This is a genomic window from Nocardiopsis alba DSM 43377, assembly GCF_000341225.1.
In the GTDB taxonomy this organism is placed as follows: domain Bacteria; phylum Actinomycetota; class Actinomycetes; order Streptosporangiales; family Streptosporangiaceae; genus Nocardiopsis; species Nocardiopsis alba.
In genome coordinates this window covers 1-57,671 of record NZ_ANAC01000011.1, presented here as the reverse complement: position 1 = coordinate 57,671, position 57,671 = coordinate 1, and the positions used below count along the sequence as shown (strand labels likewise).

Here is a 57,671-nt window from a genome sequence, read left to right as displayed (position 1 = left end):
GGTCCAGGCGGATCGTGAGCCGTAGCGCGAAACCCCCCGCGATCATCCCCGCCACCAGGTCCGTGAACCAGTGGAAGTGCAGGTAGATCGAGACGGTGGACTGCAACAGGGCGATGCCCACGATGCAGTACCCCAGGCGTTTGATGATGTGCGGCCGGGCCGCCCCGAACCTGATGATCAGGAACAGCACCAGCCCGTAGATGAGGATCGCGTTGGCCCCGTGCCCCGAGGGGAAGGCCACGTTCCCCATCCCGGCGAAGAAGTCGGGGTCGAAGTACTTGGCGTGCCCCCGGTTGAAGAAGAGCTTCATCACCGAGACCATCGACATCATCCCGAAGACGCCGCCCGCCCCCAGGATGATGGGCCGCCAACTTCGATGCCAGTAGGCCAGTTGGAGCGTGGTCACCCCCAGGACCGGAAGCGCCACGTAACGGGAGGCCACGTTGTCGGGCCAGAAGATCAGTGGTTCGCGCAGCGTGTCCCAGTAGGGCCGCGGCAGTTCGTTGAGGAAGTTGTCGACCGGGTGGAGGGGCCCCGCCGCGAGCATCGTCACCACGATGAGGGCCACGAAGAGGATGATCGCGATCCGATCCGAGGCGAGCCCCCAGGCGATCTCGCTCACACTCGGCCACTTCACCGCGCGCACGACGGGCGGCCCCGGAGCGTACTCCTTGGCTCTCACCACGGGGATGGGACCGCTGTAGGGACCGGGCACGGGTCTGCTCCGTTCCGGTTCGTGATGCTCGGTCGTCTGTCCGGACCTTGCGTGCCTGGTCCTCGAAGAATGCGTCATGTGCTCAGTGCTGTCTCACACGTCGTGGGCTTGCCTGTGGCACTGCTTCAGGCGTGGGGGACGGGCTAGCCGCGGTTGTCGGGACTGGTTCTGACGTCCTCGGGGTCGACACCGGGTGTCGGTAGGGTGCCGAGGGGACTCTCCCCTCCACCCTGGTTCGACGGCCGAACCTTCCGACCGGTTCGCGTGGTTCGCGACCGGGCGTTCGCAGGTCCGGCTTCCGAGGGACGGAACCGGCAGTCGAGCGGCGCCGCACCGGCACTCGCTCCCACTCCGATTCTGTTCGCGCAGGTCAGGTCGGCCCTCTCGGGCCTGGACCGTGACGTGGACTACACTCCGTACGGCCTTGTCTGGATATCGCCGACAGACGAGCCTACCCGGACACACCCCTCCATTGGTGGTCTCGGGGGCCGAGTGTGACCCTTCTGCCTCGGACTTTGCCCGAGGCATCCCTCCCGGATCCCTCCGCTTCACCGGGGCGCGATCCGTTCGTGAGTGTTTCGTTAGTGGCCCGTGGCCGTTCGTCCGGGCGACCCGTCCGCATGTGGCACTCTTCAAAGAGCTTGTCAGACAAGAGAGTGCGTCGACCCGTGTGCCACTCGCGTACGGGACGGAGAACGGAAGGGCCCTGGATGGTCGACCTCCCGCGGTTGCCGGACGACCCCTCGAAACTGGCCCGAGAACCACTGAGGGAACAGATCCGGCAGGTACTGGTCGAAGGCCTGCTGTCCGGCCGATGGCAGCCCGGCGAGCGCATCGTCGAACGGCGGATCGCCACGGAGCTCAACGTGAGCCAGGCTCCGGTCCGCGAGGCTCTGCGCGAACTGGAGACCCTGCGTCTCATCGAGACGGTGCCGAACAAGGGTGCCAGGGTCAGGGCCTTCGGTGTACAGGACATGGCCGAGATCTACCCCGTTCGCGCGGGCCTCGAGCTCGTCGCCGCGCAGTTGGCCGCTCCTCGCCTGGCCAAGGACCCCTCCGCCCTGGAACACGAGGTGGAGGCGCTCAAGGACGCCACCGCCCGCGGGGACGTCACCGAGCAGATCCGCCACAGTGTGGAGTTCCACCGCGAGATCGTGAAGGCCGCCGACAACAGCGTGCTCCTGCACACGTGGGAGTCGTTGGGCGTGGAGGTGTGGACCGCGCTGTCGGTGCGCTGGCTCGACATGGAGCTGCACGCCAAGGCCGCCGACCACGCACAGATCACACGGGCCTTCCGCGAGGGGGATCCGGCCGTGGGTCAGATGCTCAGCGAGCATGTCCTGAACTACGTCGAGGCGGCCCTCAGAACCCACGGGGGCGGGCGCTAGGAGCGGTGGGGCGGACCCCCGTCCCACTCGATCCGCGCTCTGACCTGCCGACACCCCTTCCCTCACCGATCGTCATCACCTGACCCTCCACACAAAAAAACGGGCATCTGACGTAAAGTTGTATTGATCGATCATCGATCAGACCGTAGAGTGTGCGCGACGCACGTCACATCCATGCGCGCGTGCCCCCTGGTGGTACGGGATCGTTCATCCGGCTGGTGAGCGAGACCGGACATGCTTACCGCTCTCCGCAACGGGAAGCAATGCCCTCAAGGGTCGCGGCGCCACAACTGCACACGCGACCCGATTCGCTTCGCGTCCGTCCTCGGTCCCCGCCACGGCCCGAACGGACGCGCCCCGCAACAGCCACAGGTGTCGTCGCCGAATGAGCCCGGCGGCGACACACGCCAGGGCCACGCCTGACAGCGGGCCCGGGCAGGCCTCGCCACCCGTCCCACAGGCCGGAACGCGGGCCTTCTCGCACGTAGAAAGGCACACCATGGCTGACACGGCCAAGCCGAAGGGCGGCAGCGCCCGGGCCTCCGGGTCCAGGCGCCGGAGCCGCAAGGACACCAACGGCCTCGGCAACGAGACGCCGGAGACCCTTCTCGACTACTACCGCCAGATGCTGTTCATCCGGCGCTTCGAGGAGCGCACCGGCCAGGCCTACACGCAGGCCCGCATCGGCGGCTACTGCCACCTCAACCTCGGCGAGGAGGCCACCGTCGTCGGTCTGATGACGGCCCTCCAGGAGCGCGACTACCTGTTCACGAACTACCGTGACCACGGTTACGCCATCGGCAAGGGCATGGACCCCAAGCGGGTCATGGCCGAGCTCTACGGACGCGTCGACGGCGTGTCCAAGGGCTGGGGCGGCTCCATGCACATGTACGACACCGAGACCCGCATGCTCGGTGGCTACGGCATCGTCGGCGGCCAGCTCCCCCTGGCCACGGGCGCGGCCCTGGCCGTCACCTACCGCGGTGGCGACGAGGTCGTCATGTGCCAGATGGGCGACGGCACCACCAACATCGGCGCCTGGCACGAGTCCCTCAACATCGCCAAGCTGTGGAACCTGCCGATCGTCTTCGTGGTGATCAACAACTTCACCGGCATGGGCACCACCGTGGAGATGTCCTCCGCCGAGCCCGACCTGTACAAGCGCGGCTCCGCCTACCGCATCGAGGGCGAGCGCGTCGACGGCCGTGACGTCCTGGCCGTCCGCGACACCGCCTCCCGCCTGATCGAGCGCGCCCGCGAGGAGCAGACCCCCTTCATCCTGGAGGCCTGGAGCTACCGGAAGAAGGGCCACTCGGTCGTCGACCCGGCCAAGTACCGCACCGACGAGCAGCGCGAGCTGGCCTCGGCCGACGAGAACGACCCGGTCCTGACCTTCGGCGACCAGCTCGCCAAGGCCGGCATCCTCACGGACGAGCTCCGCGAGGAGATCGCCGCCTCCGTCAAGGCCGAGGTGGCCGAGGCCGCCGACTTCGCGGAGAACAGCGCGAAGCCGGACCCGTCCACGCTCTTCGACTACACATACGCCACCCCGGTCCCCAACGAGTCGCGGCGCATGCCCGCCGACCCGGTGTTCGCGGAGTAGGGAAGGAACCAGTCACATGTCCGTGATCACATACCGCCAGGCTCTGCGGGACACCCTGCGCGCCGAGATGGTGCGCGACGAGAACGTCCTCGTCATCGGCGAGGAGATCGGAGTCTTCGAGGGCTCCTACAAGATCACCGAGGGACTCCTCAAGGAGTTCGGGCCCCGCCGCGTCAAGGACACCCCGATCGCCGAGGAGGGCTTCGTCGGCGCCGCCATCGGTGCCGCGATGCTGGGCCTTCGCCCGGTCGTCGAGCTGATGACGATCAACTTCTCGCTGATCGCCATCGACCAGATCATCAACCACGCCGCCAAGATCTACGGCATGTTCGGTGGTCAGACCAGCGTTCCCCTGGTCATCCGGACCCCCGGCGGCGGTGGCCAGCAGCTCGGCGCGACGCACTCGCAGAACATCGAGCTGTTCTACTCCTTCATCCCCGGCCTCAAGGTGATGGCTCCCAGCACCCCGGCCGAGGCCTCCTCCATGCTGCGCGCGGCCATCCGCGACGACGACCCGGTCCTGTTCCTGGAGAACCTGGGTCTGTACAACTCCAAGGGCGAGGTCCCCGACGACTACGCCGAGCCGAAGAACGACAACGTCGCGACCATCGGCCGCGCCGCCGTCACCCGCGAGGGCAGCGACATCACGCTGATCGGCTACTCCCGGATGGCCATGGTCGCCGGCCAGGTCGCCGAGAAGCTGGCCGACGAGGGCATCAGCGTCGAGGTCGTCGACCTGCGCAGCCTGCGCCCGCTCGACCGCCAGACCTTCGTGGACTCGGTCAAGAAGACCGGCGCCGCGGTGATCTGCGAGGACGACTGGCTCACCTACGGCATCGGCGCGGAGATCGCCGCCTCCATCCAGGAGGGGGCCTTCGACTACCTCGACGCCCCGGTCCGCCGGGTGGCCATGGCGGAGGTTCCCATGCCCTACGCCAAGCCGCTGGAGACCGCGGCCCTGCCGTCGGTCGAGTCGATCACCACCGCGATCAAGGAGACCCTGAGCGCCGTCGGCAAACGGGTCGGGTAGAGGAGTTTCAATGAGCGAGATCCACATGCCGCGCCTCTCCGACACCATGGAGGAGGGCGTCATCTCCACCTGGGTCAAGAAGGTGGGGGACAAGGTCGCGGCCGGTGACGTGCTGGTCGAGATCGAGACCGACAAGGCCGTCATGGAGTTCGAGGCCTACGAGGACGGCTACCTCGTCAAGCAGAACGTCTCCGAGGGCGACACCGTACCGATCGGCGAGGTCATCGGCCTCATCGCCGACTCCCCGGACGCCGTGCCCGAGGAGAGCCCCGCCCCGGCCGCCCCCGCGGCCGAGGAGAAGGCCGAGGAGCCCGCCGCCGAGGAGAAGCCCGCCCCCGCCGCTCCGGCCGAGACCGCCCCCGCGGCCTCGTCTGACGAGGCTCCGGCGGACCGTCCCCGTACCTCCCCGCTGGCCCGCCGGCTGGCCAAGGAGTACGGCCTGGACATCACCAAGATCAAGGGCTCCGGACCCAAGGGTCGGATCGTCCGCGCCGACATCGAGGCCGCCGCCAAGGACGGCTCCGCCGAGCACGCCGCCCCGGCCCCCGAGCCGGCCGCGGCGAAGTCCGCTCCGGCCCCGGCCGCTCAGGCCTTCGACGACGGTCGCGACTCCGAAGAGCTCAAGATCAACAACGTGCGCAAGGTGATCGCGCGCCGTCTGACCGAGAGCAAGCAGACGGTCCCGCACTTCTACCTGCGCCGGACGATCGACGCCGAGGCCCTCAAGGCCTTCCGCGGTCAGATCAACGAGCAGCTGTCCAGTACCGGCGTCAAGATCAGCTTCAACGACCTGATCGTGAAGGCCTGTGCCACCGCGCTCAAGCTGCACCCGGCCGTCAACACCTCCTGGGTCGACGAGAAGCTGCTCCAGCACCACCGGGTCAACGTCGGTGTCGCGGTCGCCGTGGACGCCGGCCTGGTCGTTCCGGTGCTGCACGACACCGACAAGGCCACGCTGTCGGAGATCTCCACCCGCACGCGTGAGCTGGCCGGCAAGGCCCGCGACAACAAGCTCAAGCCGCAGGAGATGAGCGGCGGCACGTTCAGCGTGTCCAACCTGGGCATGTTCGGCGTGGACAGCTTCTCTGCGGTGATCAACCCGCCGGAGGCCGCCATCCTCGCGGTCGGCGCCATGCGCCAGGAGCCCGTGGTCGTCGACGGTGAGGTGAGGGTGCGCAACCGCATCTCGCTGGAGCTGTCCGTGGACCACCGCGCGGTCGACGGTGCCGTCGGCGCCGCCTTCCTCAAGGACCTCGCCGAGATCCTCGAAGAGCCGATGCGCATCATCCTGTAGGGATGTCGTGACGTCGTAGCACGTCGCGGCGTTCGGACGCCCCGGCCGGAACCTTCCGGTCGGGGCGTCCGTCGTCATGTCGGGCCCGCTCCCCGATTCCTCAAGGCGTTCTCGTCCCCTGCCCCTGGCAGGATCTTCTCGTCACCGAAAGGAACGGACACCCATGACGAACACCCTCTGGCCGGCCGACCGTGTCGCCGAACTCGCCGTCCTCCTCCGAGGGTTCCGCCCGGGCAAGTGGACCGAGGCGGACCTGTCCCAGGGGGCGGTCGCCCAAGGCTGGGAGTGGAGCGCGGGAGAGCTCGGACCGATCCTGCACACGGGCCGGCCGTTCGGCGAGGGGCAGCTGCTGCCCGTCGAAGACCACATGGACATCCACGTGACCACCGAGGAGTACACGGGGCTGCACTTCCCGCTGGGACGGGTCGAGGGCGGTGTCCGGAAACAGGTCGAGGCCTTCCGAGAGATGGGTCGGGCCCTCCGCGAGCGGCTCGGCGAGCCGAACGTCATCGGCTCGGACGACCCCGACGATCCTCTGCACGGTTCGGCCCCGGAGTGGGGCGCGCCCTTCCTGCGCTGGAGGGATCGGGCCAACAGCCTGGAGCTGCGGGTCTCCGGAAGGGGAGATCCCGTGCTGTCACTGTTGCCCACCTCTCCCGCCGAGGGCCGGTACCGGTACGACCGCGAGCACGGGGCGGGCCTCGTGGGCGGGTTCCTCGGGGTCTCCCTCACCGGGGACATCGCCGGTATGACCATCGCCGGGATCACCAGGGGAGACGACTGGAAGGGCTACGCGCGCCGGCTGGTCGACGTCCTGCGCACCATGCCCGCCGAGCTGACCGCCCTGGGGTTCGAACGCTCCTTCGGCCTGCACGGTGACATCCCCGGTGAAGGAGGTCCCTGGGTCTTCCAACTGGCGCTCGGGCAAGACGTGGAGCTGGGGCTGGACGAGGCCGCGGCCGACATCATGAAGCGCTCCCCCGAGATGCCCGATCCCGAGGAGCTGGGCTGGACCGAGGCCACCGAGGCACGTCACCTCCAGGAGGAGATCGCCTACCTCGCGCCGAGCTACCGGTACGACGAGGTCAACGCGGTGCGGCTGGCCATGCTGGTCCTGGAGACCGCCGAGGCTCTGGGCATCGCCTCTCCGGAGGGCCTGTCTCTGACCGACAACGGCGGTCGTATCCCCAACCCCGGCGGAGACGGCCCGCACACGGACTACCGGATCAGCGACTACGGCCTCGCCGTCACCGAGAACCCCTGACCGGAACCGGAAGGACCACCATGGTCCGCGCTCGGAGGTGCGTCCCTCCCCCGCGTCCGTGGGCCGATCCCTCCACCGGCCACCACCGCCCCGGCCGCCGATAGCGGCCGGGGCGTGGCCGTTCGGCGGCCGCCCTCGTGGGTCCGCGGGTCAACCGGCGAAGCGCGGACGCCGTACGGGGACCACGCCCGCGTCCCGCAGTTCCATCTCGGCCTCCTGCCTCGTGATACCGCGCAACGTGGCGATGGCCTGTACCGACAGGACGCCTTCGGCGTAGGCGTTGACGGCCCGGCCGAGGAGTCGTTGCGGTGCCCGGCGCCGGGCGGACTCTTCCCGCAGGGCACGGTATTGATCGCTCCACCCGAACCGCGTCGCCAACTGCGGCGTGGTGGGCGACAGCCACGCCCGTTTGGTGGCGTCGTCGATGTAGCCGGCCTGGCACAACGCGATCGCGGCGATCGGTGGTGCGACCAGGAAGCGCTGGACGACCTCGGAGAGTTCGGAGAGTTCGGCCTTGGCCGGTGATCCTCGTTCACCGAGGAACTCGCGCAGGCCGTCGAGGGGGACGAGCAGATGCCGTGCGAAGGCGTCGGCCCGGCTCTCCTCGAAAGGGGGGTGACCCCAGGCGCCCGCCGGACCGCCCATCGCGTCCCCGAACAGGACATGGCCCAGTTCGTGGGCGAGTGTCTTGCGTTGCCGCATGGGGCGACGAGTGGACGCGACACCGATGAACATGACGTCTCGTTGCCGGTCCCGCACCATCATGCCGTGATGGTCCTGGTCCGCTTCGAGCGCGGCCACGTTGATCCCCGTGGCCCGCTCGATGATCGCGATGAGGTCGCCCAAGGGCTGCACACCGAGATTCCGTTCCTCCCGGAACCGTTCGGCCGCGGTGCGGCCTTCGACTTCTGCGCTCACGTTTCGACCGTCCGGTTTCAGGTTGTGGCGGAGACGGCCTGGTCGTCCAGGTAGGCGTCCAGTTCCAGGAAGTCCAGCAGTGTCTGGCGCATGCCGCTCATCGCGGAGCCGGTGGTGAGAAGGGGCACGCACTGAACCCGCTCGGCCACCGTCCCGACCCCGGTGAGCTGGGCGACCGTACACCCGGTCTCCCAGGCGATCGCCGCGATCTCGGCCGTCTTCGCCTCCCGATTCCCGGAGATGATCCGCGACAGGGTGGACTGTGAGATGCCCGTGGCATCGGCGAGAGCACGCTGGCTCAGACCCGCCGCAGCCCGGGCTCGCTCGATCCGTGCACCGATATCCGTCAACGACATTGCCACCGACCTACCAATGTGAATCATTACCAACGGCCATCAGATCAGTAGAGGAATCACGAATTTACCGATTCCGGAAAAGAGCGGAATCAACCGGAGACCGTGTCATGCGCGTCGCCCTCACGAAAACGTTCGATCTGCTCGACGTGCGAGGCCCGGAACTCGGGAGCGTCGATTCCCAGACCCGGCCGGGGTGCCAGGGCCAGCACACCGACCTTGCCGCTGTGCTCGTTCTGGTGCACCCGACGAGCGGCCAGTCCCACGTCGTCCAATCCGTACACCGCGGAAAGGGTCGGGTGGACCACGCCCTTGGCGATGAGTCGGTTGGCCTCCCACGCCTCGCGGTAGTTCGCGAAGTGCGTACCGACGATCCGCTTCAACCCCATCCACAGATAACGGTTGTCGTACTGGTGCTGATAACCGGAGGTGGACGCGCAGGTGACGATGGTGCCGCCGCGCCGCGCCACGTACACGCTGGCGCCCATCGTCTCCCGCCCCGGGTGCTCGAACACCACATCGGGGTCGTCGCCGCCGGTCAGGTCGCGGATCCGGGCACCGAAACGCTTCCACTCCTTGGGGTCCGGTGTGTCCGGGTCGCTCCAGAACCTGTAGCCCTCGGCCGCCCGGTCGATGATCAGCTCCGCGCCCTGGGACCGCACCAGGTCGGCCTTGGCCCGGCTGGAGACGACGCACACGGGGGTGGCCCCGGCGCGCAGCGCCAACTGGGTGGCGTACGAGCCGAGTCCACCCGCGGCCCCCCAGATGAGGACCACGTCTCCGAGCTTCACACGCGCCCCGTTGCGGGAGATGAGCTGACGATAGGCGGTCGAGTGCACCAGCCCTGAGACCGCCGACTCCTCCCAGGTCAGGTGGGCGGGCTTGGGCATCAACTGGTTCGCTTTGACCAGGCTGAGCTGAGCGAGCCCACCGTAGTTGGTCTCGTATCCCCAGATGCGCTGCTCAGGGTCGAGCATGCTGTCGTCATGACCGTCCGCTTCGGACAGTTCGACCGACAGGCAGTGCGCGACCACCTTGTCACCGGGCTTCCATCGCCGTACGCCCGCTCCGACCCTCAACACGACACCGGACATGTCCGAACCGAGCACGTGGAACGGCTGGTCGTGGATCCCCGCGGAGGGGACCTGACTCGCGTACCGCCGGAGGAAGCCGAACGTGGGAACCGGTTCGAAGATCGAACTCCAAACGGTGTTGTAGTTGATGCTGCTCGCCATGACCGCGACGAGTACCTCCCCCACACCGGGCTCGGGTGTGGGCACTTCGCGGAGGGTCAGCGACTTGGCCGGGTCCCGGCTCTGCGACGGCAGACCGGAGAACATCTCCGTGTCCTCACGCAGAACGACCGCCCCCTTGTAGCTCTCCGGGACGCCCATGCCGGCGACCGTGTCGGCGTCGATGTCACCTGAGGCAAGATAATCCGCGATTTCCCGCATTCGACCTGTCCCTTTCACGATTTCCGGCATTGGGGCGTTCTCCTTTGTTCTCCGAGCCACGAGGGTCCGCGACCCGGGGTCAGGGAACGGCGGTGTCGATCCTTTCGAGCAGTTCGGTCTCCTCCACCGAGGTCAGACCGGCCTGCCGTTCACGATCGAGCCCGGCCTCCTTTTCGTACGCCAGGGTCGCTTCGGCGGTTTCGGCGAGAGGACGGACGGACAGCCCCGCCTCCAGGGCGGGGGCGGTGTCCCGGTCGACCACTCCGTGATGGCTCTCGGGGAGCCAGAGCGGCAGCGAGTGCGGCCCCTGCCAGGGCATCACGCCCGCTTCGAAGAGCCGGTCCGGTGACACCGGAACCCGTTCCAGGTCGGAGGCGCCGACCGCGTCCGCTATCCCCTCCAGCACCGACCCCAGCGTCGTCCGCGGACCGGACGCGTCGAAGGTTCCGGTGAGTCCGCGCTCTCCGGAGAGCACGATCCACTCCGCGAGGTCGCGCACGTCGATCAGTTGGCACGGCTGGTCGGGTGCGTCGGGAACCAGCGCCCGCCCGCCGCGGGAGAACCGGGCCGGCCAGTACCCGAACCGGTCGTACGGGTCGCCGGGGCCGCAGACGAGACCGGGCCGCACCACCAGGGCGCGGTCGCCGACCGTCTCGACGACCGCCTTCTCGGAGGCGACCTTGATGGACCCGTAGGCGCCGAAGTCCTCGGGGCCCTCCGGGTCCGCGTAACGCGGTTCCAACAGGGGGTCGTCCACACCGCCGCCACGCCGGGACAGGTCGGAGTACACGTTCATCGTGGAGACGAACGTCCAGTGCCCGGCCGTATCCGCGAACTCGGCGAGGGCCTCGCGCACCCACCGGTAGGAGATGATCGCCGTATCGACCACGGCGTCGAACCTCTCGCCGCGCAGCGGGGCCAGTCCGTCCTCGTCGTCACGATCCACTCTCACCAGTCGGGCGCCCTCGGGGACGGGCCCGGACCGACCTCTCGCCGCGCAGACCACCTCGTGTCCGCGGGCCACCGCGGCGGCCGCCACCTCTCGGGACAGGAACTGAGTACCGCCCAGTACCAACCAACGACTCATTTCGTCACTCCTAACCACGTCGGATCACGGCGCGAACACTGATGATCAGCCCCAGCAGGCACCACACGATGAGCACCACCAGGCCCTGGCCGCTGGGCTCGAACCTGTCCGAGAGCAGACCGGCGCGCAGCAGGTCGGCCGCGGCCTGGAAGGGAAGGACGCTGTGAACGGCCTGGAACCATTCGGGCAGCTGCTCCTTCGGGAAGGTGACGGGCGAGAAGAGCATCACGAAGAACACCATCACCTGGCTGACCAGCTGCGACATCATCGGTGACAGCAGCATCGCCGTCGCGTAGCCCACCGAGACGGCCATGATCGTGGCGAGCACGAACGCCCCCACCAGCAGCGGCCAGTCGATCGAGTACTCGATCCCGTAGCGCAGGCGGGCCACCAGCACCGTCACCGGAATGCTGGGCAGGGCGATGACCAGCCAGACCACCAGATCGGCCACCAGCAGCAGCGGACGCGGAACGGGCAGCGCCCGCTGATAGGTCAAGGTGCCGCTGGTCCGGGCACCGGCCACCCCCCACGGGCACAGGACCAACCCGATGACGAGGATCAGGATCGTGGGAGCGCCCGTGGACAGCAGCTCGGCGGTGGGGGCGTCGATATCGGGGACGAGGAGCCCGAACCCGACGACGACCGCTCCCGCGATGGCCGCCTGGACCACGATGAACAACGGCATCATCGCCCCGGTCTGGGCCATCGTCCAGCGCAACAGGGTCCAGACCGTCATCCCCAGGTGGGCGCGCTCGGGGATCGGTGGGAGCGCTTGACCCTCACGGCGCTCGCGCGTGATCGCTTCAGACATGGGCGGACTCCTCGTGGATCGATTCGGCGTCGGCCGTGGCTGCGAGGTAGGCGTCCTCGAGCGTGGTGGGTGTGAGCGTGTATCCCTCGACCCGACCGGAGGCACGGAGCGCGGTCGCCCAGGCGACCGCGGTCGCGGCGTCGGACTCGGCGAGGCTCAACAGCACCCGACGCCCGTTACGGACTCGGCGGACGAACCGGAAGGGCGGTTCCTGGGAGGACGGGTCCTGGGCGTCCAGGGGCAGGGAGAGCTCGAGACGCATTTCGTCTCCCTCGGCTCCGCGCAACTGGCTCGGCGACCCGGAGGCCACCGCTCGACCGCGGTCGAGCACCACCAGCTCGTCCATCACGTGTTCGGCCTCGGCGACGTTGTGCGTGACCAGCAGGACCCCCGCGCCCTCGTCGCCGAGCCGGCGGACCATGTTCCACAGCCGCCTGCGGCGGGCCGCGTCCACGTCATTGGTCGGCTCGTCGAGGATGATCAGCGGCACCGGTGCGACCGCGGCCATCGCGAACGCGGTCAGACGGCGCACCCCGCCGGAGATCCCCCCGCCGTCGGGGGTGGCCCGCCGATCGATCCATTCCCGGATGTCCAGCTCATCGGCCATGCGCTCGGCGGCGTCCCGAGAGGCCGAACGGGACATGCCGCGCAGCCGCCCGGCGATCACGATCGCCTCCTTGGGCGTCAGCCCGTCCAGTGGTGCCTGGGCCTGGGCCTGAAGAGCCACACAGCGACGCGCCGTACCGGGGTCGGCGACGGCGTCGACCCCCACCACCCGGATGGACCCGCCGTGGGGTCGGAGCAGCCCTACGACCTGGGAGACCAGGGTGGTCTTGCCGGCACCGTTGTGCCCCAGCAGACCGACCACCTCTCCGGGTCTGACCCGCAGGCCGACCTCGTCGTTCGCCACGACCGAACCGAATCGCCGAGTCAAGCCCTCGATCTCGAGTATCGCGTCACCCACGCGTCACCTCCGTAGCTTCCTCGCGGCTCACAAACCATCAGACTTGAAATACCGCTGGTATCTTCGTAACAACAGTAGGAGCGTACCGATGGAACGTCAAGACTGCTACCGTTGAATGAGAGGTGACCCGAGAGTGACCGGCGGAGGGCGCTCTCCAGGGGGCGTCGGACAGGAGGAGACCCCGTGGCCGGACGAACTTCCATGAGCCCTCGGGCGGCGTGCCGCGCACGGCACGTGATCGCGCCAGATCCACGACGACCCTCCGGGCTTTCAGGATGAGCTCCGAACGGGATTACGCCAAGGGCTACAATAAGAACATGGATCAAAATCGGCTGACGCCCGTTCGAAGGAAACGAAAAACGCGGGCCGAGCAGAAGCAGGAAACCCGCAATGCTCTGATCGAGGCGGGTCTTTTGACCTTCAGCCGTGACGGTTACCATGGCGCTTCATTGGAGGAGATCGCCGATACCGCAGGATTCTCAAAAGGGGCGGTCTACTCGAATTTCGGAGGCAAATCCGAACTCTTTCTCGCGGTCCTGGACTACAATCTCAGCATCTTGCGCGGGGAACAATGGGACCCTCTCTCCCTCGCCGGTTCCGCCGGGGAGGCCCTCCCCGGCCAGATCTTCGACGACCGGGACCAGGCCGAGAAGCTGGTGCGCGGATTCGAGCTCGCGACGCTGGAATTCATCACCACCGCCGCCCGGGACGACGCGCTCGTCCCGGCTCTGCGCACCCGGATCCAGGCTCTGCTCGATGCCTACCAGCGCGTCGTGGTCACCCACCGGGCACCCGACGAGGAGCTCGAGGTCGACGAGATCGCCCGGCTCATGGCCGCTCTCGAGCAGGGTGTGTCCGTCCTCGCCCTCAGCGGCATCTCCTCGATCGACGGTTCTCTGCTGCGCCTGGGGATGCGGCGACTGCTCGGCGACTCGGGCGGCTCCACCGACCGGTCCGATCACACCTCGATCCTGCCCACCGTCGAGCAGGTGCAACGGCTGATCAACGACGGCACGTCGGAGTCGGACACCTCCGATTAGGCCTGATCTCCGGCCGTGCCCGCCGATCGGCGGGCACGGCCGGAGACCCGTACGACGGGCTCCGCGCGTGCGGGTCAGTGCCGTTGGAACTCGAACATGGTGAAGTCCACGTGGACGACGCCCTGTTCGTCGGCGGCGGCGGTGGCGGCGGGCGGAGACCCCATGAGCACCGCGGGGATCCCGATCGACTCACTGCGGTACACCCGGCCCGAGAAACCGGCGTCGGCCGCCAGTGTCCGCAGCCCCGCGGGGTCGCCCAGCGTCTCACTGGTCAACATGTAGATCCGCCCTCCGTCGGCCAGGTGCGGCCTGACCTCCTGGAAGAAGCGCCGGTGCAGCGCGTACCCGGGGTCGAAGACCGACCGCTCCACCTCGGTGGCGTGTCGACGCGATTCCGGCGCCCTGACCAGCGGGGGGTTCGAGCAGACCAGGTCGAACTCGTCGTCCGGGTCCAGTTCGGCGAACAGGTCGCTGGTCAACGCCTCCACCCGGCCGGCCAGACCGTGCCGGGCCGCGTTGCGCCTCGTGTTCTCCGTCGCGGCGGGGACCACGTCCAGGCCCACCACCCGCGTGCAGCCGCTCTTGGCCGCGACCACACAGGTGACGCCGGCGGCACAGCCGACCTCCAGGAACCGGGAGCCCTCGGCGAGTGGCAACCACGAGGTGAACAGGCGTGTCCCCGGATTGGGCTTCCAGACCCCGGGCAGCACGTCCCACCGCATCCCCATCAGGGTCGTGGTCGACCTCGCGCCGTCCGAACCCTCCGTTCGCGACAGCAGCCAATCGCCCACCTCGGCCGCAAGGGCGTTCTCCATGTTCCGTCCCTCCGTCGCCCGCGCTCGAACCATCAGAGAACCTCTCCCCCCGGGCGCGCAGGCGCGCCCACGGCCGTACGCGTCTCCCTCAGCTGCCACGCCAACTGGAGCCTCGACTCCATCAGCGCCACCATCGACTCACGGTGTCGATCCAGGAAGAAGTGCCCGCCCTCGTATTCGTTGACCTCGAGCGAGTGATCTGTGTAGTGCTCCCACTGATCGGGGGTCACCGTGTCGCCGCGCCCCAGCATCAGCACGAGGGGGCAGCGCAGGGGCACGCGCCCGGTGTCCTGATAAGCACTCAAAAGGCGCAGGTCCGCCTTGATCGCGGGCGCGAAGTACGTCATGAAGTCCGCGTCCCGCAGGTACTCCTCCGGCACTCCGCCGTAGCGCAGCAACACGTCCCGGAAGCCCTCGGGCGTGTCCAGGTTCCCGACCCTCCTGAACCGGGCCCGGCACGGCGCCGAGGAGCCGGAGCTGAAAAACGTCAACGGCGCGTTTCCCAGCCGATCCTGGCACAGTTTCGCCACCTCGTAACCGAGGACGCCGCCCATGCTGTGACCCCAGATCGCGTAAGGACCGCGAAGCACGTCTTCGAACTCTTCGAAAATGTCTTCCGCGAGTTCACCGACCGATTCGGGCATCGGGGTGTTCAACCGGTTCTCGCGCAAGGGGTATTGGACGATGTTCAGGTCCACGATTCCACTGAACGCCTGCTGCCACCGGCTGTAGTAGAACCTGCCGGCGCCCGCGTGCGGAAAACACACCATCGAAATACTGTCCATAAGGATTACCGGGCACCTTCCGATTCGACGTTCACGTCCGACTCCCCGGACTCGGCCGCGGCCCTCCGCGCCAGATACTCGACCTCCTCGTCGAGGATGGAGACCACCTCGGCGGGGTCCTCGACCCACGTGGACAGGATCACGATGTCCTGTCGGGTCCCGCTGACCTTGGACACGCAGTAGCAGTCGGCGTAGTCGAGCGTGTCCTGGTCCTCGGTGAGCAGTTCGAGGGTCATGTCCCAGATGGCGTCGTACTCGGCCTCGGTGCTGCCCGCGAAGTTGAGCATGCACGACGGTCGGAACCCGGTCCCCCGGGCCTCCTTGGTCGTCTGGAAGACCTTCCCGTACTTGAGCGCCGTCAGCGGGCCCGTGACGAGGTTCGAGAAGTTGACGTTGAACTTGTTCATCGATTGGAACTTCTGCTGGATGAGCACCTCCAGGTCCTCACGAACGCCCTGCTCTCCGGACACCACCAGGGGCAGGACGTCCGCCACCATCCCCATCACCCCGGAGTAGTCCACGTCCTCGTACACACGAGAGTTGAAGACCAGGTCGAGCGCGACCTTGTCGACGCCGAGCAGTCGGGCCACCAGACGCGCGTAGAGGTACAGGACCAGGGAGAACGGCTCGACGTCCTCTCCGTCACCGCTCTGTAGGCGCCGTAGGTCGACCGAGTAGCGGACGTCGCACATCCGGCCGGTCCCCCGGCCCTCCGACGCGGCGAGGATCTCCTTGCCGTACCGCCCCCACGCTTCGAGATCGAACCTCTCGATGATCTCGTCGGCGCCGATACCCACCGGGCCCTTGCCCGTCTGCTCCTTCAGGTGCCGGAAGCTACGCGTGCGGGGCAGCGCCCGGGTCGTCCCCTCCGCCAGTTCCTGATAGCGCTTCACCAGGTCGGCGCGGAAGGCCTGACCGGACGCACCGTCGAAGATCGAGTGGTCGAACTGGAAGATCATGTCGTAGCTGCGTTCGTTGTACTTGACCAGCACCGCCTGGTACAGGATCGTGTCGGTCTTGAGGTCGACGTTCCATTCACGTTTGACCAGCTCCGCCCGCACTTCCTCCTGACGTCGCAGCGGGAGCGCCGAGAGGTCGATCCGGGGCAGCGTGAACGTCATCGGGGGCTCGTGCTCCTTCCACATCCTCCGTCCGAGGGATCTGACGAGGACACTGCGCATGAGCCCGTGGCGTCCGACGACGTCGCCCAGCGCACGCTCCAGCACGTCGACGTCGATCAGCTCACGGAACTGCACCAGGTACAACTGCGGGCGCGCCCCGCGTGAGAAGTAGTGCTTCTGGGTCCCGCTGATGGGATAGGTCCATCGCACCGGCCGGGACAGGATCGAGCGCCGCATGTCCTCCTGTCGCCGGTCGATCTCGCCGAACAGCCGGTCCAGGCCTCCCTCCCGGGTCGGGTCGCCGCCGAGCCGCAGGGAGGCGAAGTCCCGTCCGGCCAGGAAGTCCCGCTCGGCCTCCCTCGGCAGGATGTAGTGCGGTGTGAAGGCCTGTGGCAATCGCAGTTCGTTGATCCTCCTGACGATCGACACCCGGTCCTCCTCGCGGAAGCCGTCGACGAACAGGACGACCGACTCCTCCTCGTCGGCTCCGGCGGTGATCTCATAGAGGGCGCATCCGCTCTCCAGGCGCTCTCCGAGCAGGGCCGCCGCGCTCTCCAGCGAGTCGCACTCCTGATTGACCTGCTTGTCCGATCGGGCGAGCAGCCCGGCCAGCTCGCCGATGGTCGGATGGCTGTGCACGTCGCTGGCCAGAACGGTGTAACCGTGCCGCTCCAGGGCGCTGGTGAACTGGATCAGCTTCAGTGAGTCGAGCCCGGTGTCGAACAGATCGGCGCGCGCGTCGATCCCCTCCAGGCCGAGCAGGTCGGCCATCTCCCGCTCGATCACCGCCGCGACGGAGCTCCGTTCGTCGACCGCGCCGGACTCCTCCGGCTCCCCGATCGCCTTCCGTGTCGCCGCCGTCTCCAGCAGGTCCAGCCCGTGGTAGCCCGTCCGCATGCCGGAGACACGCATCTCGTACAGCAGGTCCAGCACCGACGGGTCCCCGTCACCGAGCCGCCCGAACGAGTACAGTCGCACGCCGTCGGCCTCGGCGTCGGTCACCGCGTTCCGGGCGAACCGGGCGGTGACGTCCGCGTTCCACTCGAACCGGTCGAGGTCGGCACGCGACACCACGCCGTACGAGGTTCCCAGTTCGTCCCCGGCCTCGCGGAGGCGGCGCGACAGCGTCCCCGGGTCCGGAGCGTCCGAGGCGTCGGAGCCGGTACGGGCGGCGTCCCGCAACGACGTGTCCCAGAGCACCAGGTGCGTCGTCCCCTTCAGAGCGCGGAGCCGGGAGATCAGACCTTCCGTGGTGTCCGCCCCCGTACGTCCGGTGACGGCGGCCATGACGGTGCTCCGTCCCTCCGTCCGGGCCCCGGCCTCCGTCGGCCCGTCCGCGCCGACGGCGAAGGGCAGGACGTCGACGCTGCGTTCGGGGCCGGTCGCCGAGAGCACGTCGTCGACCGCGTCGACCGGGCACACGACCACCGTCCGGCCGGAACGGGACGCGGACCGACCACGATGACCGTGCAGCGGCACCATCGCGGGAACGAACCGGCCGCCGTCCCGGTAACGAGCGGCGACGGCCTCCTCCCTCTCCGCCTCCAGCTCCCTGCGCAGGCTCTCGCTCCAGGCCCTCGGGCCGCCGGGAGCGGTCAGCGCGGTGTCGCATCCGAGCGCCCGGACCCGCAGGTGCGGGTACTCCAGGTTCAGGCCGATCATCTCCGGCAGCGGTGGACCCTCGGGGCCGGCGGGGGCGACGGTCTCCAAGAGCACCAGATCGCGCACCGGCCTGTCCCGCAGACCGGATACGACGTCGCACAGCCGCCGCACCAGTACCGACGCGTCCGCGCCCGGCCGATGGTGGACCACCACGGTGTCCCCGACCAGCGCGTGTTCCTCCAGGTCCGCGGCCAACCTCCGCAGATCGTCCTCATGGCCTCGACGAACGCGGGCGCCGACCGCCCCGTCGAACCGGTACTCCCCGCCGAACTCGACGTAGAGCGGCGTCCAGTACGGCACCTCGTCCATCACGCGCCGGATCCGCGACCGGTCCTCGGTGAACACGAGGAGCACCCTGTGCCTGCCGCTCTCACCCGAGTCCGGGAGCAGAGCGGAGGACCAGGTCAGCTGGAGCGCGTGCCGCGGTGCTCCGGTGGCGGGAACGGACACCGGCCGCCGTTCGACGACGGGGCGCGGCCGGTCGTCGGCCGTGGAGAGGAGCTGTTGGAACTCGCCGATGTCGATCGGGTACTCGGTCCGGTCGAAGGCGTAGAGCGGGAGCCGCACCTTGCTCGGCGCTCGGCCCTTGTGGAACGCCGGCCAATCCAGCGCGACGCCCGCCTCCCACAGCTTCCTGATCGCGGTGGCCAGGTGCTCGCCGTCGTCGACCTCCTCCAACCGGTGGCGCAGCATATTGATCGCACCGGTCCGCGTGCCCCGGGCGGTACCGCGTACGAACGACGACAGTGACTTCCCCGGCCCGACCTCGACGAACAGGGCGTCGCCCCGCTCCATGATCGTCTCCACGCCGTCCTTGAACCGGACCGTGCGTCGGATGTGCTCGCAGTAGTAGTCGGGATCGGTGGCCTGTTCCGGTGTCACCCACGTACCCGTCACGTTCGAGACGTAGGGGATCTCGGGCGCTCTGAGGTCCACCGACGAGGCGATCTCCCGGTACTCCTCCAGGATCGGCTCCATGTACTGCGAGTGGTACGCGTGGGCCGCCTCGACGTGGGTGAAGGTGATCCCCTGCTCGGCGCACCGCTCCTCGAACGCGGCGATCGCGGCGGAGGCGCCGCTGACGGTGCAGTCCTCCGGCGCGTTCACCGCCGCTATGGAGAGCTCGTCGGTCAGCATCGGCCGGATCGTGTCCTCGGACGCCTTCACCGAGGTCACCGCGCCCTCAGGGGTGGTGTCCACCAGAGAGCCCCGGGTCAGCACCAGCCGGAGCCCGTCCTCCAGGGAGAACACCCCGGCCACGCACGCGGCCACCAGTTCGCCGGTGCTGTGCCCGATCATCCCGCGCGGCCGGATCCCCCAGTCGAGGAGCGTGCGCGCCATCGAGTACTCGACGACGAACAGCAGGACCAGGCTGACCGCGATGTTGTTCAGCTGCTTCTCCTGCGCCACCGTCTCGCCGAAGAAGACCTCCCGCACCACCGGGCTTCCGAGTTCGTCGGTGATGGCCAGGCAGTCGTCCACACGGGCCCGGAAGACGCTCTCGGTCTCGTAGAGGCCGCGGGCCATACGCAGGTGCTGCGCGCCCGCCCCGCTGAAGAGGAGGTAGACGTCGCGCCGCCCGTTCCTGGGCAGGTGCGCCGGTTCGTCTCCGGCGTCCAACGACTCCTGTAGGCGCTCCCTCAGCCGACCGATCCCCCCGAAACCGACGGCGTAGCGATACGGCAGGTCGCGCTGGCGATTCTGGAGGGTCCAGGCGAGATCGGCGCCGTCGATGTCCGGGTTCGCGGCCAGATGGTCGACGAAGTCCCGCTTCATCCGCGTGATCGCCTCGGCGGAGGCCGCCGACAGCACGAACGTGTTGTGGGCGCGGCCGTCGGAGGCCGGACGCCGGGGTTCCGGGGCCTCCTCCAGCACCAGGTGGGCGTTGGTCCCGCCGATGCCGAACGCGCTGACGCCCGCCCGTAGCGGGAGCTCCCGCCCCGACTCGGACCGTTTGCGCCGCATCTCCTGTCGCTCCCCGGCGATGTAGAAGGGAGTGCCGTCGAGCCTGATCCCCGGGTTGAGCGTGTCGAAGTGCAGGCTCTGCGGGATGGTGCGTTCCTTGAGCACCTTGCAGGCCTTGATGAACGAGGCGACCCCCGCGGCGGTGTCGAGGTGCCCGATGCTCGCCTTGAGCGAGCCGACGCCGCACGAGTCCGGTTCACCGGGGCCGAACGCCTTGGACAGCGCCTCCATCTCCACCGGGTCGCCGAGGGCGGTGCCGGTGCCGTGCGCCTCCACGTAGGAGATCTCGGAGGGTTTCACCCCGGCGACGCGATGGGCCTTGCGGATGACCTCCGCCTGCCCCTCGATGCTGGGCGCGGTGTAGCCGACCTTGCGGGTGCCGTCGTTGTTGACCGCGGAGCCCTTGATCACCGCGTAGACGCGGTCTCCGTCGCGCAGCGCGGCCTCCAGCCGCTTGAGGACCACGATCCCGACGCCGTTGCCCTCGACGGTGCCGCCGGCCGCCGCGTCGAACGCCCGGCAGTGCCCGTCCGGGGAGTGCACCATGTTGGGCCGGTGCTGGTAGCCGTTCTTGTGGGGCAGGCTCAGACCGCTCCCGCCGGCCAGCGCGATCTGGCACGAGCCGGTCCAGACGTTGCGGCACGCCACGTCGATGGCGACGAGGGAGCTGGAACAGGCGGTGTGCAGAGTGAAGGCCGGACCCCTCAGACCGAGGGAGTGGGAGATCCGGGTCGCGGCGAAGTCCTTGTCATTGAGCTGCATGCCGGAGAAGGCCGAGCCCGCGTCCTCGTTGAACCTCCGCTGGGTGTCGACCTCCCAGGGCATGTTGTTCGTCGCGCCCAGGAACAGGCCGATGGCCTCCTTACGTCCCTCGGCGGAGTAACCGGCGTCCTCGAGCGCGTGGTAGACCTCCTCGTGCAGGGCGCGTACCTGCGGGTCGAGCACGGTCGCGTCGGCGGGCGTGTAGTTGAAGAACCTCGAATCGAAATACTCGATGTCCGGGAAGACGCCCTTCGCCCGAACGTAGTGCTCGTCCTCCAGCGCCTTCGGGGAGACCCCCATCTCGATCAGCTCGTCGTCATCGAACCGGGAGATCCCTTCGACTCCGGCGAGCAGGTTGCTCCAAAGGTCCTCGACCGACGCGGCCGAGGGAAACCGACCCGCCATGCCGATGACGGCGATCTCCAGTCCGGTGTACCGGTAGTCGGGCTCAGTCGCGTCGGACATCGTCGACGCCCCCTTCACTGTCGTCCATCATCCGGGCCATCAACAGCTGTGTCCTTAACGCCTGCTCCTGCTCAGGCTCGTCCTCGGGTTCCTCGTCCACGGACGGTCCGGCGACCGAACCCGAGTCGAGGTGCTCCGCCAGCGCGGAGATCGAGGTGAACTCGAAGAACAACGTCAACGGCAGATCGCGGTCGGCCTTCGCGCGCAGCCGGTTCCTGATCGCCAACAGCGTCAACGAGGTCACGCCCAGGTCGAAGAAGTTCCGCTCGACGTCGACGTCACCGCTGTCGACCTCGAGGACGTCCGCCACGATCTCGTGCAGGATCCGCTCGGTGCCGTGGGCCGGCCCCGGGTCCCGGCGGGCGCGGTCGGCCACGGCGCGAAGACGGGAGCTCTCCAGCCTCTCCTTGTCGACCTTCCCGTTGCGGTTGATCGGGACGGCCTCGATCCGCGTCACCGAGGCGGGGATCATGTAGCCGGCCACCTTCGTGCCCAGCTCCCGCTGCACACGGTCGGGGGTCAGTTCCCCGTCGGCCACGTAGTATCCGGCGAGCCGTGTGCCGTGCTCGAGCTCGACGGTGGTCACCACGGCCTCCTTCACTCCCTCGACCGAGCACAGGGCGTTCTCCACCTCGCCCAGCTCGACCCGGAATCCGCCGACCTTCACCTGGTCGTCCATGCGGCCGAGGCAGTCCAGGGTGCCGTCGGGAAGCTCGCGAACCAGGTCCCCGGTGCGATAGAGGCGTTCTCCGGGGATCCTCGCGAGGGAGACGAACCGCTCGCGGTTCAGATCCGGCCGGTCGTGGTAGCCGGTGGACACGCCCTCTCCTCCGACGCACAGCTCTCCGACCGCGCCCGGCGGCAGAGGGTTCAGGCCGTTGTCCAGGACATGGGCGGTCGAATGGGCGACCGCCCGGCCGATGGGGACGCGCGCACCCTCGAGGTCCTCCGGCCGGATGGTGTGCGTCGTGGAGAACACCGTGTTCTCGGTCGGCCCGTATCCGTTGACGAGCTTCACGTCCGGACAGGCCTGGGCCACCTTCGCGACGTGTCGGACCGACAGCGCGCTGCCCACTACGCACAGGTATCGCAGCGGCGCGAAGATCTTCGGATCGTGGTCGCCGTGCTGGTTGAAGAGCACCGTCGGGATGGTGACGTTCCGGACTCCGTGCCGGACGATCGTGTCCCGGAAGCGATCGGCGTCGAGCAGGTCCAGTTCGTCGTCGGGGAGGACGAGCGTCCCCCCGCTCAGCAGCGCCCCCCACACTTCGAGGGTGCTTCCGTCGAAGGCGGGCGAGTTGACGAACAGAATGGACTGCTCCTCGCGGAAGTCCACGAACTCCTGGTCGGCGAAGAGCCGGAGCACGTTGCGGTGCGTGATGTAGCAGCCCTTGGGCACGCCCGTCGACCCGGAGGTGTACATGAGGTAGGCGCGGTCCTCGCCACTGATCCTCGGCGGCTCCGGGGCGTCCCGGCCGGTGTCCTCTCCGGGCCCCTCGACCAGGAGGGCCTCCACCGAGCTCGGGACCAGGTCGGTGAAGTCCGCGACGGTGCACAGGTGTCGCACCCCGGCGTCGGCCAGGACGGTCTCGATGCGTACCGGGGCGTCCTTGACGTCGACCGGGACATAGTGGTTCCCGGTCTTGAGGATCGCGAGAAGGGCCACCACCAGTTCGGGACGGCGGTCCGCCAGGACCCCGATCCCGGTGCCCCCGCCGACGCCCCGGTCGATGAGGGTCCGGGCGACCGCGTCCGACCAGCGGTCCAGGGTCCGGTAGGTGTACTCCGTGCCTCTCCAGACCATGGCGGTCCGGTCGGCGTGCGTACGGACGACCTCCCCGAACACCTCCACCAGGGAGGAATCGATCGGGATCCTACCCGCGCCGGTCGGCGCGGGCTCCGACACGCGCGGCTCCGGCTCCCACATTCCGATGTCCCTGACCCGGACGTCGGCGTCCCGGACCACGGCGGACAGGACGGCGACCAGGCACCGTTCCAGCGTCTCCATCAGACCGTCCGAGTGGACGGCGGCGTTGTAGAGGAAGGCAACGCCCATGCGGGCGCCGGGGGTGACCACGATGTTGAAGTCGTAATCGGTCCGTTCGAAGACCTCGACGCCGTGGAGGCGAGGACCGCCGTCCTCTCCCACCCCGAAGTCCCGCAGCCGCTCCGACAGCGGATAGTTCTCGAAGGCGATCACGTGGTTCAACAGCGCGTTGCGCAGCGGCGACAGGCTCTGCACCTCGTGCAGCGGGAAGTGCTCGTGGCCGCTCGCCCTCAGAGAGTCCGCGTGCACCGCACGGCACAGGTCCGCGAACCCCGTGTCCTCCCCCGCCGTCACCCGCACCGGCCGGGTGTTGGTGAACAGGCCGAGCATCTCCTCGATGCCGTCCATGTCGGCGTTGCGCCCGGAGACCACGCTGCCGAAGACGACGTCGTCGGTGTAGGTGAACTTCTGTAGCACCACGCCCCACACCGTTTGGAAGACGCTGTTGGGCGTCACCGAGAGCCGACGCGCGAGGGACACCAGACCGTCGTGGAGGTGCCGCGGCAGCTCGAACCGATGGGTCGCGTCGACGTAGTCCGCTGATCTCTCGGGCACCGCGGACGGCGCGCCGCGACGGTCCCGAGGGAGCGACGCGGGACGCTCGTATCCGTCCAGCTCCTCCGTCCAGAACCGCCGCGCCTCGTCCTCGTCGTGCCGGTCCTCGTACCAGGAGACGTAGTCGGAGTACGGGCGGTCCTCGTACCGTTGGGTGAGCGAACCGGTGCGGACCAGTTCGTCGTAGTACCCGAACCAGGTCTGGAACAGCGGTGCCAGCGACCAGCCGTCCAGGATGATGTGGTGGAAGGTGACGACCAGGTGCCAGTGGCCGTCGCCGGTCCGCAGCAGCGCCGCCCGCAGCAGCACGTCCGCACCGAGGTCGAAGCCCCTGGCCCGGTCGGCGGCCTTGAACTCCTCGACCGCCTGTGCGGCGTCCTCCCGGTCGCGGTGGTCGATCACCTCGAACCGGGGCGGCCACTCCTTGAGGACCAGCTGGTAGGGGTCGTCGGTCCGCTCGAAGGAGAAGACCGTCCGCAGCACGCTGTAGTGGCGCGAGGTGGCCACGAGCGCCTCGCGCAGCCGGTCGGCGTCCACGTCGCCGGTACCGGTGAAGTCGAACTGTTCCACGTACGCGTCGGATCCGGTGTCGACGGCGTAGCTGAAGAACATGCCCTTCTGCATCGCGGCGAGGCCGGAGACCGATTCGATGTTCTCTGTGTCAATCATGAACTGAGCTCTCTCTGTACGCCACGTGCGGCGAGGACGCGGGTTCCGAGGGGGAGGGGTCCGTGCCCGGTCGGGGCCCGGCGGTGACCGTCACCGCTCTCCACCTCCGAGACCGGCGAGGATGTCGTCCAGCACACCCGGCCGGACCGAGGACGAGGTGCGAAAGCCCGGCCGGTCCGGTGCCGTCACCGCGTCACGGACGGTGTGGAACTCCTTCCGAACGGCGTCGGCCAGGGCCCGGTCGTCTCCGCGGGCCCGCCACGCCGCCGGATGACGCAGCTCGATCAGCAGATCCCCCTCTCTACGCCAGGCGATGACGTCGAGGACCCGAGGGGAACGGAGGTCCTCGTCGACGGTGACCTCCGCCGGCAGATGGACGACCTCGACACCCTCCGTGCGCCCGCCCTGCTCGCCGAGGTAGTTGACGCCGACCTGCGGACGGATTCCGGTGAGCAGGGCACCGTCCTCACCCGTCCCCGGGTCGAATCGGCGCAGAGGACCGTAACCGGACCCCTTGCCGGGAAGCCGGTCGAACGAGCGGCGGACGGCGTGCAGGGTGTCCGCGACCCCGTCCTCGACCCGCACGAGATGGGGGAAGACGGAGGTGAACCATCCCACCGTCCGGGTCAGGTCCCGCTCCTCGGAGAACCGCTCCCGCCCGTGCCCTTCGAGGGCGACCAGGATCCGGTCGCGGTCCCGCCAGGCGCCCAGGGCACGGGCGATGATGGCGAGGACGGTCTGACCGGGCTCCACTCCGTGGGACGTGCGGGCCGCGTCGAACACCTCCTTGACCTCGGCCGCCGGGAAGCGGAGCACTTCCGAGACGGTGTCCGCGCGCCGGACGTCGTCCTCGTCGAACATCCTTCCCGCCGCGTCGGCCCGCCGGGCCAGGCCGGTCCAGTACGGCCTCTGATCGCGAAATCCCCCTTCCCGCGCGTGTGCCGCCAGTTCCGCGGTCCACGACGGGAACGACACGGTCTTGGGGGCGAGCGGAGCGGACGGGTCCGCGAGGCAGGACAGCAGGTCCTCGATCAGGATCCCCCACGAGACCACGTCCACGGCCAGGTGGTGGACGGCCAGCGCGCACTGTTCGCCCCTCTCCCCGAGCCCCGTCGCCAGTGCTACGGCGGGGCCGGATTCCACGTCCACCCGCCTCTGGAGCGTCCTCAGGTAGTCGGTGAGCTCCTCCCCGGCCAGGCCGGCGGGCGCCGTCTCGGAGTGGACCGATCGTTCCGCGTCGGGATCGCACAGCACCAGCGCGTCACCGTCGAGTCGAACGCGCAGGGCGTCGTGGAAGCGGACCAGCCGCTCGACCGCCTCCACCAGGGCCCGTTCGGGCAGCGGGGTCTCGGAGGTGAGCAGCACGCTCTGGGTGAAGACCCGGTGGCGGTCGTCGACCGCGTCCACGAACTCCTGTTGGACGGGGCTGGGGACCAAGGGCCCCGACACGGGGTTCTGGTCGTGGAGCCGTTCCTCGCCCCGGTCGACGGACGCCCGCCCGGCCAGCATGCGCACGGTCTGGTTCTCGAGCAGATCCGATGCCCGGATCACCAGCCCCTCCCGCTTGAGCGCGGCCGCGATCTGGATCGCCTTGATCGAATCCCCGCCGAGGGCGAAGAAGTTCGCGTCGATGTCGGCCACCTCGGCACCCAGGGCACGCGCCCAGGCCGAGGCGATCCGCCGCTCGGCCCCGGTCCGCGGCGGAGTCGCGGTCGCAGCCGCGGAGAGGTCCGGAGCCGGCAGCGCCGCCACGTCCAGCTTGCCGTTGTCGGTAAAGCGGACGTCCTCGTCGACCCGGACGATGAACGACGGCACCATGTAGTCGGGCAGCCGTCGGCTCAGGGCGGAACGCAGGCGCGCCTCGTCGGCTTCGGCGCCGTCCTCGTAGCGGACCCACAGGCAGAGGCTTCCGCCGCCCTCGCCGGCCTCGTGGACCGCGGCGTGAGCCCACCGGACGTCCGGTTCGTCGACCGCGGCGTGCACGATCTCGGCGGTCTCGACGCGGTGGCCCCGCAGCTTGACCTGCTGGTCGATACGGCCCGTGTAGAAGAACAGCCCGTTGCTCCGGAGGGTGGCCAGGTCGCCGGTCCTGTACAGCCGGACTCCGGGGACGTCGGGCGACTCCACGAAACGCTCGGCCGTCAGCCCGGGCTGGTTCAGGTAGCCGTCGGCCAACCCCGCGCCGCCGATGCAGAGCTCGCCGGGGACCCCGATCGGCCGCATCCTCAGAGCCTCGTCGAGGACGTACAGCGAGGTGTCGTTGATGGGACGGCCGATGGGTACGGCCTCCCGCTCCTCATAGGAGTCGAAGACGTGCACGGCGGCGAAGACCGTGGACTCCGTCGGCCCGTAGCCGTTGGCGATCCTCCCCGGGCCGAGGAGGCGGAAGGCCCGCTCGACGTGGGCGGGCGAGGCCGCCTCTCCCCCGAAGATCAACCTACGGATGCCTCCCAGGCGCTCCGGAACGTTGTCGATCAGGGCGTGGAACATGGTGGCCGTGATGAAGAAGCTGGTGACGCCGTGGCGTTCGATCTCCGAACCGAGCCGGTCGAGGTCCAGCACCTGCGCCCGTTCCAGGACGACGAGCGACGCACCGTTCGTGAGCGCGCCGAACATGTCGTAGACCGCCCCATCGAAGGAGTAGTCCGACATCAACAGGAAGACGTCGTCGGGGCCTGCGGTGTAGAACACCGATCCGCGCACCACGCGCAGCACGCTCTCGTGCCGGATCACCGTGCCCTTCGGGACACCGGTGGTGCCGGAGGTGTACATGACGTAGATCGGATCCTCGCCGCCGCCCGACAGGCCCGGGTCGAGGGCGTCCTCGGGGCCGGCCGTGGACTCGGCCGTGGCCGACTCCACGATCCGGACCCGTTCGTCGGCGAACCCGGCGGCCCGTTCCGCCCGTCCGGCCGTGGTCACGACGAACTCCGCGCCCGAGTCCCGCAACATCAGGCCGAGACGTTCGCCGGGGAACTCGGGGTTGAGGGGCACGTAGTAGCACCCGGCCTTCAACACTCCGAGGACGGCGACGACCATCTCCGGCGAGCGGTCCGCGAGGATCGCGACCGGCGACCCCGGTGCGGCCCCCTGCCGGACCAGGTGGTGCGCGACCCGGTTCGCCCGCGCGTTGAGCTCGCCGTACGAGACCCGCTCGTCACCGGCGATCAGCGCCGTGCGTTCGGGCGCGGCGGCGGCCTGTCGCTCGAAGAGCCCCGCGACACCGTGCTCCTCCGGCCGCGGAGACGGTGTCGTGGCGAAGCTCCGGATCAGCTCGGTCTCCCGCTCCGGCACCAGGGGGAGCGTGCCCAACGCGTCCGAGTCGTCCGCGGCGAGGACGGAGCGCAGCAGCGTCATGTAGCGGTCGGCGTAGAGCCGCAGCGTCTCCTCCCGGAACAGTGCGGTGGAGTACTCCCACTCCATCAGCAGCCGTCCGCCGGATTCGCGGGCGCTGAGCGTGATGTCGTACTTGGCGCTGCCGTCGTCGAACGTCACCACCCGTTCCCCGGAGTGCTCCAGGCCCATGTCGGTGTTCTGGTAGACGAAGCAGGTGTCGAACAGCGGACGGCGCCCGGGTTCACGCGGCGGCCGCAGGTCTTCGATGATCAGTTCCAGCGGGCAGTTCTGGTGCTCGAACGCCTCCAGCACCGTGGACCGCAGGGAGGAGTAGAACCGGCCGACACCGTGGTCGCCTTCGACGGACGTTCGCAGTGGCAGCGTGTTCACGAACATGCCCACGACATCGGAGTAGCCGGCGTCCGGCCGACCGTGGACGGGCATGCCGACGACGACGTCGCGCTGCCCGCCGAGCCGACTCAGCAGCTGTTGGAAGACCCCCAGCAACACCATGGAGGGCGTCAGGTTACGGGCTCGCGCGTACTCCTTCACCGCGTCGAGGGTCGCGGCGTCCGCCTCGGTGAACAGGGTCGCTCCCGCCCCGGAGACGGCGTCGGTCCGCTGCCGGTCGGTGACCAGGTCCAGCACCGGGACGCCGTCGGCGAACCGGTCCCGCCAGTACCGGCGCCCGCGCAGGACCTCCTCGGACTCCTCCAGTTCGAGCAGTCCGATCACCGCCGAACGGTAGCCGCGGGTCGGCGCGTGGAGCTCGGCCCCCTCCACGATCGCCGCGAGATCGCGGAAGAGGATCCCCATCGACGTGCCATCGGTGACGATGTGGTGGAAGTCGATCGCCACGCAGCTCACGCCGTCACCGAAGTCGAAGCAGCCGATGCGGAAGAGCGGGCCCCGGTCGAGCCGGAACGGCCGCACGAAGGACGCCATCTGCTCCCGGGCCCGGTCCTCGTGGCTCTCTCCGGGGCCGGGGGCGTCCAGGAGGCGATGTTCCACCGAGACCTCGACGTCGGCGTGGACGCGCTGCACCGGTTCGCCGTCGACGAGGTGGAAGGTCGCGCGAAGGCTGTCGTGGCGGCGCACGAGATCGCGCATACCCGCTTCGAGACGGGCGATGTCGATCGTCTCGTCACTGATCGTCAGCCCGGTGATGTTGTACGCGACCGAGTCGGCCACCAGGTCGGAGGAGTGGAACATGGACCGCTGGGACGCGGTGAGCGGGAGCTCGTACTCCCGGGGCTCTTCGCCGACGGGTCCGTCACCGTCTCCGGCGGTCTCCGGGGCGCGGGCGAGGTGGGCGCGGATCCGTTCCTCGGTGAGACCGAACTCCTCGGCGACGGCGGTGGCGAAGTCGTCGAACACCGGCGTCCTCAGCAGTAGGGGCGGAGGTACGCCGAGGTCGAACTCCGCGTTCAGCAGCTGGACGATCTTCAGGGAGGACACGGAGTCGCCCCCGAGGGAGAAGAGGTCCTGGCCTCCGCCGATCTCGGCGTGGCCGAGGACCTCCGACCACACCGCCGCGACGACGGTGTGCGCCGTGAGCGGCTCGGGCGCGTCGCCGGAGCCGTCCACGCCCCGTGCCCACCGTTCCAGGACCTCCCGCAGACGGCCCGTGCCCGCCGCGTCTCCCTCGCCGCCCCCGATGGGGGGCGTCGAGGCCGCGACCACGGTCTCGTCCCAGTAGCGGGCGTGGTCGAAGGGCTGTGGGGGAAGCGGGACCCGGCGGCCACTCTCCGCGAGGGCCTCGAAGGGCCTGGCTCGACGGAGGAGATAGGCGGTCACCACGTCCCGATGGCGCCGGAACCGTTCGGGGAGGTCGGTCCATCGGTCGGTTCCGTCGCCGGAGGGGAGGACTGTTCCTCCGCTCCGCCGCCCACGGTCGGCGGCGGAGGCCTCGGGGCGCCCGCGTAGGACGGCCGTACGCCCGTCGGGGAACGGCTCCTCGTGCTCATCGCACGGACGGAGGAGGCGCTCCAGGCCGGACCGCAGGGCGGCGCGATCCTCGCAGAGGACGGCGGCCCGCACCGGCTGGTGCTCACGGCCCACGCGCATGGTGTGACAGATGTCGTCGAGGTGGTACTCGGGGTTCCTGTCGAGGAACTCCAAGTGCCGCGCCGCGGACCGTGCGAGCAGCGATTCGTCGCGCGCCGAGATCACGAAGAGGTGGGGCTCCCCGTCCGTCCTCGGTCGTGGCGGGAGCGGAGGCGCCTCCTCGAGCACCACATGGGTGTTGGTCCCGGTCAGGCTGAAGCTGCTCACCCCCGCCCGCCGGGGCGTCTCTCCCGGTTCCCATTCCGCGAACCGGGAACTGATGTACACCGGCGAGTCGACGAGGTCGAGGTACCGGTTGGGGACGTCGAAGTGCAACGACGGGAGGAGTTTCCGGCGATCGAGGCACAGGACGGTCTTGACCAGCGACACCAGCCCCGCGGCCCCGACCGTGTGCCCGACGTTCGACTTCACCGATCCCAGAGCGCAGAACTGCCTGCGATCGGTGAACTCGCCGAACGCGGCTTTGAGGCCCTTGACCTCGATGGGGTCCCCGAGGGCCGTTCCGGTTCCGTGCGCCTCGATGTAGGACAGCGACTCCGGCGGGACGCCGGCCCGCTTCCAGGCCTTCACGAGCACCTCCTTCTGGGCCCGGGCGTTGGGGGCGGTGATGCCGTTGCTCCGACCGTCGTTGTTCACGGCGTTGCCGAGGATGACCCCGTAGACGTGGTCTCCGTCGGCCGTGGCCCTGGCCAGCGGTTTGACGTGGACACCGACGACGGCCTCGCTCCAGACCGTGCCTCGCGCACGGGCGTCGAACGCCCGCACGTGGTCTCCCGATTCGGTCTCGCTACCGAGGCTTCCCGGGGAGAGGAACAGGTTGACCCCGGCGACGAGGGCGCTGTCGCAGTCGCCCTGGCGGATGGCCTTCATCGCCGAGTCGAGCGCCACCAGCCCTGATGAGCAGCCGGTGTCGGTGACCGAGGCGGGCCCCCGCAGGTTCAGGTGATAGGAGAGCCGACCGGCCAGCATGCCCGGCCACGACCCCGTGAACGCCGCGAAGTCCGTCTCGGAAAGGAACGGCAGATAGGACATGCTCAACCGGTGCGAGTGGTCGTTGCCGACGAAGACACCGACCGGAGCGCCGTCCATGGAGTCACGGGCGTGACCCGCGTCCTCCATCGTCTCGATGAGGACCTCCAGCACCTGCCGGTGGTAGGGGTCGAGTTCCATGGCCGCGCGCGGAGGGATCCCGAAGTACTCCGGGTCGAACAGGTCGATACGGTCCAGGAACCCGCCCCGGCTGAGGTCGGTGGGGTTCGGCAGGACCCGGCGCAGATCCTCCATGCGAGCCGGGGGGAAGTCGCCGATCGACTCACGTCCCGCCGCGAGATTGTCCCAGAACTCCTCCTTGTTCGACGCGCCCGGAAGGCGGCAGGCGATCCCCACCACGGCGATCGGGTCGTCTCCCGAGCCCGCCGCGCTCTGGGGGGATTCGATGGCGCGGATGAACTCCTTCGCCCGTTCGACGCCCAAGCGCTCCTCCCGCACCTGCGTCAGCAGGTACTTCAGGAGCTCCTTGCGTGTCCGTTCCCGCACCCCGGTCACCATCGCTCTCCGCTGTCCTCGATGTCGTCGAAGACGGAGATCAGCTCCGTGTCGCCGATCTCGGCCAGTGCCTCCCGCAGGGACCGGCCGCCTTCCCGGTCGGCCGTCCCTCCGGCGTCCGCGCCGCGCTGCTCGTCGATGTAGGCGGCCAGGTCGACGACGGTGGAGTACGAGAAGAGGTCGGCGACGTCCACCGTCTCGGGATACGCCTGCTCGACCTTCGACAGCAGGTTCGCGGTCATCAGCGAGTTCCCGCCGAGTTCCTGGAAGCCGGCGTAGGCGTCGATCTCCGTGAGGCCGAGCACCGAACCGTAGATGGACGCGATCCGGAGCTGGGTCGGGGTCGGATCCGACACTCCGGCCAGGACGGCGTCACCGCCCGCTTCGCCGGTCTCCGACGGCTCCTTGGCCGCGTTGCGGGCGGCCGTGGCGACTTCGGCCGAGACGGTGAAGGGGAGCGTGTCCCATTCGCGCTCCAGTACCGGCAGGTTGAAGTCCGCCGGAACGGCTCCGTCGACCGGATGGCGCAGGAAGTACGCCAGCCAGGCCAGGCCGCCTTGGATCGAGACGGGCGTGAACGGGGCGTCGTCCGCGTCCACGTCGTGGTCGACGGCCATACCCGCACCGGTCCAGGTCGGCCAGTCGACGGACAGGACACGTGCGCCCTCCGCCCGTGCCCCGGCCGCGAGGGAGTCCATGAAGGCGTTCGCCGCGCTGTAGTCCCCCTGCCCGAATCCGCCCGTGACCGCGGTGATCGACGAGAAGAGCACCACGAACGGGTCCGGATGCTCGGAGGCGAGCTCCAGCAGCGCGACGCTTCCGTCGACCTTCGGGGCGAGGACGGCGTCGTAGACCTCCCGCCGCTTGGAGCCGAGGAAACCGTCGCCGGCGACGCCCGCCGCGTGGACGATGCCGGTCAGGAGCACCCCGTCGGCCTTCAGCCGTTCGCCCAGACCGCGGACCTCCTCGGCCCGCGACACGTCGCAGCGCACGTACTCGGCCGCGGGGAGCCGTTCCAAGCGCCGCTTCGTCGCCTCGCCCAACTCCGAGCGTCCGGTCAGGACGATCCTCTCCGCCCCCCGCGCCGCCATCTCCTCGGCGATGTTCAGACCCAGTCCACCCGCGCCTCCGGTGACGAGGAAGGCGCCTCCGGCGTAGGGGTTCTCGGAGACCTCGTCCTCGACCGCCGTGACGCGCTCCAGGCGCCGGGTGTACAGACGGGTCCCGCGGATCGCCCGCGGCACGGGTCCCGGAGCGCCCAGGCACGCGCGGACCAGCAGATCCGTGTCCGTACCCGGCGGCGCGTCGAGGACGCCGACCGGCAGGTGCTCCTGCCCGATCACCATGGCCAGTGCCGCGGTGGCCGCCGCGTAGGGGTCCGTGGCGGTGTCGTCGTCGGTCACCCGCCAGGCGTTGCCGCCGAGCACCCGCAGCCCGAGGGGGAGCTTGACCCGGTGGGTCAAAAGCTGCTTGTACAGCTCGAACAGAGCGTCGACGCCGCCGCCGCGACGGTCCGCGTGGGCGAGCCCCTCGTCGGCGGTGAGGTCGGCGGCGAACAGCAGGCCTTGGGCCCCTTCCGAACGCAGCCGGGCGCACAGGGCCCGTACGTCGTCCTCGTCGGGCGCGCCCGATCCCAGGTGGCACGGGAGGACCCGCACCCCCGCCTCGGTCAACGCTCCGATGAGCTCATGGCCGGCCGCGGTCTCGCCCACCACGACCCCCCAGACGGCGTCCGGGTCCTCCCGCTCCTCGGGCGGCTCGGTCTCCGTCCAGCCGACCCGCAGGAAGCGACGGGGTCCCGTGACGCTGAAGCGTGTCCAGTCGACCTTCTTGACGGTGTAGCCGCCGATCCTTCCGAAGACCGCGCCGTCGAGGTCGAGCAGGTCGATGTCGAAGGTGATCGTCTCGTCGCCGGGGGCACCGCGGACCGTGCGCACCAGCGAGTAGTACGACTCGGGTGCCGACCGGTGCAGGACGAAGTCCTTGTACATGTAGGGCAGGTAGGTCCGGCCCTCGCTCTGCGAACTGACGTTGACCGCGTTGTCGAGCATCGCCGGGTGCAGTCCGTAGACCTCGGTCTCGGCGTCGACGCCCTCCCGAGGCCGCAGCAACGCCAGGGTCCGATCCTCGCCCCGCCACTCCGCGCGTACGGAGTCCCAGCGCGGACCGAACCGGAAGACGCCGGTGTCGGCCTCGAAAGCGACCGGGTCGACCGTCCGGGCCGCCGCGTTCCGCACCGCGGGGACGTCCACGGTGCCCGGCCGTTCCTCGGCGGGCGCCCCGCCCACCCTGCCCTCGACGTGCGGGATCCAGTCCTCTCCGTCCTTGCTGAGCACCTGGAACGTGTAGTCGTCGCCAGACCGGTCGAGCCGTGTCCGGACGGCCGCCTCGGAGCCGGCGTCGACGGAGAGCGGCATGAGGAAGACCACGTCCTGGAACCGTACGGCTCCGGCTCCGGCGACGGCGGCGTAGGCGGCCCTGGCCATCTCCAGGTACGTGGTGCCCGGCACCACCGCCCTGCGATCGATCCGGTGGTCCGCCAGTACCCAGTGCCTTTCGACCGACAGCGTGTTCTCGAACACGGCACCGGTGTCCGTCCGACCGACCTCGGTGCCGAGCAGCGGGTGGGCCTCCGAGCTCCTGAAGTCCCGCACCCGGGTCCGCAGCGGCCTGGCCCAATGGCGGGTCCGCGCGAACGGATAGGTCGGCAGCGGAACCCGCCGTCGGGCGTCCCCCCGGTGGTACGCGGCGAAGTCGACCCGCGCGCCCCGCACATAGAGGGAGGCCAGCCTGTCGAGCGTCTTCTCCTCGCCGGACGTCCGATCGGCGACGACCGCGTCGGCCTCGGCCGAGAGGCGTTCCAGCGACTGCCGGGTGACGTCCCCGGGAGAGAACACGCCCTTCTTGTCGCTGACCACGGTGTGCGCCCCGTAGTGGACGCCCTGGTCCTCGTCGGTGCCCAGGCCCCGGGCGCGGACCCGGTCCACGGCCTCCGCGAGCTGCTCCTTGCTCTCCGCCGTGATCAGGAGCCGGTGCTCGTGGTGCGCGCGCCCGACGTTGGACGTGTAGCAGATGTCGGCGAGCGACCACGCGCTCTCCGCGAGCATCGCGGAGTAGCGTTCGAGCAGCTCGTCCAGGGCCTCGCCGGTCCGGGCGCTGACGGTGAGGCAGTAGCGCCGTCTGCTCTGCTCCGCGGGGCGGTACGCGGGGGCCTGTTCCAGTACCAGGTGGCAGTTGGTCCGGACGAAGCCGAACGAGCTGACCGCGGCGCGTCTCGGGGTCCCCGCGGGGGTGTCCCAACTCGAAAGACGGTCGTGGACGTAGAGCGGGCTCTCGGGGAAGTCGATGTAGGGGTTGGGTACCTCGAAGTTCGCCGTCGGGGGCAGCACGCCCGTCTCGAGGGCCTTGACCACCTTGGTGACGGCCGCCACCCCGGAGGCGCCCACCATGTGTCCCATGGTGGTCTTCAGCGACCCGACCCCGCAGAACTGCCGACGCGAGGTGTGTCGACGGAACGCGTCCGACAGACCCTTGATCTCGATGGGGTCTCCGAGCGCGGTACCGGTGCCGTGGGCCTCGACGTAGGTGATCGTCTCCGGCTCGACGCCCGCCCTCGACCAGGCGTCGAGGATGACCCGCTCCTGTTGCTCGGCCCTCGGCGCGGTGATCCCGCTGGACATACCGTCGTTGTTGATGGCCGAACCCTTGATGACCGCCAGTACGTGGTCCCGGTCGGACAAGGCGCGCGCCAGCGGCTTGAGGACGACCATGCCGGCGCCCTCGCCCCACACGGTCCCGTCGGCCCGGGCGTCGAAGGTGCGCACGGTGTCGTCATGGGACTCGACGCTGTCCATCGTCGCCCCGGACATGTACGCGGCCTTCACCTCACCGACCTGCGACATGTTGAGCCCACCGGCGAGCGCCATGTCGCACTCGCCGGCCTGCAACGACTGGACGGCCTGGTGGATGCTCACCGCGCCCGCGGAGCAGGCGGTGTCGGTCATCAGGCACGGGCCGGTCAGATCCAGCACGTAGGAGATCCGGCTGGCGACCAGCCCCTCCCACGAACCGGAGAGCTGCATCGGATCACGCTCGGAGAACATGCGGTAGTACGAGTAGTTCGTCTGGTCACGCCCGAGGAAGACCCCGGTCCGCGTGCCGCGGACGCCGTCGCCGCCGTATCCCGCGTTCTCGAGCGCCTCGTACGCGGTCTCCAGTCCGATCCGCTGGTACGGGTCCATGTAATCCGCCTCCAGCGGCGGAATACCGAAGAAGCGCGCGTCGAACCGGTCGATCCGGTCCAGATAACCGCTCTTCGAATAGATGCGGTCCAGGTCGGCACCGTCCACCACCGAACCGAGGATGACCTCGGAGTAGTAGGGGTTCCTCAGGACCTCGTACATGTCCTCCTTGCGGGAGCGCGGAAAGTCGCGCACGCTGTTCCTGCCCTCCCGTAGGAAGTCCCAGAACTCGTCGACGTTCCCGGCCGCGGAGTAGCGTCCGGCCATCCCGATGACGGCGATGTCGGGCCGGGGGGACGACGAGGTCGTCACCTCCTGCAACAGCGTCTTCGCCTCCTCCTTGCCGATCCGCCGCTGCGCGACCTGCTCGAGGATGAAAGCCTTCACCTTGTCCATCTGGCATCCCGATTCTGTCGAAATAGCGCGGTCCAGCTACAGAAGTCCACGGGTCTCCTCCACCGTGATCTCCCCTTGCTCCACCATGTCCAGCAGCCGGTCGAGGTCGTCTGCGCCTGCCGTGTCGTCCGTCGGCGTCGCCCCGCCGCCCGTACCGTCCCCTCCGGCGCCGAGGCGGGAGGCGACGCACGCGGCCTGGTCGGCGATCGTCAGGAATCGGAACAGGTCGGTGATGTCCATGAGGCCGGGGAAACGCTCGTCGTAGAGCTTCAACATCTGCGAGGTCAGCAGAGAATTGCCGCCGAGGGAGACGAATTCGTCGTAGGCGTCCAGTTCCGTGACGTCGAGCGTCCGTGCCCAGATCTCGGCGACGGCCCGCTCGATCTCCCCGACGTGGTCCAGGCCGTAGAGGGAGACGGGCCGGTCCCCGGCCGCGCCGGGCCCGTCCGCCCGCCGTGCCGGCTCCGCCACGTTCGCCGCCGGCCGTTTCCTGCCGGGCATGATGACCGGCGGCCGTCCCTCACCCGCCATGAGCTCCCGGAGCAGGCCGGTCGCCTCGGCGGGGTCCAACGGAGGAAAGAGTTCGTCCTCGTCCACGGCGCCCAGGCGCTCGGCCATCCCGACCTCCCGCCACGCGGGCCACTGGACGCTCAGCGCGGGCAGGTTCCGCGCGCCGCGGTACTGGGCCAGGCTGTCGAGCACCAGGTTCGCGGCCGTGTAGTCGGTCTGGCCGTGGATCGGCAGAAGCCCGGAGACGCTCGAGAACACCACGAAGAAGCGCGGATCGTCGTCCCGGGTCGCCTCATGGAGGGCGATACCGCCCAGCGCCTTCGGTCGGTACACGGCCATGAACTCGTCGATGGTCTTGGTGTGCAGGAATCCGACGCCCGGCCGTCCCGCGAGGTGGATCACTCCCCCGATCCGTCCGTACCTTTCCCTGATCTCGCGGACGGTGCGCTCCACCGCCTCCGGGTCTCCCATGTCCAGGCGGAGGACCTCGGCGACGGCGGGGTCGTCCTGTGGTCCGAACGGAGGAGCGGAGGCGGGGTCCCGCCCTTCCGAGCCCAGCAGGACGAGGTTCCGGAACCCCTGCCCTGCCAGGTCCCGCGCCACCGCGGCGCCCAGGCCGCCCGTGCCACCGGAGATGATGACGGCACCGTCCGGAGGGGTCGGCCCCGGCGTCTCGTCCCGCGGCACCACGGCGTGCCGCTCGACGACCGGTTCGTGGGGCCGCTCCCCGCGATAGAACAGCAGCGGCGGCCGATCGGTGGCGCGTGCCTCCGTGATCAGGGCCTTCGGCGGGGTGTGCTCGTCGATGTCGACGCAGCGGATCCCGAGGGCCCGATACTCCAGGGCGGCGATCCGCGTCAGGCCGAGCACACCGGCCTGCCCCGGATCGACGGACTCCTCACCGGTGACGGCGAGCGCGCTCCGGGTCACGGCCAGCAGACCCGCGCCGAGCTCCGGCCGACGAGCGGCCAGCCCCTTCAGCAGGGAGACGGTCCTCTCCACGGGCTCGACCGCCCGTTCGGCCAGGGGCGTGCCGTCGTCCTCCGGAACACCGGCGAGGATCGCGAAGGCGAACGCGCGGCCCTCGTCGATCCGGTCGACGGCGGCGGTGTCGGCCACGTGCAGGTGGTCGTGACCGGCCGACCGGAGCTCGTCGGTGAGGTCGTCGAGCATCGGACCGAAGTCGCCGCAGAGCAGGACCGTCCCCGTCGGGGCGTCCCCGGTTCCGACCTCGACCGGTGGTGAGGCCTTCCGGTAGCCCTGCACGTGCCCGTATCCACCGGAGCCGCCCAGGTCGAGGCCGACCGCCGATTTGACGCAGTAGTTGTCCACCGCCAGTACGACCCGACCGTCGGGGTCGGTGACCGTTACGTCGAACGCGTACAACCGTCCCTCGACCGAGGTGGGACGCTTGCGGAAGTGCGCCAGTACGCGGGCGGGCAGCGGCCCGTGGACCGTCAGTTCGCCGTAGGAGAGCGGCAGGTAGAGCCGTTCGTCGTCGTAGAGGCCGTTGGCCGCGTTGATCAGGGTGTCGAGCAGCGCCGGGTGCAGGAAGTAGTCGTCGGTCTCACCGTGGTACCGCGATGGCAGTTCCAACTCGTAGAGCATCTCGGTCGCGTCGGCGTTCGCCCGACCGCCCCGCAGGCTCCCGGTCCACCGTTCGCCCAGTGTCAGTCCGTTGGAGAGGTCGAGCCGGTCGTCGTAATGCAGTGCGCGACTCATTCGGCTCCGCACCCCCGCGAGGTCGACCGGCTCCGGTACCGCGATGTCCGGCTCGGTGACGAGTTCGGCGGTGGCGTTGCGCACCCACGCGCCGTCCGCGCCCCGTGCGGCGACGGTCACCTGGCGGACGCCGCCGTCCGTATCGGCCTGCCCGAAGACGATGTGGACCTCGACCTCGGTATCGTCGTCGACCGCGAGCGGCGTGAGGAACCGAAGGTCGCGCAGCCTCATCCCGGAACCACCGTGGCCGAGGCCGCGGGCGGCCCGCACGAGCAGTTCCAGGATCCCGGTGCCGGGGAGCACGCCGACCCCGTCGATCCGGTGCTCGGACAGCTCCCAGAACCGCCGTGGGGAGAGTTCGCACATGGCGATGTCCGACTCCAGGGAACGCACCAGGTGGAGTTCCGCGCCCGGCCCGCCGCGGCGTTCCCCGCCGTCGGTCTTGAGCCAGCAGCGCAACGGCTCGAACGGATAGGTCGGCAACGGGATCCGGCGGGCGCCCGGGGAGGCGGCCCTGTTCCAGTCGACGTCGGCGCCGCGGACGTAGAGGCGGGCGAGGCGCCGCAGACCGTCGCGGTCGGGTGCCCCTCCGTCGAGCGACCGTGCCGCCTCACGGCTCAGCCGCTTCCTCTCGTCGGCGGTGAGGCCGCGGGGATCGCGTCGTTCGCCGCCGGCGGCCGCGAGTCGGAACTCCCCGGTGGCGATGTCGTCGGTGCCGTCCGTGCCGTCGGCGAAGCGTTCGAGGAGGGTCAGCAACTCCTCCCGGTCCTCGCACACGAAGGCGGCCCTGGACCGGTGGTGCATGCGCCCCGTCGACGCGGTGTGGCACAGATCCGCCAGGTGCACGTCACGTCCGCCCAGGAACCGCCGATAGCGCTCCACCAGCCGCTTGAGGCCCTCGATGTCCGGCGCGCTCAACGGGAGCAGCATCGGACCGGTCGCGGCGACCCGCTCGGGTCCGGGGTCCGGGTCCGCGCTGCGCACCACGAGGTGGCAGTTGGTCCCGCTCAGGCCGAAACTGCTGATGCCCGCGTACAGGGTCTCGTCCGGGTCGCCGCCCCACGGCACCGTGCGGTCGTTGACGTACACCGGAGACGTCGGGAAGGAGATGTTGGGGTTGGGGTCCTCGAACCCGAGGCTCGCCGGCAGGGTCCGATGTCTCATCGACAACACCAGCTTGGCCAGGCCCGCCAGTCCGGAGGCGTTGTCCATGTGGCCGATGTTCGTCTTGACCGTGCCGATCCCGCAGAACTGCTTCCGCGTGGTGTGACGGGAGAACGCCCGCTCGATCCCCCCGATCTCCACCGGGTCGCCCAGGCGGGTCGCGGTGCCGTGCGCCTCGATGAAGCTGATCCGTTCCGCAGGGACACCGGCGTCGGCGAGCGCCGCGTCGATGAGGTCGCCCTGGGCGTCCGCGTTGGGCGCGGTGATGCCGTTGGAGGCGCCGTCCTGATTGACCGCGCCGCCCAGGATGACCGCATGGACGGTGTCGCCGTCGCGCTGTGCCCGATCGAGCGCCTTCAGGACGAAGACGACGCAGCCCTCGGCCGCGCTCGTCCCATCGCTCCTGCGGTCGAAGGTCCGCGTGCGGCCGTCCCGGGACGAGGTGTCCTGTAGGTCCTTGATGCCGATCCCGGAGCCGTCGTCCACGACCGGGAGCAGGTCGCTGTTGACGGCTCCGACGATCGCCATGCCGCAGTCCCCGCGCTGGATCGCGCGGCAGGCGGTGTGGACGGCGACCAGGCCCGAGGAGCACGCGGTGTCGACCAGCATCGAGGGGCCCCGGAGGTTCAGCAGGTACGCGATCCTGCTCCCGATGATCGACTTGACGTTTCCGGCGACGGAGATCTCCGGGGCGTCGGGGGAAACGGCCTGGATCATCGTCCGATAGTCCTCGCCGAAGTCGCTCGACATGCCCACGTAGACCCCGACCCTCCGGCCCTGGATCTCGGTGTTCAGGTGCCCGGCGTCCTCGAGCGCGGCCCAGGCTGTCTCGAGGAAGATCCGCTGGTCGGGATCGACGGCCCGGGCCTCCTGCCGGGACATGGAGAAGAACCGGTAGTCGAATCCGGCCACCGAGGGCAGGCGGGTGCCGTTCCAGTAGCGTTCGGGGGAGGGTCGTCGCGCCCCCCGGGCGGCCAGGTAGGCGTCGACGTCGGCGCGCCGCTCCTCGGAGAGCTCCCGGTGGCCGCGCTCGCCTCGCACGACCATCTCCCAGAACTCGTCGAGATCGGCGGCGTCGCCCACCCGCCCGCTCATCCCGATGATGGCGATCGGGGTGTCCCGACTCCCGACCCCGGAGTGGTCGATCCGCACCTCGGCGTCCTCGGGGAGGTCGGCCAGGTCCAGGTCGCCGATGGACAGCAGGGGATTCATGAGACGGCCCCTCCGGTCGGCTCGAGCAGCGCGGAGTCGCCGGTGCGCCGCAGGATCGACGTGATCCGCTCCCGCTGCTCGGCTTCGGGGACGCCCTTCGTCCCCATGATCGTGCGCAGCAGGTCGAGGGCCTCCCTCTTCCCCGCGTCGGTGAGCTCCTCGTCCTCGGTGGAGGCGAGCTCTTGGAGCCGGCGGTAGGGCGCGATGACACCGGAGGCGTACTCGTCGTCGTCGAAGTTCCTGTTCCGGGTCGCGGCGGCCGCTCCCAGGCACAGGCCTACGAGACCGGGGCGGTTCCTCCGCTCCTCGATGGCCCGATCGAGCGCCGCGTACGTCCCCTCGGCGTCCTCGCCGAGGCTGCGGGCACGCGCGTCCTCGACGGCACCGGCGACCATCTTGCCGAGGACGTTCTTCGGCCCCACCTCGATCCACAGCCCGACACCGTCCGCGGTCAGCGTCGACATGACGGCGTCCCACCGGACCGGGCTGGTGAGCTGCTCGGAGAGGGCTCCCCTGATCTCCTCGACGCTCTCGTACACCCGGCCCGTGACGGTGCTACAGACCGGGACGGTCGGCTCCGTGAACCCGATCCTCCCGATCTCCGCCGCGTACGCGGGGACGGCGTCGGCCATGTGCGTGCTGTGGAAGGCGCCCGCCACGTTGAGCCAGGCGACCCTGGCGCCACGCTCCTCGAGCAGGCCGGCCATCCCCCGCAGCTCTTCGCGCGTGCCGGCCAGCACGGTCTGCTGCTCGGCGTTGTAGTTGGCCACCTGTACCGCGTGGCCGTCGGAGTTGAACTCCTCGGCCCATTTCTCGACCTGGGCCGCCGGCGTCCGGAGCGCGGCGATCATGCCCGTGTCACCGGCGGTGGTGCAGGCCTCCATGGCCTCGCCCCGGACCTTCACCAGCCGCACCGCGTCCTCGAAGCCCATCGCTCCCGCCGCGAGCAGCGCGGTGATCTCGCCCAGGCTGTGCCCGGCCATGTGGGTGACCGGCAGCCTGCGGTCCCTACTGATCACCTCGTACATACCGAAGCTCAGGACCAGCAGCGCGACCTGCGCGTGCCGCGTCCGGGTGAGCTCGGACGAGGGTCCGGTGAAGCAGAGATCGGCGAGCGAGTAACCCACTATCTCGGAGGCCTGGTCGAAGCGTTCTCGAACGCTGCTCTCCGACTCGAACCAGGAACGACCCATTCCGGTGAATTGGGACCCCTGGCCGGGAAACAGGAGCGCGAGGTTGGTCATGACTGATCCTTCCGGTCCGGTGCGTGCGCGTGTCCAGTCGTGGTGTCGACCGCACGGGGAGGGGTGCGGGAACCGGAGTCTCCGGTGGGCGGGGCGAGGAGCCCCAGCAGCCGCACGTAGCCGTCGAGCAGTCCGTGTACGGCCTCGGGGGCGATCTCCCCCCGGTGGGCGAGCGCCACGGTCGCCGGCCGCGCGGTCACGTCGGTCCCCAGAACGAGGTCGGCGTACCGGAGGAGCTCGCTCTCCTCCGTTCGTGCGCGATCGGTGCACGCGATGGTCACCCTGGCGCCGTCGCCGCGACCCGGGCGTATCCGGTCGAGCTCCACCTCGCGGTCGGCGTCGCCGACGGATCGCAGGTGATCGTCGACCAGCTCGGCGAGGTCGGTCCGGCCGACGAGGTCGAAGGTGACCGCGGCGACCCGTCCGGGTGCGGTCGCCACGTGGAGCGTGACTTCGTCACAGGACAGTGCCTTGCCGACGGTCAGCGCGAACGCGGCGTGCGCCAGGGCCCGCGCCGTGGCCCCGTCGCCCGTGCCGTGCCGCAGCAGCGCGGACCGCACCCGGTCCGGCAGGGCGACCTCCGCGGTCCCGTCGACGCCCCGGCCCGGCACGAACCAGTCCTCGGGCGGCCGCACACCGCTGTCGGTCGGGGCGTCGGCCGGGCGGCTCCGCGCCGACCTCCGCTCCAGGAGTTCCTGCTGCCCTCCGAGAGTCGGTTCGGCGAACAGGTCGCTGACGTCGAGCGTCCCGGGGAAGGCGGCGTTCAGCTTCTCCAGCAGCAGGATGAGGCTGAACGAGTTGCCTCCCAGGTCGAAGAAGCTCTCGTCCGGGCCGAACGGGACGTCGCCGAGCACCGACCTCCACGCCATGAGAAGGTCCTCGCTCACCTCCGAGGGCTCGTCCGGCCGGCCGCCACCGACCGGTACGGCCTCCAGGAGGGCCAGGGCCGGGCGGTCGATCTTGCCGCTCGTCGTCATCGGCACGGCGGGGACCGCCGTGAGCGTGGCCGGGACCATGTGGCCGGGCAGTCTCCCGTTCAGGAAGTCCTTCAGCGACTCCGGCCCGACCTCCGCGTCCTCGCGTACTTCGTAGAACCCGCGGATGACCCGGTTCCCCGGCGAGACCTCGTCCACGATCACCCCGGCCCCGACCACGTGTACGTGCTCGGTGAGGGCCTGCTCGATCTCCTCGAGCTCGATGCGGTGCCCCCGGACCTTGACCTGGTTGTCCAGCCGACCGAGGCAGCGGACCTCACCGTCGTGCCACAGGGCGCGGTCCCCGCTGTTGTAGATCCGGCCCTCTCGGAAGGGGTCGTCGCGGAAGGCCTCACGGGTGAGCTCGGGACGGTACAGGTACCCGGGCGACACTCCGCGGCCACCGATCCACAGGGCGCCCTCGGTGCCCTCGGGGACGAGTTGGAGGTCGTCGTCGAGCACGTAGAAGGTGGTGTTGGCGATGGGCCTACCGATGGTGACAGGGGCCTGGCCGGTGAGCTCCTTGACGCTGGACCAGATACAGGTCTCGGTGGGCCCGTACACGTTGAAGATCCGGCCCGACGTCCCGGCCCGCAGATCCGGCAACAGGTCCTCGGGGAAGGCCTCGCCTCCGACGACGAGCCTCTCCAACGGCGCCAGTGCCCTGCGCGCCGCGTCCGGGTCGGCGCACAGCATGCGCAGGCGGCTCGGCGTCATCTGCATGTAGGCGACGCCGTTGGCGGCCACGAACTCCGCGATCTCCGCCGGTGTCCGTGCCTCCCCCTCGCCCGCCATCGCCACGGTTCCACCGGTGACCAGGGTCATCAGGGTCTCGAGGAGATGGATGTCGAACGACGGGGTCGTCAGGCACGCCGTCGTCACGTTCTCCTCCCAGTCCAGCGCCTTGGGCATGCCCCAGAGGAAGTTGGCCAGCGCGTCGTCGGCGACCGTGACGCCCTTGGGGCGACCGGTGGAACCGGAGGTGAAGATGATGTACGCGAGACCGTCGGGGTCGTCCTCCGAGGGTTCCGGTACGACCGTCTCCGGGAGGTCCCGGTCACGGATCGTCAGCGCCCTCCCGTCCGGTGGAAGGACCGATTCGTTCTCGGGAAGGCACAGGATCCTCGTCGGCTTCGCGACCTCGATCACGGAGTGCAGCCGCGCCGGCGGATCGGTCACGTCCAACGGCAGCCAGGTGGCACCGACCCGGTGGACGGCCAGCATGGCGGCCACGAGGTCCGGCGACCGCGGCAGCAGCAGCCCGACCGGATCCCCCCTTTCGACCCCGGAGTCACGGAGCAGGGCGGCGAGCCGCCCGGCCCTCTCGGACAGTTGGGCGTACGTCGTCACCTCGTCCTGGAAACGGATCGCCGGACGGTCGGCGTGCTCGGTGAACACCCGGTCGAACAGCTCCGCGAGGCCGGGCACGTCGGTCGTACGCGGACCGGAGCCCCAGGACAGGAGCCGCTCCGTCGTGTCGTCGTCGATCAGCGGGATCTCACCGATCCTGCGATCGGGGTCCCGCACGGCCTGCGCGACGAGTGCGTGGAACCGGGCCATCAGATCGGCGATTCTCCGCTCGCCGAACACGCCGGAGTGGTTCAGGTCGACGAACAGACCACCGTCGCGCTCGGTGATCTCCAGGGTCAGGGCGAGCATCGAGCCGCGCATGCCGAAGTCCTCGGTGGTGGCGGTGAGATCACCGAACCTGTGCGCGCGCCCCCGGGCGTTCGTGTAGATGAACATCGTGTCGTACAGGGCGTTGCGTCCGTGGTCGCGCTCCAGGTCCAACTCCTCGATCAACGTCTCGTAGGAGTAGTGCGCGTGTTCGATCGCGGCGAGACCCGTGTCGCGTACCCGCCGAAGGTGATCCGACAGGCGGGTACCGGAGTCCGGCCTCAGCCGCAGCGGCAGCGACTGGGCGAACATCCCGACCGTGCCCTCGAAGGAGCCCAGGGAACGCTGATCCAACGGCACTCCGACGCACAGGTCGCTCTCGCCGCTCGTCCTGGCCAGCAGTACCGACCACAACGACAGGTAGAAGAAGAACGGTGTCGTCCGGTGCTCGCGGATGACCTTCGTGGCCGCCTCGTGCACCTCGGGGTCGATGCGCGTGTAGTGGTGGCCCCCGCTGAAGTCGTTGATGGCGGGGAGGGGCTCGTCGGTCGGGACCGCGAGGGGAGGGGGCGGTGTCTCGAACTCGCGGAGCCACCACCGCCGGTGGTCCTGGTAATCGGGTCGATCGGGCAGCTCGGATCGGATCCGTACGTACTCCTCGTAGCCCGCGGGCTCCTCGGTGTCGGTCGGACGCCCGTTCGACAGATGGTCGGCGAGCTCGCCGATGATCAGTTCCAACCCCCGGCCGTCGACGATGATGTGGTGGAACGAGACGACGAGGTCATCGGTGCCGTCCTCGCCGACGACGATGCCGTAGCGCCACAGCGGCGCCCGGGTCATGTCGAGCGGAGCGTTCATCACGTCCGCGATCTCCTCCGTTCCCGCCCCGTCGAAGAGGTGGGCCTCGGGATCGATGTCCTCGAGGACACGGCAGACGACGTCTCCGGAATCGATCTCGTAGCGGCTACGCAGTTTGGGGTGCCTTCGGGCGATGGCGCGAAAGGCCGCGTCCACCCGGTCCGGGTCCAGCGATCCGTCGAAGTGGAGGCGGGCCGGGACCTGGTAGGCCTCGTTCCCGCCACGCATACGGGAGTTCACGTAGACCCGCTTCTCCTCCGCGGAGAGCGCCATGGATCGGGGCCCGCTCCGCGTGGCCGCGGGCTCCGTCCCGGTGCCCACCGCGTCGGAACCGGAGCGGGAGACCGACCGCGAACGCCGGAATTCGAAGCCCCCGGCCCGGATCTCCCGCACGGCCGTCCGGAACGCCTCGAGGACGCGTTCCTTGTCCTCTTCGGTGTGGGCCAGCGAGAAGTACCCCGACCGGCGTTCCCACACGAACACGCCGTGGTGGGCCATCAGTTTGAAGAAGAGGTTCGTGGTCAGGGTCATCAGGGCCATGTCGCGCTGCGCCACGTTCTCGTACTTGTACATCGAGGCGCAGTGCGACAGCCGGATCGGTACCTCTTCCCGATCGAAGAAGTCGTTGGCCCTCCGCACGAAGTCGTCCGTGAACCTGTTCAGCTCGGCGAGCCGCTCCTCGCCGTTCTCCTTGAGGAAGGTCAGCACCGCACGGCAGGCGGCCATGGTCAAGGGGTGCTTGCAGAACGTTCCGGCGAAGAAGGTCGTCGGCACCGCCGGCCGGGAATCGTCGGCGTCGGAGAACCCTCCACCGTCGACGGCGTCGAGATAGGTGCTCTTGCCGGCGACGATGCCCACCGGCATACCGCCGCCGACGAGCTTGCCGTACAGCGAGATGTCGGACTCGACCCCGAAGTACTCCTGGGCTCCGCCCAGTGCGAGCCGGAAGCCGACGATCATCTCGTCGAAGATCAGCGCGATCCCGTGCTCGGTACAGATCCGTCGGAGCTCGCGCAGGAACTCCGCGGGTCGCAGGCCCGGATTGCGGGACTGCACCGGTTCCACCAGCACGGCGGCCAGGTCACCGCCCTGCCGGCGGATGCGCTCCAGCGACTCCTCGGCCCCGTAGCGGAGAACCACGGTGTCCTCGACCATGGCCGGGGGGATACCGATGGTCAGCGGAACGCTATCGGTTCCGTCGCTCTCGGCCAGGACCGCGTCGGAACCGCCGTGGTAGGAGTCGGTGAACCGTACGATCTTGTCCCGTCCGCTGACCGCCCTGGCGAGCCGCAGCGACACCATCACCGCCTCGGTACCGGTGTTGCAGAAGGCGACCCGTTCGGCACCGGTCATGTCGTGGATCAGTTCCGCGACCTCTCCGGCGACCCTGTTCTGGGGGCCCAGCTCGAACCCCGACTCGAGTTGCTCGCGCACCGCGCGTACGACGAAGTCGGGCTGGTGTCCGAAGAAGTGGACGCCGTAACCGATCCCGGTGTCGACGTACCGGTTGCCGTCCACGTCCCAGAACGCGGCGCCTTGGGAGCGGGAGGACACCAACGGATAGGAGGTGTCCCTCAGGTCCGTGTCGAAGTTGAGCGAGTTGATCCAGTCCGCCATGTGCCGGCGGTGGGAGTCGGCATAGGCCCGCGACCCCGCGGTCCTGGCGGTGTAACGGGCGACGAAGTCGGCGATGAACCGCCGCTGCCGTTCGGTGAGCCTGCTGCCGCTCAGCGAGATGTTGTTGGTGTACGCGCCGACCTTGCGAGACCTGCCCGGCGCCCGGCGCCGCGGCACGGCCTCGAGGTCCGGCTCCGGTGCGCCGGCCGCGCCGGCAGCGGGCGCCGTGCCCCCGAGCACCTGGAGCTGTTCCCGCATGAGGGCCAGTTGGGAATGGACCACCGCCTCGATCCCGGAGGCCGAGGTACCGCCCGGCCCGGCGACGGGCGGGGACGACGCCTCGCCCGGCCGCGGATCGGGCACGGACGGCACCGAAGGCGCCGGCGCCGGTTCCGGGGAGGGTTCGGGCTCCGGACGGTTCCGCAGGACGAAGTCGGTCACCCGTCCCACCGTGTGGAGCGATTCGAAGAACGTGGTGATCGGGATGTCGAGCGCGTAGTGCTTCTCGATGCGCTTGCCGAGCTGCACGAGCATGAGCGAGTCGACACCGAGCGAGAACAGCTCCACGTCCGGGTCCAGTTCCGAGGTCGCCACGCCGGTGACCTCGCTCAGCGCCCGCGTGATGACCTCCGCCACGGCCTTCTCCTCGGCGTGCCTGCGGGGGGCGTCGGCGGGAACGGCCGCGGTGTCCCCCGCGGAGCCGCTCGTCGGACCACTCGGCGTGACGTCGGCCGTCACGGTGTCGTCGGCTCGGACGTCCACGGTCGCGCCACCCTCTCCGGTGCGGTCTCGATACCAGATCCGTTGCCTGTCGAACGGGGTGTGCGGTAGGTCGTGGAGCAGCCGCCCCGTGCCCGACGGTCGGCCGAGGTCGAGCTCGGCGCCCAGCTCCCACAGCCGGCCGACGCCCTCGAGGAACTGCCGCACGTCGGACCTGCCCTTGCGCAGACTCGGGAGGACCACCACGTCGTCACCGAACTCCTGGGCGACGAGCCCGCCCAGCGTCGCCGTGGCGCCGATCTCGACGAAGGTACGCAGACCCGCCCGGACGGCCCAGGCCACGGCGTCCTTGAACAGGACGGGTTCGACCATGTGCCGACTCCAGTGGTCGGCGTCGACCGGAGAACCGGGTTCGACCGGCCTCGCGGTCCGCGTGGAGATCCATTCGATCGACGGGGCGTCGAAGTCCCATCCGCGGATCCGATCCCGCAGGCTCTCCGCCGCCGAGGCCATCCGTGCCGAGTGGAAGGGATGCGACACGTCGAGCCGCTCCACGAAGACGCGGTTCCGACGCGCGGCCTTCAGGACCGCGGCCAGGCTGTCGGCCGGGCCTGAGACGGTGACGTTCTCCGAGGAGTTCACGGCCGCCAGTGAGACGTCCGGGGCGGAGGCGAGCAGCTCCCTCGCCCGTTCGGCGGAGCACAGAAGGGTCGCCATCGAACCGTCGGCCGGAGAGTCCGCGACCACGCGCGCCCGGTGAACGACCAGTTCGACGGCCTGTTCGCGGCTCATGGCCCCCGCGAAGCAGGAGGCGGCGTACTCGCCGATGCTGTGGCCCATGACCGCGGCGGGGGTGACGCCCCGGCTCGCCCAGTATCGGGCGAGCGCCAACCCGACCGAGAAGATCATCGGCTGGGTGTACATCGGCGACCGGAAGCGCTCGTCCTCCTCCTCGGCGAACATGACCTCCAGGAGGGAGATGTCGGCGACCCTGCGGAACTCCCGGTCGAGCTCGTCCAGTTCGCGCCGGAACTCCTCCGCGTGGTCGTAGAGCTCACGGGCCATGCCCGGGTACTGCGTCCCCTGACCGGAGAACATGAACACCGGCCCCGACCCGTGCGGGTCGGCCTTGACCATCTCTCCGGCGGATTCCGTTCCGGCGACGGTCCGCATCTCCTCCATCGAGGCGCAGACCAGGGCCCTCCGGTACTTCAGGCCGCGCCGCCTGCCCAACGTGTGCGCCACGTCGCCGAGGTCCGCCGTGCTCTGGGCGCTCCAGTCGGAGAGACCGCGCAGCCCGCTGCGGAGCGCCTCGGCGGAATTCGCCGAGACCGGCAGCAAACGGGGTGTGTCCGAAGCGCCGAGGGTGGGCCGTGTCTCCTCCCGCCGCTTCTCGTGCTCCGCGACGATGACGTGGGCGTTGGTCCCGCTGACGCCGAACGAACTGATCCCCGCCACACGGCGCCCGTTCGAGGGCTCCCATGGAACGTCATCGGTGATGACCTCGACCGGGGCGTCGTCCCAGTCGATGAGGCGGTTTCCTTCGCGGAAGTGCAGTGTGGCCGGCAGACGCCCGTGCTGGAGGCTGGTCACGACCTTGCAGAGCGCCGCCATGCCCGCGGCGGACTCCAGGTGCCCCAGGTTCGACTTGACGCTGCCGACGCCGACCTTCTCCGTACGGCCCGCGAAGACCCTGGCCAGGGAGTTGATCTCCTGAGGGTCACCGATGGGTGTTCCGGATCCGTGGGCCTCGACGTAGGAGACGTCCTCCACCCCCACCCCGGCCTCAGCCATCGCGTCCCTGATCACCTGGCTCTGGGCGACGCTGCTGGGTACGGTGAATCCGCCGCCGCGACCGTTGTGGCTGACCGCGGAGCCGTGCAGGACGGCGAGGACGTCGTCGCCGTCACGCTCGGCGTCCGCCAGCCGCTTGAGGATGACGACGACGCCACCCTCACTGCGGATGTAGCCGTCGGCCCCGTCGTCGAAGCTGCGGCAGCGGCCCGATGGCGACAGGGCGCCCAGCCTCGACCACGACAGGTGCCCCTCGGGGCTGAGGATCAGGTTGACGCCCGCGGCCACGACGAGGTCGCATCCGCCCCGCTTCAGCTCCTGACCGCCCAGGTGGAGGGCGTACAACGAGGACGAGCACGCCGTGTCGATCGCCATGCTGGGGCCCCGGAAACCGAAGGTGTAGGAGATACGCCCGGCGGCGGCGTTGGCCATGTTGCCGGTGTACGTGTACGCCTCGTGGGAGTATCCGAGGTCCTGCCCGACCTGGCGGTAGTCGTTGTTGTAGATGCCGACGAACGTTCCGACCCGGCCGGCGGTACCCGCGGTGTACGGGTCGAGGCCCGCGTCCTCGAAGGCCTCCCAGGTCAACTCGAGAAGCAGCCTTTGCTGCGGGTCGATCAGCTCGGCCTCGCTCGGCGAGATACCGAAGAACGCCGGGTCGAACCGGTCGACGTCGCGCAGGTAGCCGCCCTGCGTGGTGGTCACCTCAGCGGTGTCCAAGGAGCTCTGCGCCCATCGGTCCTCGGGGATCGGCTCCACGACGTCGGTCTTCTCGATGAGCACGTCCCAGAGCCGTCGCCGATCGTCGATGCCCCCGGGCAGCCGCATCCCCATACCGACGATCGCGACGGGTCCGCCCGACGCCGCCGGAGCGGGGGACGGAGACGGACGGGGGTCCGGTTCCCTCGCCCGGTCGGGGGGATCGAGCGTCCGCCGTATCTCCTCGACCAACGCCATCGGCTCGGGGTGGTCGATGATGCACGTGCTCTCCAGGCGAATGTCGAGCCTGCGCTCGAGCTTGGCCTGTAGGGAGACCAACCGGATCGAGTCGAGGCCGAGGGAGAACAGGTTCGCTTCGCGCAGCGCCGGGTCCAGGAGGACGTCGTCGGCGGACCCGCCCTCCAGTTCGCCGACGATGTACGAGACGATCGCGTCGACCAGCTCACCGCCGGCCGCGACCGGCTCGGAGGGCGCGTCCGACCCGGTGGACACGGTCGGCCCGGTGGCGTCGTCGTCCACCGGCAGCGGTCGGCTCCAATCGACCGGCGCCCCGTGCGTCCAGGCCTCCGCCAGGGAGACGACGAAACGGGACGCCCCCTGACGGTCACGACGCAGGGTGCCGATCACCCGCGCGTCGCTCCCGAGATCCGCGACGACCTCCTTCGTGGGACGAACGAGCACCGGGTGGGCGCTGAGCTCCACCAGTGTCCGGTGGCCGTCGGCGAGCACGGCACGAGCCGCCCGCTCGTACATCACCGGACTGCGTAGATTGCGGTACCAGAACTCGGCGTCCAGCTCCGCGGTGTCGATACGTCCACCGGTGGTACCGGCGTAGAAGGGGAGTTCCGTCTCCCGCGGGGAGACACGACCGAGCGAGGCGAGCAGGGACTCGCGTTGCGGTTCGACCCTTGGAGAGTGCGCGGGGAACTCGACGGACAGCCTCTGGGCGTAGATCCCCTCGTCGCGCAGGTCCTCGACGATGCGGTCGACGGCCGGATCGGTGCCGGCGATCACCACCGAACGGGCATCGAACACCCCGGCGACGTCGATGGCGTCGGATCCGCCGGAACCGAAACGCTCATGAACCTCCTCGGTGGTCAGTCCGACCATCGCCATACCGCCCTGGCCCACCATCGGGACGTGCGCCCTGCTCCACAGCACGGCGACACGCGCGGCCTCGTCCAGCGGCAGAGCACCCGTCACGCACGCCGCGGCGATCTCACCGAGGCTGAAACCGAGGACACCCGCCGGCTCGACGCCATGGGAGCGCCAGAGGCCGGCCAGCGCGACCATGATCGAGAAGAGGACCGGTTCCACGACGTCGGGCCGCCGCAGCTCCGACTCCGGGCCCGCGCCGCGCAGGACGTCCACGAGGGACCAGTCGACGTGCGGGGCGAGAGCGTCGGCGCACTCGCCGATCCGCCGGGCGAACTCGGGAGAGGCCTCCAACAGGTCGACGCACATCCCCGGGAAGACCGTGCCCTGCCCGGGGAAGATGAACACCGGCCGCTCGTCACGGTCGGCGACGCCCCACACCACCCGCGGGTCCTCGTGTCCCTTGGACACGGCGGTCAAAGGCTCCCGCCAGTCGTCTCCGCGGGGCAGCAGGACGGCCCGGTGCGCGCGTGCCGGGCGCGTCGACACCAGGGAGTCGGCCGCGTCCGAGGAACCGGCCGTCCCCTTCTCGACCTTCCTCAGGAGCCGTGTCGCGCGATCGCGCAGGGCCCTCTTACTCGGTGCGCTCAGAACCCATGGAGTCGTCATCGACACCGCCGCCCGTACCCGGAGGCGACCAGAATGCAGAAGCTGTACATCTTTCCCGAGTCAACCTTTCCTGGAAAAAGTTTTGAGACCGAAATCAGCAATGAGCGTCTCCTGCACCTGCGAGGTCCCCTCAATGATCTCCAGAATCTTCGCTTCCCTGAAAAGACGCTCGGCCGGATATCCGTTCCAACACCCGTTCCCACCGAGCACCTGAACCGCGTTCGAAGTGACACGGCAGGCGGCGGTCGAAGAGAAGTACTTGGCGATGTTCGTCGCCGCGATCGCGTCCGGGCTGCGTTCGGCGCTCAGCCTCCCGGCCCTCACGCACAGCTCGCGTGCGGCGGACACGCTGGTGACCGCGTCCGCGATCATCCCCTGTACCAGCTGGAACGACCCGATCCTGCTGCCGAACTGGCGACGCCGGACCGCGTACGTGCACATCTCCTCAAGGGCGGCCTGCGCGAGCGCCACACCCGCCCAGGCGATGCTGTAGCGCCCGTGGAACAGTGCCGTATTGGCGACGAAGGCGAATCCCGCACCGATTCCCGAAACGAGGTTCTCAGCCGGGACCTCTACGTCGGAGAGGACGATCTCGGCCATGTGCGTAGCCCGGTTTCCGAGCATCCCCGACATCGAAAACGTCTCGACCCCCGGCATGTCCCGGTCGACGAGAAAGGCGCTGACGACGCCGTTGTCCACGGCGAAGACGAGGAATACATCGGCGATCCCGGCGAAGGAGATCCATTTCTTGCGGCCGTTCAGAAGGAACACGTCGCCCTTCCGCGTGTACCTCGTGGACATCCCTCCGGCCTCGGACCCCGCGTCGGACCCGGACTCGGCCTCCGACAACGCGAAGCAGGCGATCCTCCGGCCTCGCGCGAGGTCGGGCAGGTACTTCTCCTTGATCCTTCGGGACGTTCTACCGGCCAGGGTCTGGGCGACGAGGGACGCGTGAACGGTCAGCAGCGCGCGGGTCGAAGCGCATGCCTTGCCGATGATCTCGGTGAGCTCGCCGTACTCGATCGGGGTCAGGCCCAGGCCGCCCCACTCGACCGGGACCGTCGCTCCGAGGAAACCCTCGTCCGCCATCCGCTCGACGACCTCGCGTGGAAGCCGCTCCTCGCGGTCGAACTCACCTGCGCGGGGCGCCAGTTCCATGGCGAAGGCCTCGGCCCGCTTCAGGACGGAGTCCGGGGAACGGTCACTCACGGCGCACCGCTCTCAGCTCCGACACCATCTCCGCCATCCGCTCGACCGAGCTGAAACGGTGCAGGTTCAGGTGCTCGTCGGGGACCTCGACGTCGAAGGCGCTCTCGATGTGGGCCAGAAGTTGCATGGCGAACATCGAGGTGACGAAGCCCTTCTCGAAGATGTTGTCGTCGTCTCGAAGGCCGTCCTCGCCCAGCGAGGCGATGTTGTCCTTGATGTAGCCCCGGATGCTCTCGCGAACATCCATGTCGGGAGCCGCATCGACCGGTGTTCCGCTGTCATGCATCGACGTTCACCCTTACGTGGTCGGGGTAGTCACGGACGATCTCGAGATCGTTCTCGAACAGGTGGTCCACTCCGTCACGTGAGACGACGTGGAAGTTCGCCAACCGGTAGGTGAGGAGCATCTGGCGGTTGCGGTCCGTACGCCGGAACCTGGCGAAGAGGCGGGCTCCGCGCTCCGCGGCCCGCTTGACCAGGAACTGCAACAGCACCGTTCCGACGCCCTTGGAGACCGTTCGGCAGGACATGAGCAGCAGCGCGATCGTCCACTGGTCGCCGGACTTCTCCACCAGCGCCATCCCGACCTTGCCGTAGGAGCCATAGCGGTCCGTCAGCTCACAGACCCACAGGTCATGGCCCGGATCGTCGATGAGCTTCTCGAGTTCGTCGTACGAGTAGTGGATGCCGGTGGAATTGAGCTGGCTGGTCCTGTGGGTCAGCTCCTCCAGACGCAGCAGGTCGTCCCCTCCGGCCGGGGAGATGTCGAGGACCATGTCGAGGCTGCGCAGGAACTCGTCGTGGGGTCCTTGGAAGGCGAGCTCGGACCGGTCGCGCTGTTCGCCCTCCCGGTACATCAGGCGCCTGCGCCTCGCGTCCTCGGTGACGTGGACCGGGGACAACCGCGGCAGGTCCGTCAGCAGGAACCGGTCGGCGGCGTCGATCGTCTCGACGTCCGGGTGAACGAAGGCGACCTCGTCACGTTCGAACTCCTGGTCGTCGATGAAGATGAAGGTGTCCAGACCGATGTTCAGCTTCGCCTGAAGCTCGGTCAGGGAACTGGACTTGCTGTTCCAGTTGATCTGCGGGTGGAGAAAGTACTCCGCGAGACCGAATTCCTCGAGTTTGCGCATGGCGTCGTCGTGGTTGTTCTTGCTCGCTATGGACTGTAGGATGCCGCGCTCGTCCAGCGTCTTGACGGTCTCGAGAATCCGCGGATCCACAACCACTTCGTCACCCGATGAGAGGGTTCCCTTCCAGAGCGTATCGTCGAGATCCCACACGACACATTTCGCCATCTTCACCGACTGCTTCACTCCCATGCGCGAACCGTCACATGACTTTCACGTTCAACGAGAAACACCGTAGGTGTAGAAACCCTGTCCGCTCTTACGACCGGTCAGTCCGGCGTCGACCATCTTTTTCAATAGCGGACAGCAGCGGAACTTCGGATCCTGTAGATCGTCGTACAGAACCCGCAAAGAGTCGACGACGGTATCCAGACCGATCAGATCAGCGGTGGCGAGCGGCCCCATCTTGTGCCCGTAGCCCAAGGTGAATATCTCGTCGATCTGTTCAGGGTCGGCGACCCTTTCTTGAACGAGAAACGCCGCCTCGTTCATGAACAGGTGGGACAGCCTGTTGGAGACGAACCCGGGGCTATCGCGCACGACGACGGGCCGTTTCCCCAGCGAGTCGACGAAACCCTCGGCCAGCTTCACCGTCTCGTCGGACGTGTGGTGACCTCGCACGAGCTCCACGCACTCGATGAGCGGTACCGGGTTCATGAAGTGCATGCCGATCACCGACTCGGGCCGTGCGGCCAGGGCCGCGAGCCTCGTGATCGAGACGCAGCTGGTGTTCACCGCGATCAGGGGGCCCTCCCCGCACACCTCCCGCAGCTCGCGGTGGACCTCCTCCTTGACGGCGGCGTCCTCGACGACATTCTCGATGATCCGGTCGGCCCCGGCGAACTCCGCCATGTCATCGGTGATACGAATACGGTCGGGAATGCCTTTGTCACGCCACCGAGGATCTTCTGGAGCCGTCATCCGGTAACGCCTTACGAGGGTGCGTATGTCACCTTCGGCCGCCCCGAGAACACCGGGGTCGTGATCGTAAAGCACCACGTTATACCCGCTGGCGGCGCAAGTAACGGCCACGTCCTTACCCATCACTCCGGATCCAATGATCCCGACAACGGACATTGCCACCTCACCTCCCTTGGCAGGATCATGCGACTGTTCCAATGACGCCCCGCGAAACCCTCGCTCGGCGGTTGGCAGCCTAGCGTCGTCCACTGCGCCAGGGAAGAGAGGATTCAAGACTCCTTCGGTTTGAATTGATCTTCCAGAGCGTGATTCAGACGCTCTTGCGGGAGTTATCGCTGGCCCTGGGCACGCGGACCGCGACAATCCAGGATCGTCAATTATTGGAATTACATTAGGAATTCCTCTTATGACGCCGAGTGACGATCCCCCCTTGAGTCGAGCAAATGTCCGAGAAGTGACTCCGAGATGTGGAAACCTCGACCCGTGTCCTTTCGGGGAGAGCGAACGGGGCGACCGTCCCTGGACCGGGATTCCGACGGAGTGGGACGGCGAGACGTGAATCACGCCTCCACCTGCGTTATCAGCTGGTTCGAGCGCGTCCGAAGCGGCCGGGCAGGGGGTTCTCCCTCCACCGTCCGACCGGAGAACGCGCCCCGATGCACCGACGCCCGTGCTCACTTCTGGACCGCCGGGGGCGAGCGGACCCCACGTCAGGGCCGCGCCCGAACGTGTAGCGTCCGGCTCATGACTCGCATCCTGCACCTGACCGAACTGTCCCGCTGGCGTGCCGGCGGGGACATCGAGGCGGAGTCGCTCGTCACCGAGGGGTTCCTGCACGCCTCTCCGGACGAGCCGACCATGCTCGCGGTGGCGAACCGGTTCTATACGCGGACCGCGGAGCCGATGGTGGTCCTGGCGGTCGATACGGATCGCCTCGAAGCCGAGGTCCGTTGGGAGGCCGCCGACCCCGCTCCCCCGCCCGGGGTCGGCGCGGAGGTGCTCTTCCCGCACATCTACGGGCCGATCCCCCGCGCCGCCGTGACCGAGGTGCTGCGCCCGGTCCGCGACGCCCAGGGAACCTACACCGCCTTGGAGAGGCACCCGGAGCAGACCTGAGGTGCTTTCAGGGGAAGGGCCCGACGCTCGGGGCGATCATCGCCCCGAGCATCGACAGCGCTCCCTGAAGCAGGGCCTGCCGGCGGCACCATCGGCTCGGGGCCCGGTGACGTCCCCGTGCTCGTGCCCGGCGGGGTGGGGTCGGGGTCTACGGAGGCAGAGGCGACGGGGGCGCCGCGTTCATGGCGGCGACCTCGCGCTCACGGCGTTCCCGAGCCACGTTCATCCACTGCGGGAGGACCCCGTGCTCGATGCGGTGGGCGACCCTGGGGTTGTCGGCCATCTCGCTCGCACACAGGGTGGCGGTCTCGACCGGTCATGGGGACGGCCGCCGGTGGCCAGATGGATGTCGGGCTTCGTGCGCGCCCAGGCGTTGACCAGGCTTCCCTGGGCTTTGAGCCTCCGGTCCAGGTACTCGGCGAGGTAGAGGGGGACGTCGGTGTCGCCCTTCTCGATCCGTTGGACCGTGGAGCCTTCGCGTATCTCCCTGGTGGACAGGTCACCGACGCTGAGCCCGACCGCCTCCCGTAGTTCCCTCACCCGCAGCCCGAACCGCGCCCACTCCTCCTCGGAACCTCCCTGCGGGTTACCCGGGTTCCCCTTGCCTCGATCGCTGGAACTCTTCATGCGGATACCCCCGAGAGGGACCGTCGGGACACCAGGCCACCGGATTTAGAAATCAGTTGAGGGAAACCCTCCACTCGACTTCGGAGTACCCCGATATCGCTCACTTTCGACTCTTTCAGAATCCATTTCACGTTCTTTCTCACAGCGCACCGACCTCCACGGGAGACCTTCCCTGAAGCACACTCACATGATGGATGACCTGGTCACATGGGCGTAAGTGCGAACGTGATTGTGAGCGACATCGAACATGAGTGTGGAATCACGAAGGATTCTGAGCACACAACACGAAACTGGCGGAGCGGGAGCGCGTGAACCTTCAGGTGGCCCCTCTGGATGTCCCTAAGAGCTCATCTCAAAAGCCCTGCGAGACGACTCTGAACCTGCCATGATCACGGACTGT

General features: G+C 69.1%; 28 protein-coding genes (1 of these 28 running past the window's edge). 7 read left to right on the top strand and 21 right to left on the bottom strand.

Annotated elements, in window-relative coordinates:
- Nucleotides 1-685, bottom strand: the 5' portion of a protein-coding gene (locus tag D451_RS0110105) for a phosphatase PAP2 family protein (protein WP_036568029.1). It extends 71 nt beyond the left edge of the window; 685 of the gene's 756 nt are visible here — the first part of the coding sequence; the start codon lies at nucleotides 683-685; its stop codon lies off the left edge, out of view.
- A 740-nt stretch (nucleotides 686-1,425) separates the two neighbouring features.
- On the opposite strand from D451_RS0110105, the gene D451_RS0110100 reads away from it, so the two are divergent.
- The 5 genes from D451_RS0110100 to D451_RS0110080 all read left to right on the top strand — a co-directional run bounded on the left by D451_RS0110100 (nucleotide 1,426) and on the right by D451_RS0110080 (nucleotide 7,294).
- Nucleotides 1,426-2,103, top strand: a complete 678-nt coding sequence (locus D451_RS0110100; protein ID WP_014911282.1) for a GntR family transcriptional regulator — start codon at nucleotides 1,426-1,428, stop codon at nucleotides 2,101-2,103.
- Nucleotides 2,104-2,602: 499 nt separating this feature from the next.
- Nucleotides 2,603-3,706, top strand: a complete 1,104-nt coding sequence (gene pdhA / locus D451_RS0110095) for a pyruvate dehydrogenase (acetyl-transferring) E1 component subunit alpha (protein WP_014913521.1) — start codon at nucleotides 2,603-2,605, stop codon at nucleotides 3,704-3,706.
- A gap of 16 nt (nucleotides 3,707-3,722) precedes the next feature.
- Nucleotides 3,723-4,736, top strand: a complete 1,014-nt coding sequence (locus D451_RS0110090) for an alpha-ketoacid dehydrogenase subunit beta (RefSeq protein ID WP_014908958.1) — start codon at nucleotides 3,723-3,725, stop codon at nucleotides 4,734-4,736.
- Nucleotides 4,737-4,746: 10 nt separating this feature from the next.
- Nucleotides 4,747-6,030, top strand: coding sequence for a dihydrolipoamide acetyltransferase family protein (locus D451_RS0110085; RefSeq protein WP_014912256.1), 1,284 nt, complete (start codon nucleotides 4,747-4,749; stop codon nucleotides 6,028-6,030).
- Nucleotides 6,031-6,193: 163 nt separating this feature from the next.
- The gene (locus tag D451_RS0110080) at nucleotides 6,194-7,294 is read left to right on the top strand and encodes a hypothetical protein (protein ID WP_017534306.1); all 1,101 of its coding nucleotides are present in this window, start codon (nucleotides 6,194-6,196) and stop codon (nucleotides 7,292-7,294) included.
- Between the two features lie 150 nt (nucleotides 7,295-7,444).
- On the opposite strand, the gene D451_RS0110075 is transcribed toward D451_RS0110080, so the two are convergent.
- The 6 genes from D451_RS0110075 to D451_RS0110050 all read right to left on the bottom strand — a co-directional run bounded on the left by D451_RS0110075 (nucleotide 7,445) and on the right by D451_RS0110050 (nucleotide 12,827).
- Complete coding sequence (locus D451_RS0110075) at nucleotides 7,445-8,212, bottom strand: ImmA/IrrE family metallo-endopeptidase (protein WP_017534305.1); 768 nt, start codon at nucleotides 8,210-8,212, stop codon at nucleotides 7,445-7,447.
- Nucleotides 8,213-8,229: 17 nt separating this feature from the next.
- Nucleotides 8,230-8,568: a helix-turn-helix domain-containing protein gene (locus tag D451_RS0110070; RefSeq protein WP_014910002.1), complete on the bottom strand. Its 339-nt coding sequence runs from the start codon at nucleotides 8,566-8,568 to the stop codon at nucleotides 8,230-8,232.
- Between the two features lie 89 nt (nucleotides 8,569-8,657).
- Nucleotides 8,658-10,019: a crotonyl-CoA carboxylase/reductase gene (gene ccrA, locus D451_RS0110065; RefSeq protein ID WP_014912743.1), complete on the bottom strand. Its 1,362-nt coding sequence runs from the start codon at nucleotides 10,017-10,019 to the stop codon at nucleotides 8,658-8,660.
- A 79-nt stretch (nucleotides 10,020-10,098) separates the two neighbouring features.
- Nucleotides 10,099-11,106: an NAD-dependent epimerase/dehydratase family protein gene (locus tag D451_RS0110060; RefSeq protein ID WP_017534304.1), complete on the bottom strand. Its 1,008-nt coding sequence runs from the start codon at nucleotides 11,104-11,106 to the stop codon at nucleotides 10,099-10,101.
- A gap of 10 nt (nucleotides 11,107-11,116) precedes the next feature.
- Entirely contained in the window at nucleotides 11,117-11,917 is an 801-nt protein-coding gene (locus D451_RS0110055) for an ABC transporter permease (RefSeq protein WP_014911462.1), read from the bottom strand.
- Nucleotides 11,910-12,827 (bottom strand): ABC transporter ATP-binding protein, encoded by a 918-nt coding sequence (locus tag D451_RS0110050; RefSeq protein ID WP_234305895.1) that lies wholly within the window; start codon nucleotides 12,825-12,827, stop codon nucleotides 11,910-11,912. Before D451_RS0110050 ends, D451_RS0110055 begins: the two co-directional genes overlap by 8 nt.
- Nucleotides 12,828-13,156: 329 nt before the next feature.
- On the opposite strand from D451_RS0110050, the gene D451_RS0110045 reads away from it, so the two are divergent.
- Nucleotides 13,157-13,921 (top strand): TetR/AcrR family transcriptional regulator, encoded by a 765-nt coding sequence (locus D451_RS0110045; RefSeq protein WP_234305894.1) that lies wholly within the window; start codon nucleotides 13,157-13,159, stop codon nucleotides 13,919-13,921.
- Nucleotides 13,922-13,995: 74 nt separating this feature from the next.
- Here the strand turns inward: D451_RS0110045 and D451_RS0110040 are convergent, their stop codons facing one another.
- The 13 genes from D451_RS0110040 to D451_RS0109980 form a co-directional block, all read right to left on the bottom strand.
- On the bottom strand, nucleotides 13,996-14,736 hold the full coding sequence (locus tag D451_RS0110040; protein ID WP_042284735.1) for a methyltransferase: 741 nt from the start codon (nucleotides 14,734-14,736) through the stop codon (nucleotides 13,996-13,998).
- Between the two features lie 32 nt (nucleotides 14,737-14,768).
- A complete protein-coding gene (locus D451_RS0110035; protein WP_017534301.1) occupies nucleotides 14,769-15,521 on the bottom strand; it encodes a thioesterase II family protein in 753 nt (250 codons plus the stop codon).
- Nucleotides 15,522-15,526: 5 nt separating this feature from the next.
- Nucleotides 15,527-21,496 carry a type I polyketide synthase gene (locus D451_RS0110030; protein ID WP_017534300.1) on the bottom strand — a complete coding sequence of 1,990 codons (5,970 nt, stop codon included), beginning with the start codon at nucleotides 21,494-21,496 and terminating at the stop codon, nucleotides 15,527-15,529.
- A complete protein-coding gene (locus D451_RS0110025) occupies nucleotides 21,480-24,767 on the bottom strand; it encodes a non-ribosomal peptide synthetase (protein WP_017534299.1) in 3,288 nt (1,095 codons plus the stop codon). The genes D451_RS0110030 and D451_RS0110025 overlap by 17 nt, the downstream gene beginning before the upstream one ends.
- 90 nt (nucleotides 24,768-24,857) lie before the next feature.
- Nucleotides 24,858-31,706, bottom strand: coding sequence for a non-ribosomal peptide synthetase (locus D451_RS0110020; protein ID WP_241463309.1), 6,849 nt, complete (start codon nucleotides 31,704-31,706; stop codon nucleotides 24,858-24,860).
- A gap of 5 nt (nucleotides 31,707-31,711) precedes the next feature.
- Complete coding sequence (locus D451_RS0110015) at nucleotides 31,712-36,352, bottom strand: SDR family NAD(P)-dependent oxidoreductase (protein WP_017534297.1); 4,641 nt, start codon at nucleotides 36,350-36,352, stop codon at nucleotides 31,712-31,714.
- A 36-nt stretch (nucleotides 36,353-36,388) separates the two neighbouring features.
- Nucleotides 36,389-40,960, bottom strand: a complete 4,572-nt coding sequence (locus D451_RS0110010) for an SDR family NAD(P)-dependent oxidoreductase (protein ID WP_017534296.1) — start codon at nucleotides 40,958-40,960, stop codon at nucleotides 36,389-36,391.
- Nucleotides 40,957-42,204, bottom strand: coding sequence for an ACP S-malonyltransferase (locus D451_RS0110005; protein WP_017534295.1), 1,248 nt, complete (start codon nucleotides 42,202-42,204; stop codon nucleotides 40,957-40,959). The genes D451_RS0110010 and D451_RS0110005 overlap by 4 nt, the downstream gene beginning before the upstream one ends.
- Nucleotides 42,201-52,268 (bottom strand): non-ribosomal peptide synthetase/type I polyketide synthase, encoded by a 10,068-nt coding sequence (locus D451_RS0110000; protein WP_241463308.1) that lies wholly within the window; start codon nucleotides 52,266-52,268, stop codon nucleotides 42,201-42,203. Before D451_RS0110000 ends, D451_RS0110005 begins: the two co-directional genes overlap by 4 nt.
- 60 nt (nucleotides 52,269-52,328) lie before the next feature.
- On the bottom strand, nucleotides 52,329-53,477 hold the full coding sequence (locus tag D451_RS0109995; RefSeq protein ID WP_017534293.1) for an acyl-CoA dehydrogenase family protein: 1,149 nt from the start codon (nucleotides 53,475-53,477) through the stop codon (nucleotides 52,329-52,331).
- Nucleotides 53,470-53,724 carry a phosphopantetheine-binding protein gene (locus tag D451_RS0109990; protein WP_017534292.1) on the bottom strand — a complete coding sequence of 85 codons (255 nt, stop codon included), beginning with the start codon at nucleotides 53,722-53,724 and terminating at the stop codon, nucleotides 53,470-53,472. Before D451_RS0109990 ends, D451_RS0109995 begins: the two co-directional genes overlap by 8 nt.
- Nucleotides 53,725-53,755: 31 nt before the next feature.
- Entirely contained in the window at nucleotides 53,756-54,775 is a 1,020-nt protein-coding gene (locus D451_RS0109985) for an HAD-IIIC family phosphatase (protein WP_234305902.1), read from the bottom strand.
- Between the two features lie 51 nt (nucleotides 54,776-54,826).
- Nucleotides 54,827-55,684, bottom strand: a complete 858-nt coding sequence (locus D451_RS0109980; RefSeq protein ID WP_026124961.1) for a 3-hydroxyacyl-CoA dehydrogenase family protein — start codon at nucleotides 55,682-55,684, stop codon at nucleotides 54,827-54,829.
- Between the two features lie 588 nt (nucleotides 55,685-56,272).
- On the opposite strand from D451_RS0109980, the gene D451_RS0109975 reads away from it, so the two are divergent.
- The gene (locus tag D451_RS0109975) at nucleotides 56,273-56,644 is read left to right on the top strand and encodes a DUF952 domain-containing protein (RefSeq protein ID WP_017534289.1); all 372 of its coding nucleotides are present in this window, start codon (nucleotides 56,273-56,275) and stop codon (nucleotides 56,642-56,644) included.
- 222 nt (nucleotides 56,645-56,866) lie between these two features.
- On the opposite strand, the gene D451_RS27295 is transcribed toward D451_RS0109975, so the two are convergent.
- Nucleotides 56,867-57,271, bottom strand: a complete 405-nt coding sequence (locus D451_RS27295; RefSeq protein WP_193789606.1) for a helix-turn-helix domain-containing protein — start codon at nucleotides 57,269-57,271, stop codon at nucleotides 56,867-56,869.
- Between the last annotated feature and the right edge of the window lie 400 nt (nucleotides 57,272-57,671).

What these genes read in the sequence shown, in the direction of transcription:
- D451_RS0110100 (WP_014911282.1), top strand. Translation starts at nt 1,426, where the DNA reads ATGGTCGACCTCCCGCGGTTGCCGGACGACCCCTCGAAACTGGCCCGA.
- pdhA (WP_014913521.1), top strand. Translation starts at nt 2,603, where the DNA reads ATGGCTGACACGGCCAAGCCGAAGGGCGGCAGCGCCCGGGCCTCCGGG.
- D451_RS0110090 (WP_014908958.1), top strand. Translation starts at nt 3,723, where the DNA reads ATGTCCGTGATCACATACCGCCAGGCTCTGCGGGACACCCTGCGCGCC.
- D451_RS0110085 (WP_014912256.1), top strand. Translation starts at nt 4,747, where the DNA reads ATGAGCGAGATCCACATGCCGCGCCTCTCCGACACCATGGAGGAGGGC.
- D451_RS0110080 (WP_017534306.1), top strand. Translation starts at nt 6,194, where the DNA reads ATGACGAACACCCTCTGGCCGGCCGACCGTGTCGCCGAACTCGCCGTC.
- D451_RS0110070 (WP_014910002.1), bottom strand. Translation starts at nt 8,568, where the DNA reads ATGTCGTTGACGGATATCGGTGCACGGATCGAGCGAGCCCGGGCTGCG.
- ccrA (WP_014912743.1), bottom strand. Translation starts at nt 10,019, where the DNA reads ATGCGGGAAATCGCGGATTATCTTGCCTCAGGTGACATCGACGCCGAC.
- D451_RS0110060 (WP_017534304.1), bottom strand. Translation starts at nt 11,106, where the DNA reads ATGAGTCGTTGGTTGGTACTGGGCGGTACTCAGTTCCTGTCCCGAGAG.
- D451_RS0110055 (WP_014911462.1), bottom strand. Translation starts at nt 11,917, where the DNA reads ATGTCTGAAGCGATCACGCGCGAGCGCCGTGAGGGTCAAGCGCTCCCA.
- D451_RS0110045 (WP_234305894.1), top strand. Translation starts at nt 13,157, where the DNA reads ATGAGCTCCGAACGGGATTACGCCAAGGGCTACAATAAGAACATGGAT.
- D451_RS0110040 (WP_042284735.1), bottom strand. Translation starts at nt 14,736, where the DNA reads ATGGAGAACGCCCTTGCGGCCGAGGTGGGCGATTGGCTGCTGTCGCGA.
- D451_RS0110035 (WP_017534301.1), bottom strand. Translation starts at nt 15,521, where the DNA reads ATGGACAGTATTTCGATGGTGTGTTTTCCGCACGCGGGCGCCGGCAGG.
- D451_RS0110030 (WP_017534300.1), bottom strand. Translation starts at nt 21,496, where the DNA reads ATGTCCGACGCGACTGAGCCCGACTACCGGTACACCGGACTGGAGATC.
- D451_RS0110025 (WP_017534299.1), bottom strand. Translation starts at nt 24,767, where the DNA reads ATGATTGACACAGAGAACATCGAATCGGTCTCCGGCCTCGCCGCGATG.
- D451_RS0110015 (WP_017534297.1), bottom strand. Translation starts at nt 36,352, where the DNA reads ATGGACAAGGTGAAGGCTTTCATCCTCGAGCAGGTCGCGCAGCGGCGG.
- D451_RS0110010 (WP_017534296.1), bottom strand. Translation starts at nt 40,960, where the DNA reads ATGAATCCCCTGCTGTCCATCGGCGACCTGGACCTGGCCGACCTCCCC.
- D451_RS0110005 (WP_017534295.1), bottom strand. Translation starts at nt 42,204, where the DNA reads ATGACCAACCTCGCGCTCCTGTTTCCCGGCCAGGGGTCCCAATTCACC.
- D451_RS0110000 (WP_241463308.1), bottom strand. Translation starts at nt 52,268, where the DNA reads ATGACGACTCCATGGGTTCTGAGCGCACCGAGTAAGAGGGCCCTGCGC.
- D451_RS0109990 (WP_017534292.1), bottom strand. Translation starts at nt 53,724, where the DNA reads ATGGATGTTCGCGAGAGCATCCGGGGCTACATCAAGGACAACATCGCC.
- D451_RS0109985 (WP_234305902.1), bottom strand. Translation starts at nt 54,775, where the DNA reads ATGGCGAAATGTGTCGTGTGGGATCTCGACGATACGCTCTGGAAGGGA.
- D451_RS0109980 (WP_026124961.1), bottom strand. Translation starts at nt 55,684, where the DNA reads ATGTCCGTTGTCGGGATCATTGGATCCGGAGTGATGGGTAAGGACGTG.
- D451_RS0109975 (WP_017534289.1), top strand. Translation starts at nt 56,273, where the DNA reads ATGACTCGCATCCTGCACCTGACCGAACTGTCCCGCTGGCGTGCCGGC.
- D451_RS27295 (WP_193789606.1), bottom strand. Translation starts at nt 57,271, where the DNA reads ATGAAGAGTTCCAGCGATCGAGGCAAGGGGAACCCGGGTAACCCGCAG.